Here is a 57,671-nt window from a genome sequence, read left to right as displayed (position 1 = left end):
GGTGGACGTCGAGTCCCACCGGCCACGCAATCCGGCGACGTCCTCGGTCGGGTAGACCCGCCCCGGGTCGAGCAGCAGCAGCGGTGGTGCGTCGCGCAACAGATCGGGCGCGAGCCGCCCCTCGTACGCGTCGACGATGCGCTCGATCACCTCGTCGGCGGATGCCCGGGTGGTGTCACAGATCAGGTCGTAGTTGCGCAACCTGGCCTTGTCCACGCCGTACCGCACCAGGAACCGGCCGCGCTCGCTCTCACTGCGCTCGCGGAGCCTGACTTTCGCCTCGTCCAGAGAGGTGTAGCTCTCCGCCGGCCCCGAGGGACGCAGCAGGACACGGCGGGCGGCCTCACCCGGCTCGGTGATCATGTGCACCTTGAGCGCGTCGGTGAAGAAGTGCCAGGCCAGCCGGGAGTCCATGACCAGACTCTCACCGGAGGCGGCGATGTCGCGCTGGAGCTGGTCGACGTAGCCGTCGACAGCCTGGTCCAACTCGGCGTGCAGATTCAACTGGAGCGCGGTCATCTGCCGGTCCTGGGCCATCTGCCGGTAGAGGTCGCCGACGCTGACCCGGCGCAGGCCGAGCCGCTTGGCGATCTCGACGGAAACGGTGCTCTTGCCGCTGCCCAGGTCACCGTTGAAGACGATCGACTGACGAACGGTCACGACTTGTCCACCCCTGATCACCGGCCGGTTGAGATCATCGTTTTCCGCGCCGGGCCGACGCGCTTCCGCCGTCGTCGCGCTGCCCTAGGACACCCTATAGCTCGACCTGGAGTGGCCGTACGCACCGGCATGACCGGCGATGCTACCACCTGAGGTGGGTCTGGCTCCGGTACACGACTCTCGGCGGACAAAGCGCCACACCGAGTCATGATCGGATGACATTTGGTATCGATCTGGGCGGCGATCGATACCCACCGTCACGATCTCGGTCAGAACAGCGCGAGCGGGTCGACCTGGAGGCGTACCGGCTCAGTCGCCTTGCGGGCGCTGCGCACCCCGGCCGCCGCGTGCAGCGCACCGGCCAAGGCGACGGCCCGGGCCCTCGACACCCGCACCAACATCCGCTCCCGTTCGCCGTCGGCCGGGACCGGACCGAGCAGCTCGGCCCCGTCGGGCAGGCATGCCTGCGCCAACAGGTCGGCGACCGCGGCAGGCAGGCCCGTCACGCTTGCCATCCGCACAGCCGGTGGGAAGCCCAGCTCCCGCCGCTCGGCCAGCTCCCGGGCCGCGAACCAGCCGGCGTCCCACCGCAGCAGCGCCTGCACCGGTGCGAGCGCGCCGTCGGCGACCACCACCACCCGGCCACCGTCGGACGCCCGCCTGGCCAGCGCCGCCGCCGCTGTCCAGCGGCGCAACGCCTCCTCCCCCGCCCGCAGGTCGGCGCGGGTGAGCAGGGCCCAGGTGTCCAACAGCAGCACCGCTCCGTAGCCGCCGTCGGCCACCGGCTCGGCGCCAGGAGTCGCGATCACCAGGCCGGCACCGCCGGGAACGTCGACCAACACCTCCTCCCGGCCGGAGGTGCGAACCGGCACCCCCGGGAAGGCCCGGCCCAGTTCCTCGGCGGTACGCCGGGCACCGGTGACCGAGGCGCGCAGCCGACGCCCACCACAGTGCGGGCAGGCGTAGGCCGCCGCGATCCGAGCGCACCAACGGCAGGCGGGCGAACCGCCGGCCGACGGCAACGCGAGTGGGCCGGCACAGTGCGGACAGCGGGCCGGGGTACGGCATTGGGCACAGGCCACCGACGGGAGATAGCCCCGTCGGGGCACCTGAACCAGGACCGGCGCGTCCGTGCGCAATGCCTCCCGGGCAGCAGTCCAGGCCAGGCTGGGTAGCCGGGCGGTCGCCGCACCGGGATCACGGGCCAGCTGCGGATCGTCGCCGGTCGGCACGATCGCCGGGGTACGCTCCCGCAGCACCGCCCGGTCGGCGATCACCTCGCGGGCCCACCCGGTCTCGACGAGCAACTGCGCCTCGGCGGTACGGGCGTAACCACCGACGAGCGCGCCCACCTCAGCCAGCTGGGCCCGGGTGAGTAGTACCTCGCGGGCATGAGGGTAAGGGGCCCGCGGCTCGGCGTGCAGATCGTCACCGTCGTCCCAGATGGCTACGAGTCCCAGTCGGTCGACCGGCGCGAACATGGCCGCCCGGGTACCGATCACCACGGAGACATCGCCACGGCGGGCAGCCAGGAACGCGCGGTAACGCCGCGCCGGGCCGAGAGCCGCCGACAGGCAGACGTGTCGCCCCGCACCCAGCCGTGCGCTCAGTGCGGCGTCGAGCCGGTCCAGGTCCCGCCCGTCGGCCACCACCACGAGTGCCCCCCGGCCGGCGGTCACCGTGGCGGCCACGGCAGTGGCGTAACGGGCCGCCCAGTCCTCCCCCGGCAGCGCCGACCACACGGCCCGGGGAGCGCGCCCGTCGGCGAGGGCCCGAAGCAGCGCCGGCCCGGCCGGATAGTCGCGCCACCCTTCCGGCTCCGGCATCGGCTGGTCGACCGTCCGGAGCCCAGCGGTGATCTCCTTCTCCACCCGGGCGTGCCGGGGTGGAACCGCCAACCGCAGGACGTCGGCCATACTGCCGGCGTACCGGTCGGCGACGACCCGGGCCAGTTGGGCCACCTCCGGTGCGAGCACCGGCACCGGGGAGACGACCTTGTCCAGGTAGGCGAGCCGGGGGTGGTCGGAACGTCCGGTCCGCTCCAGCAGCCAGCCGTCGACGAGTTGCCCGGCGAAGCGCACCTTCACCCGGACGCCCGGCACGGCGTCGGCGGAGAACGCCTGCGGCACCAGGTAGTCGAAGGGACGATCCAGGTGAGCCAGGGGTACATCCACGCAGACACGGGCGACCGGCGACCCGTCAGCGGGTCGCCGGTCGTCGCGCCTGGTGGTTGTCAGGCTCCCGCGGCCGACTTGAGGTCGGCGGCCCGGTCGGTGGACTCCCAGGTCAGCTCGGGCAGTTCACGGCCGAAGTGGCCGTACGCGGCGGTCTGCGCGTAGATCGGCCGCAGCAGGTGCAGGTCCCGGATGATGGCCGCCGGACGCAGGTCGAAGATCTCCGTGACGGCCTTCTCGATCGAGGCCACCGGCACCGTCTCCGTGCCGAACGTCTCGACGAACAGGCTCACCGGATGGGCCTTGCCGATCGCGTACGCCACCTGCACCTCGCACCGCTCCGCGAGACCAGCGGCCACCACGTTCTTGGCCACCCACCGCATGGCGTACGCCGCCGACCGGTCGACCTTCGACGGGTCCTTGCCGGAGAACGCCCCGCCACCGTGCCGGGCGTAGCCGCCGTAGGTGTCCACGATGATCTTCCGCCCGGTCAGGCCGGCGTCGCCCATCGGACCACCGATCTCGAACCGGCCGGTGGGGTTGACCAGCAGCCGGTAGCCGTCGGTGTCCAGGCCCAGGCTCTCCAGCTCGGGGGCGATGACGTGGTCACGTACGTCCGGGGTGAGCAGCGACTCCAGCGAGATGTCCGCCGCGTGCTGGCTGGACACCACGACCGTGTCCAGCCGCACCGGGCGCAGGCCGTCGTACTCGATGGTGACCTGGGTCTTGCCGTCCGGGCGCAGGTAGGGAACCGTGCCATCCTTGCGTACGGCGGCGAGTCGACGGGCCAACCGGTGTGCGAGCGCGATCGGCAACGGCATCAGCTCGGGCGTTTCCGAACAGGCGAACCCGAACATCATGCCCTGATCGCCGGCGCCCTGCGCGTCCAACGCGCTCTCCGACGTCCCGGTACGCAGCTCGAAGGCGTTGTCGACACCCTGCGCGATGTCCGGCGACTGGGAGCCGATCGAGACACTGACCCCACAGGACGCCCCGTCGAACCCCTTCTTCGACGAGTCGTACCCGATCCCGAGGATCGTCTCGCGCACGATCGTCGGGATGTCGGCGTACGCCTTGGTCGTCACCTCACCGGCGACGTGTACCTGACCCGTGGTGATCAGGGTTTCCACCGCCACACGACTGTGTGGATCCTGCGTCAACAGGGCATCGAGGATGCCGTCACTGATCTGGTCGGCGATCTTGTCCGGGTGGCCTTCCGTGACCGATTCGGACGTGAAGAGGCGGCGTGTCACGGTACTCCTAAGTCTTGGACGTCGTTGCGCGGCAGTGTAGTCACCAACCGTCGACGACGGCGTTCACGGTCGGTGGACCTAGCCGTCAGGAGGAGTCACCGGTCAACCGTGCGACCACCAGGTCCCACACCCCATCGGCGAGATCCTCCTTCGACCGCTCGGGTATCCGGGTGACCGAACCGTCCACGCCGATGACCGTGGCCGCGTTGGTTTCGGCGCCGAAGACCTTGTCCGGACCGACCTCGTTGATGACGATGAGGTCGGCTCGCTTGCGGGCCAGCTTGGCCCGTCCGTTGGCCTCGGCGTCGTCGGTTTCGGCGGCGAACACCACGAGCACCTGCTCCGGCCGGCGACGCTGCCCCAACTCGGCGGCGATGTCCGGGTTGGTGACGAGTTCGATCGTGGGTGCGGTGCCGTCGTCCGACTTCTTGATTTTGCCAGGCGCGTACGTCGTCGGCCGGAAATCGGCCGGAGCCGCCGCCATCACCACCACGTCGGCGTCCACTGCCGCCGTCAACGTGGCCGCCCGCAACTCCTCCGTGGTGCCGACGCGGACCAGATCCGCACCGGCCGGGTCAGGCAGTGCGACGTTGGCCGCGACAAGCGTTACCCGGGCGCCACGGGCGAGGGCGGCCCGGGCGAACGCGTAACCCTGCTTGCCGGAGGACCGGTTACCCAGGAAGCGCACCGGATCGAGTGGTTCCCGGGTGCCACCGGCGGTGACCACCACCCGACGGCCGGTCAGGTCGGCCGACGCCTCGGCGCCGCGGGCCAGGACCCGGCGGGCCACGGCGAAGATCTCGGCTGGCTCCGGCAGCCGCCCCTTGCCGGTGTCGGCGCCGGTGAGTCGCCCCACGGCCGGCTCGACGACCCGGACACCTCGGGCTCGCAGCGTCGCGACGTTGGCGACGGTGGCCGGATGCTCCCACATCTCGGTGTGCATGGCCGGCGCCAGCAGCACCGGACAGCGGGCGGTGAGCAGGGTGTTGCCGAGTAGGTCGTCGGCAAGGCCGTGGGCGGCCCGGGCCAGCAGATCGGCGGTGGCAGGCGCGACCACCACCAGATCGGCCTGCTGGCCGAGGCGCACGTGTGGCACCTCGTGCACATCGGACCAGACATCCTCGGCGACCGGCTGCCCGGACAGCGCCGCCCACGTCGGCGCGCCGACGAAACGTAGCGCGGCAGCGGTCGGCACCACCCGCACCTGATGGCCCGACTCGGTGAACAGGCGCAGCAACTCGCACGCCTTGTAGGCGGCGATGCCACCGCCGACGCCGAGAATGATCCGGGCGCTCATCGACGCGCGGAGAACTACGGCTGGTCGGTCGGCTCAGCGGTGAGCAGGCCCGCGTTGATCTCGCGCATCGCGATGGAGAGCGGCTTCTCCTGGGGCGTGGTCTCGACGAGCGGGCCGACGTACTCCAGCAGGCCCTCACCGAGCTGGCTGTAGTAGGCGTTGACCTGGCGGGCGCGCTTGGCGGCGAAGATGACGAGCGCGTACTTCGACGTCGTCTTCTCCAGGAGCTCGTCGATCGGCGGGTTGGTGATGCCTTCGGGGTTGGCGATGGATCCCACGGATAAACCTCTGCGTCTTTCGCACGGACCGCGCGTACACGCGGGGCCGGCACTCAACCGCGCGGTCGCGGTCGGGCCGGAGCCAGGAAGGAAGAACCGATGAATCCTACCAGTTCATCTACGACCCGCTCGATGCGGTCATGCGAAACGCTGAGGTCGAAGGCCGCCACGACAGGCAGCTCCGGTGGGCGACCGGGCGGATGGAGCAGGACGAGTCGTGCCTTCGGCCATCGGGCCCGGACCTGCAACGCCCCGTCGAGGTCCAGCGCGAGCAACACGGGCTGCCCGGCTGCGAGCCGGCGGCGCAGTGGGGTGATCTCCGTACCCCGTCGGTGGGGACCGAGCCGACTCCACTCCAGCAGTTCACCGGCGGCGAGCCGACCGTCGAACTCCTCCGGCGTGACGAAGTGTCGGTGGACGCCGTCAAGTTCGCTGGCCCGGCGGGGCCGGGTGGTGACCGCGACCGGCGTCCACACTGACGGAGAACGCGCCCGGACCAGCTCGACGACACTCTCCCTGCCGGCGCCGGAAGGGCCGGCCAGGACAGTGAGCCGAGCCGCCGGGCGCGCCTCGTCATCCAAGCTCACTGCTTGTTTCTACCCGCAGTCGTGCTCAGTTGGCGGCGAACTCCCCAAGCAGGGCCTTGCGCTGCTGCTCGCCGAGGCCACGGAGGCGGCGGCTATCGGCGATCTTGAGCTTCTCCATGATCTGAGTAGCCCGGATCTTGCCGATGCCCGGCATAGCCTGCAGCACGGCCGACACCTTGAGCTTGCCGACGACATCGTCGGACTCGGCCCGCTCAAGAACGGCTCCGAGGGTGGTCTTGCCCTGCTTGAGCTGCTCCTTCAGCTCGGCACGGGCTTTGCGGATCTCCGCAGCCTTTTCCAGCGCGGCAGCGCGCTGCTCGGGGGTCAGTGACGGGAGCGGCACCAGTTCTCCTCAGGTCCCTATAGCGACGGGCGGGACGCGCCGCCGCATCTGTGAAACGTGGTGTCGCTGTGAACCAAGGGGTTCCCAGCGCGGGGAAAACTAGCGGCCAAAGGAGCTTTCGGCAACGTGGGCGCGCGATGATCACCGCAAAGTGACCGAGCCATCAGTCAGTCACGACATCGCCAGAACCGCTCGGCACTCGACCACGGCGCGCTCTGCGGCAGCCCGTAACGCCTCCGGATCGGGTCCTGCGCCCAGCACCTCACGGGAGTACGCGGGCAGCACGGCGGGCAACGCGGAACCGAATACGACCCGCAGATCCGCCGCCGTCGCGCCCTGCGCTCCGAGCCCGGGTGCGAGCAGGGGGCCGTTGACCGCCGACAGGTCGCAGCTCGTCTTCCCGACCGTCGCCCCGATCACCGCACCGATACTCCCGATCGGCTCCGCGCCGGCGTTGAGCTGGGAAATCTCGTCGAGGACGGTCTGGGCGACGGTACGACCGTCGGCGTTGCGCGCCCGCTGCACCGAGGCGCCCTCGGGGTTGGAGGTGAGCGCCAGGACGAACACACCACCGCCGTGTTCGGCGGCCAGCTCGAACATCGGAGCGAGCGAGCCGACCCCCAGGAAGGGACTCGCGGTCACCGCGTCGACATGCATGGGACTGGATGGGTCAAGGTAGGCCGACGCGTAGGCGCGGACAGTCGAGCCGATATCGCCGCGCTTGACGTCGAGCAGAACGAGTGAGCCGAGATTTCGTAACTGTCGGATAGTTGACTCAAGTACCGCCAACCCTTGGGACCCGAATCGCTCGAAGAACGCCGACTGGGGCTTGACCACCGCAACCCGGTCACCGAGGGCATCAACGACTACCCGGGCGAACCGATCGAGTCCGGCCACGTCGTCGTCGAGGCCCCACCGGGCCAGCAACGCCGGATGCGGGTCGATCCCCACACAGAGCGGTCCACGCTCGTCGATGGCCCGGTGCAACCGGACGCCGAAACTCTCCACGAACCAGTACCTTCCTCTCGTCCTGCGCGGGTTCTTGCCCTTCCGCGCCTACTCAGCAGGGCCGCCAGAGCACCGCCGCGCTACTCCAATCCGCGACGACGCCCCCGGCCACCTACTCAAATCGATCGGAGCACACCCACACGCCTACTCAGGCCACCGCGATCGCTGCCGCGACACCCGACAGCAGAACCGCCAGATCGGCGTCCGTGGTGACGTACGGCGGCATGGTGTAGACCAGATCCCGGAACGGACGCAGCCACACGCCCCGCGCCACCGCGGCGACCGTGGCCGCGTCGACATCCACCTCGTGATCCAACTGGACCACCCCGATGGCGCCGAGCACCCGCACGTCCGCCACGCCCGGCGCGCTCCGCAGCGGCTCCAACCCGGACCGCAGCACACGCTCGATCCGTGCCACCTCTGCGGCCCAGTCTCCGCCCCGCAGCAGGCCCAAAGACGCGTTGGCTACCGCACAGGCGAGCGGATTGCCCATGAACGTCGGGCCGTGGGCGAGCACACCACCGGCCCGGATGCCCCGCGCAACCTCCGCCGTGCACAGCGCCGCGGCCAGGGTGAGGTAACCACCGGTGAGCGCCTTACCGACACAGAGCACGTCCGGAGTCACCCCGGCGCGCTCGGCGGCGAACAGCGTTCCGGTCCGACCGAAGCCGGTGGCGATCTCGTCGAAGATCAGCAGCACCCCGTGCGCGCGGGTCACCTCGCGCAGCACCCGCAGATAGTGCGGATTGTGGAAACGCATCCCGCCTGCACCCTGCACCACCGGTTCCACGATCACCGCTGCCAGCTCGTCGGCACTCCGCTCGACCGCGTCGACGAGCGCCGCTTCGTACACCGGATCCGGTGGGCTGTCGACGCCCCCGGGCGGCGCCGGGGCGAAAAGCTGTCGTGGCAGCACGTCCCCCCAGAGGTGGTGCATGCCTCCCTCGGGGTCGCAGACGCTCATCGGATGGAACGTGTCGCCGTGGTACCCGCCCCGCCAGGTGGCCAACCGGTGCCGCTGCGGGCGGCCGGTGGCCCGCTGGTACTGCAGGCACATCTTCACCGCGACCTCGACACTCACCGATCCGGAGTCGGCCAGGAACACGTGCTCCAGCCCGTCGGGCGTCACCTCGACCAACGTACGGGCCAGTTCCACGGCCGGGGCATGGGTCAGCCCGCCGAACATGACGTGACTCATCCGGCCGAGCTGGTCGGTCACCGCCGCGTCCAGCACCGGATGCCGGTAACCGTGGATCGCCGCCCACCAGGAAGACATCCCGTCGACCAGCGCACGGCCATCGGCCAGGTGTAGCCGCACCCCGTTGGCGCTCTGCACCAGGTACGGCGGCATCGCCGGGGGCAGCGCCGCGTACGGATGCCACACGTGCGCCGCGTCGGCGGCGAGAATCTCCTCCGGTGTCACCGGCCCTCCCTTGCGCACCTGGTCCTGCTTCACCCGCGACGGTTTCCGCGCCGACCACGGGCAGCCGATCAAGCTGAGCAGAGGCCCGACCCGGGTAGGTGGTCCGTCAGACCTCGGTCGCGTGCGGACGCGCCGTACCCACAGCGGCACGGGCGACAGCGCGGGGCAGTGCCGGGCCACGGTAGATGAACCCGGTGTAGAGCTGCACCAGGCTGGCACCGACGTCGAACATGCGGGCGGCGTCGTCGGGATCGACGATGCCGCCCACCCCGACGACCGGCAGTCGCCCGCCTGTCTCGGCATGCACGAAGGCGACCACCTGCCGCGCACGGTCAGCCAGGGGGCGGCCGGACAGCCCACCGGCCTCGCCGGACCGTCCCCGGTCAGCCGGGGCCAACCCGTCCCGGCCGAGAGTCGTGTTCGTGGCAATCACCCCGGCGGCGCCACGGGCCAGGCACACCTCGAGCAACTCGGCGATGGCCGGCTCGGTGAGGTCGGGCGCGATCTTCACCAGCACCGGTTTCTCCCCCACCAACGCCGCCAGCAGGGCATCCAGGTGCTCACGGTCCTGCAACGCCCGCAACCCGGGGGTGTTCGGTGAGGAGACGTTCACCGCGAAGTAGTCGCCGTGACCCCGCAACAGGCGGTACGACTCGCGGTAATCCGCCACCGCGTCCTCGAGGGCCGCCACCTTCGACTTGCCCAACGAGATTCCCAGCGGTACACCGAGCGGCCGGGGCAGCGCCCTGAGCCGGTCCGCCAGCGCCTGCGCCCCGGCGTTGTTGAAGCCCATCCTGTTGATCACAGCCTCGCTGTCGACCAGCCGGAACAGCCGGGGCCGGGGGTTACCCGGCTGCGGGCGTGCCGTCACCGTACCCACCTCGACGAAGCCGAAGCCCAGCGCCGGCCACGCCGGCAGCGCCACCCCGTCCTTGTCCATGCCGGCAGCCAGGCCGACCGGGTTGGCAAACCGCACCCCGAACACCGTGCGTGGTGCGGCCACCGCGTACCGGGCCCGCACCGCCGCCAACGCCACCGGCATCCGGGACAGCGCCGCCAACCGCCGCAGGGTGAACTCGTGGGCCACCTCCGGGTCCGCACCCCCCACCCGGAACAACCCCCGCCGCACCGTCCGTTCGAAGATCACGCCATGTCTCCTCGCACCCGGCCGCCGAACACGAGATTGCCGCCACGACCCGTCGAGGCCGACGACAACCTCACGATCGGGGAGAGTCGGGGATTCACCGGGCGGGCCGGAGGGCGGCGTGCAGGGCCTGGAGGGGGCGTACCTGCATGTCGCCCTGGATCCGCGCCTCGATGCCCATGACGGCGGCGGCAGCACCGGGGACGGTGGTGATGCAGGGGATGTCAGCGGTGACCGCGGCGCTGCGGATCTCGTAGCCGTCCGAACGGGCGCTGGCACCGGACCCCTGGGGCGTGTTGACGACCAGGGCGACATGACCACCGAGGATCAGTGACACCGCGTTGTCCTCGGTGCCGGCCTCGTAGTGCTTCGGGACCTGTTCACAGGCGATGCCGTACCGCCGCAGCACCTCAGCCGTACCGCTCGTCGCGACGATGTCGAACCCGAGATCCGCCAACCGCTTGATCGGAAAGATCATTCCGCGCTTGTCGCGGTTGGCCACCGAGACGAAGATCCTGCCCTCGATGGGCAGCGACCCGTACGCCGCCGACTGCGACTTGGCGAAGGCGTGCCCGAAGGAGGTGTCGATCCCCATCACCTCACCTGTCGACTTCATCTCCGGGCCGAGCAGCGAATCCACGCCCTTGCCGGCCGGAGTGCGGAACCGCTTGAACGGCAGCACCGCCTCCTTCACCGCGATCGGGGCGTCCGGCGGCAGCGAACCACCGTCCCCGGTCTCCGGCAACATGCCCTCGGCGCGCAGCTGCGCCAGGGTCGCACCGAGCGCGATCCGGGCCGCCGCCTTCGCCAACGGCACCGCCGTGGCCTTCGAGACGAACGGCACGGTACGCGAGGCACGCGGGTTGGCCTCCAGCACGTACAGCGCGTCGTCCTTCAGGGCGTACTGCACGTTGAGCAGTCCACGTACGCCGATGCCCCGCGCGATCACCTCGGTGTACCGGCGCACCTGGGCCAGGTGCGAACTGGCCAGGGTGATCGGCGGCAGGGCGCAGGAGGAGTCACCGGAGTGGATGCCCGCCTCCTCGATGTGCTCCATGACCCCGCCGAGGTAGACCTCGCCGTCGGCGTCGCAGAGCGCGTCCACGTCGATCTCGATGGCGTCGTCGAGGAACCGGTCCACGAGCACCGGATGGTCCGGCGAGATGTCAGTGGCCCGGCCGATGTAGTCGCGCAGCGTGGCATCGTCGTAGACGATCTCCATCCCGCGCCCACCCAGCACGTACGATGGCCGGACCAGCACCGGATAGCCGATCTCGTCGGCGATCTCCTTCGCCTCCTCGTACGAGGTGGCGGTGCCGTGGTCCGGGGCGCGCAGGCCGGCCCGCGCGAGCAGCGACCCGAAGGCGCCCCGCTCCTCGGCCAGGTGAATCGACTCCGGCGAGGTACCCACCACCGGCACGCCTGCGTCCTTGAGCCGTTGCGCCAGCCCGAGCGGGGTCTGCCCACCCAACTGCACGATCACACCGACCACACCCGGTCCGCCGGCCGCCCGGCCGGAGGAGTCCTCCGCGTGCCAGACCTCCAGCACGTCCTCGAAGGTCAGCGGTTCGAAGTAGAGCCGGTCCGCGGTGTCGTAGTCGGTGGAGACCGTCTCCGGATTGCAGTTGACCATCACGGTCTCGTAGCCGGCGCCGCCGGCCGGCATCGGCGCGCCCCGCAGCGCCATGACCGCATGCACGCAGGAGTAGTCGAACTCGATGCCCTGCCCGATCCGGTTCGGCCCGGAACCCAGGATCAGCACCTTCGGCCGCGCCGAGCCGACCACCTCGGTCTCCGCGTCGTAGGAGGAGTAGTGGTACGGCGTGGTGGCCTCGAACTCGGCGGCGCAGGTGTCCACCGTCTTGTAGATCGGCCGGATGTCGAGACGGTGCCGCAGCGTGCGCACGCCGTCCTCGGCGGCCAGCTCGGGGCGCAGCGCGGCCAACTGCCGGTCGGACAACCCGGCCCGCTTAGCCCGACGAAGCAGCTCCGCGTCGAGTACCGGCGCCGCCACGATCTCGGCACGCAACTCGACGAGGACGGCGATCTGATCGAGGAACCACGGATCGATGCCGCCGGAGGCGGCGCTGACCTCAGTGATCGAGGCACCGAGCCGCAACGCCCGCTCCACCGTGTAGAGCCGACCGTCATGCGGTGTGCCCAGGGCGGCGAGGGTGTTCTCCCGCGTCGCCCCCTGCGGATCGGGCACGCTCCAGAAGCCGGCGGCCTTGGTCTCCATCGAGCGCATCGCCTTGTTCAACGCCTCGGTGAAGTTGCGTCCGAGGCTCATCGCCTCGCCGACCGACTTCATCGTGGTGGTCAGCTCCGCGTCCGCGCCGGGGAACTTCTCGAACGCGAAGCGGGGGATCTTCACCACCACGTAGTCGAGCGTCGGCTCGAACGCGGCCGGTGTCTTCAAAGTGATGTCGTTGGGGATCTCGTCGAGGGTGTAGCCGATGGCCAGCTTCGCGGCGATCTTCGCGATCGGGAAGCCGGTCGCCTTCGACGCCAACGCCGAGGAACGGGACACCCGAGGGTTCATCTCGATGACGACGATGCGGCCGTCGGCCGGGTTGACCGCGAACTGGATGTTGCAGCCCCCAGTGTCCACCCCCACCTCGCGCAGCACCGCGATGCCCAGGTCGCGCAGGTGCTGGTACTCCCGGTCGGTGAGCGTCATGGCCGGTGCCACCGTCACACTGTCACCGGTGTGCACACCCATCGGGTCGAGGTTCTCGATCGAACAGACCACCACCACGTTGTCGTGGCGGTCCCGCATGAGTTCGAGTTCGTACTCCTTCCAGCCGAGCACACTCTCCTCGATGAGGACCTCGTGCACCGGGCTGGCGGCCAGCCCGGCACCCGCGATGCGTTCCAGGTCCGCGTCGGTGTGTGCCATGCCGGAGCCGAGGCCCCCCATGGTGAACGACGGCCGGATCACCACCGGCAGGCCCAACTCGGCCACCGTCTGCCGAACCTCGTCCATCGAGTGGCAGACCCTCGACCGTGGTACCAGCGCCGACGGGTCGGCCACCCCGAGGCGTACGCCGGCCTTCGCCACGATTTCCTTGAACAACTGCCGGTCCTCGCCGCGCCGGATCGCCTCGATGTCGGCGCCGATCAGCTCGACGCCGTACTTCTCCAACACACCGGCCTCGTGCAACGCCACCGCGGTGTTCAGGGCGGTCTGTCCGCCCAGGGTGGGCAGCACCGCGTCGGGCCGTTCCTTGGCGATGACCAGCTCGACGAACTCCGGGGTGATCGGCTCGACGTAGGTGGCGTCGGCGAACTCCGGGTCGGTCATGATGGTGGCCGGGTTGGAGTTGACCAGGCTGACCCGGATCCCCTCGGCGCGCAGCACCCGGCACGCCTGGGTGCCGGAGTAGTCGAATTCGCAGGCCTGTCCGATGACGATCGGTCCCGACCCGATCACCAGGATGTGCTGCAGATCGGTCCGCTTAGGCATTGGTACGTCCCCCACTGAGAGCCCGGCCCTCGATCAGCTCGGCGAAGCGGTCGAAGAGGTAGTCCGCGTCGTGCGGACCCGCCGCCGCCTCCGGGTGGTACTGGACGGTGAAGGCGGGTACGTCCCGCGCCCGCAGCCCCTCGACCACGTTGTCGTTGAGGCAGACGTGCGACACCTGGACGCCACCGAAGTCGGTGTCGATCACCTGGTCGGGCACGACCGCCCCGCCCCGGACGCCGGGAACCTCGACGGCGAAGCCGTGGTTGTGGCTGGTCACCTCGACCTTGCCGGTGGCCCGGTCGAGCACCGGCTGGTTGATGCCCCGGTGGCCGTAGCCGAGCTTGTAGGTGCCGAAGCCGAGCGCCCGGCCGAGGATCTGACTGCCGAAACAGATACCGAACAGCGGCACCTCGCGACGCATCACCTCCCGGGCCAGCGCCACCGGAGCGTCAGCGGTCGCCGGGTCACCGGGGCCCGGTGAGAAGAAGACCGCGTCGGCACCGGTGGCCAGCAGATCCTCGATCGTCGAGCCGGCGGGCAGCACGTGGGTGGTCACGCCCCGCGTGGCGAGTCGCCGCGGCACGTTGCGCTTGATGCCCAGATCCAGCGCGGCCACCGTGAACCGGTGCTCACCCTCGGCGTCGACCACGTACGGCGTCGTGGTCGTCACCTCGGCGGAGAGGTCCGCGCCGAGCATCTGCGGGGACCGGCGGACCCGTTCGAGCAGCGCCTGGGGGTCGTCCTCGACGCTCGAGACACCGACCCGCATCGCGCCTCGGTCACGCAGGTGGCGGGTCAGCGCCCGGGTGTCCACGCCACTGATGCCGACGACGCCCTCGGTCGCCAGCCGGTCCTCCAGAGCACCGGTGGCCCGCCAGTTGGAGCTGACCCGGGCCGGATCGCGCACCACGTAACCGGCCACCCAAATCCGGCGTGACTCGTCGTCGTCGACGTTGACGCCGGTGTTACCGATGTGCGGGGCGGTCTGCACCACCACTTGACGGTGGTACGACGGGTCGGTGAGCGTCTCCTGGTAGCCGGTCATCCCGGTGTTGAAGACCGCCTCGCCGAAGGTCTCCCCGACGCTGCCGTACGCCTCGCCGTGGAAGGTGCGCCCGTCCTCCAGGACCAGGATCGCGGGTCGTCTGCGGCTCATGCGGCCCCTCCGATCCGGACCGCGGTGCTCCGCCGTGCTGTGCTGCTCGCTCGGCTCACTTGACTGCCTTTCCGTCCAGGACCGTCGCCTCGCCACGCAGGAAGGTCGCCACGATGCGACCCGGCAGCGTCATCCGGGCGTACGGGGTGTTGCGGCTGCGGCTGGCCAGTTCCGCCGGCTCGATCTCCCGACGGGCCGCCGGGTCGACCAGGGTGAGGCTGGCCGGCGCACCGGGGGCCGGGTCGTGGCCGTGTTCGGTCAGCCCGGCGATCCGGGCCGGGGTACGCGACATCCGCTCGGCGATCAGCTCCCACTGCGGCCCCAGCACGTCGAGGGCGATCGACAGCGCCGTCTCCAGCCCGAGCATCCCGGGCCGGGCGTACGCCCACTCGCACTCCTTGTCCTCCACGGCGTGCGGGGCGTGGTCGGTGGCGATCATGTCGATCACCCCGTCGACGAGCGCGGCCCGGAGCGCGGCGACGTCGGTGGTCGTCCGCAGCGGCGGGTTGACCTTGAAGACCGGGTCGTAGGTTTCGGCGCGGGCATCGGTGAGCAGCAGATGGTGCGGGGTGACCTCGGCGGTCACGCGTACCCCTCGGGCCTTGGCGTGTCGCAGCACCTCGACGCTGCCGGCGGTGGAGACGTGGCAGACGTGCAGTCTGCTGCCGACGTGCTCGGCCAGCAGCACGTCCCGCGCGATGATCGCCTCTTCGGCCACCGCCGGCCAGCCGGTCAGACCCAGTCGGGTGGAGACCTCACCCTCGTGCATCTGCGCGCCCTCGGTGAGCCGGGGCTCCTCCGCGTGTTGGGCGATGATGCCGTCGAACGCCTTCACGTACTCCAGGGCACGGCGCATCAGCCGGGGATCGGCGACGCAGTGCCCGTCGTCGGAGAAGATCCGAACCCGGGCCGCGGAGTCGGCCATGGCGCCGAGTTCGGCCAGCCGTTCACCGGCCAGACCGACGGTGACCGCGCCGATCGGCTGCACGTCGACCAGTCCGGCCTCGCGGCCGAGCCGCCACACCTGCTCCACCACACCGGCGGTGTCGGCCACCGGCGAGGTGTTCGCCATCGCGCAGACCGCGGTGTAGCCGCCGAGCGCCGCCGCCCGGGAACCGGTTTCGACGGTCTCGGCGTCCTCCCGGCCCGGTTCGCGCAGGTGGGTGTGCAGGTCGACCAGGCCGGGCAGGGCGACCAGCCCGTCGGCGTCGACCAGGGTGGCGTCCGGTGCGTTCAGCCGCATGCCGGTCTCGGCGACGACGCCGTCGCGGATCAGCAGGTCGGTCGGCGCGGCGCCGAGGACGCTGACGTTCCTGATCAGGTACGAGTTCACCGGTTGTTCCCCCCGAGCAGCAGGTAGAGGACGGCCATCCGGACGGAGACACCGTTGGCGACCTGTTCGACGATTGTGGAGCGGGGTGAGTCCGCGACCTCCGGCGTGATCTCCATGCCCCGGTTCATCGGGCCGGGATGCATGACGATGGCGTGCTCCGGCAACCGTCCCATCCGCGGACCGTCCAGACCGTAACGGCGGGCGTACTCGCGGGCGGACGGGAAGTAGGAGTCGTTCATCCGTTCCCGCTGCACCCGCAGCATCATCACCACGTCCGACGAGGGCAGCACCGCGTCGAGGTCGTAGCAGACGCCGGTGTCCGGGGCGAGAGCTGCGGCGATGTCGACCGGGATGAGTGTGGGTGGCCCGACCAGGGTCACCTTGGCACCGAGGGTGGACAGCAGCAGCACGTTGGAGCGGGCCACCCGGGAGTGCAGCACGTCACCGACCACCGCCACCGACAGGCCGGCCAGTCGACCCAGCCGGGCCCGCATCGTGTACGCGTCGAGCAGCGCCTGGGTCGGATGTTCGTGGGTGCCGTCGCCGGCGTTGACCACCGAACCGTCGACCCAGGCGGCGAGGCGGTGCGGGGCTCCCGAGGCGGGATGGCGGACGACCACCGCGTCGGCCCCCATCGCCTGCAGGGTCAGCGCGGTGTCCTTCAGGCTCTCGCCCTTGGCGACGCTGGAGCCCTTCGCCGAAAAGTTGATCACATCGGCACTGAGCCGTTTCGCCGCCGCCTCGAACGAGATTCGGGTGCGGGTCGAATCCTCGTAGAAGAGGTTGACGACGGTCCGGCCCCGCAGGGCGGGTAGCTTCTTGACCTCACGCCCGGCGACGGCGGCCATCTCGGCTGCGGTGTCGAGGATCTGGGTGGCGGTGTCCGCGTCGAGGTCAGCACCGGAGAGCAGGTGCCTGATCATGAGCGATGCCCCTCTCCGTCAGTGGCTGTGGTGCTCCGTGCGGCACTGCCGGCGCTCACCGGGCCTCCTCGCCGTAGAGCCGGACCTCGTCCGTGCCGTCGATCTCGGCGAGCGTCACCTTGACGCTCTCGGCCAGGGCGGTCGGAATGTTCTTGCCGACGTAGTCGGCCCGGATCGGCAGCTGCCGGTGCCCCCGGTCGACGAGGACGGCCAGTTGCACGGAGGCGGGCCGCCCCAGGTCACCGAGCGCGTCGAGGGCGGCCCGGACGGTCCGACCGGAGAAGAGGACGTCGTCGACCAGGATCACCCGTCTACCGTCGATGCCCCCGGCCGGTACCTCGGTGGGACCGACTGCCCGGGTGGCGTGTCGGCGTAGGTCGTCGCGGTAGAGAGTGATGTCGAGCACGCCGACCGGCACGGAGATGCCCTCGAAGGCGCTGATCCGGGCGGCGAGGCGGCGCGCCAGGGGGGCACCTCTGGTGGGGATACCGAGCAGCACGGTGTCGGTCGCACCCTGAGTCTTCTCGAGGATCTGGTGCGCGATGCGGTCGACGACACGCGGTAGGTCGACGCTCGCCAGAATCACCTTCACCGAGGGTTGTGGTGGCGGTGACGATCGGGCAGCCGATGGGTAGGCCACGGCGGACCTCCTTCCCCGCCTCACGGGACGGGTCGTTAAAGGACGTCGGGTCCTCCCGGCCGGCCGCGCGCGGCCGGCGGAGGGGCTGCGGCAACGTTACCAGTGGTCGTCGCCGCATCTACAGGCGGGCACCAGGCACGACTCTGTCGCCAATCGACATTCGCTGACTGCCCAATCAGCCAGACGAAACGGGACAACTCACCCGGGGTGCGCAACAGGAAGATCGCGACCACTTGACCACGTGTACGAATCCCCGTACCGTCACGCTCCGTAGCGAATCGCTGGGAGAACCCCGAGCAGCACTGGGAGTGTCCGAATGCCCTCTGAATACGCCAAGTCGCTGGGCGCCCGCCTGCGCTCCATCCGCCAGCAGCAGGGCCTTTCCCTGCAGGGAGTGGAGGAGAAGTCGAACGGGCGCTGGAAGGCGGTGGTGGTCGGCTCGTACGAGCGCGGCGACCGGGCCGTCACGGTGTCCCGTCTGGCCGAGTTGGCCGAGTTCTACCGTGTGCCGGTTTCGGAGCTGCTGCCCGACGGCAGCGGGGTTCGACACGAGCCCACCAGCAAGATCGTCCTGGATCTGGAGCGCCTCTACGACCAGGCCGGTGAGGACCTCGCCTACGTTGCCCGCTACGCGCGTGCCATCCAGCAGCAACGCGGCGACTACAACGGGCGGGTGTTGTCGATCCGCGCCGACGACCTGCGTGCCCTCGCCATCGTCTACGACGCCTCGCCGTCCGGTCTGATCGAGCGGCTGACCGAGCACGGCGTGCTGGTCGCCGACCCGCGGGCATTCTTCGCCTCCTGAGGTTCGACTACCCGAAAAGGGCCCGTGCCGCACGGCACGGGCCCTTCGTCGGTGCGCAAGAGCTTGCGTCAGCGGGTCGCGTACTCAGCGATCCTGCCGAGCAGACCGTTCAGGAAGCGCGGCGAGTCGTCGGTCGACATCTGCCGGGCCAACTCCACCGCCTCACTGATCGCCACCGCGTCGTCGATCTCGTCGAGATACAACAACTCGTAGACGGCGATCCGGGCGAGGTTGCGGTCCACCACCGGCATCCGGTCCAGCGTCCAGCCCTCGGCGTAGCTGGAGATCAGCTCGTCGATCCGGTCGAGGTGCCCGGCCACCCCCTCGACCAGGCCGACGGCGTACCCCAGATGGTCGGGGCGGGGCTTCACGATCCGCTCGACATAACCGGCCAACACCTCGACCGGCGGACGATCCCGCAGATCAGCCTCGAAGAGCACGTCGAGCGCCCGCTTGCGCGCCTTACGGCGCGCCGGCATCTGCTGCTTCGGCCCCTCAGCCATCAGGCGCGGCCGAGGTAACGACCGTCGCGGGTGTCAACCTTGATCTTCTCGCCGGTGGTCACGAAGAGCGGCACCTGGACGGTCGCGCCCGTCTCCACCGTCGCCGGCTTGTTGCCGCCCGTAGAGCGGTCCCCCTGTAGGCCCGGCTCAGTGTACGTGACCTCCAGCACGACAGAGGTCGGCAGCTCGATGTAAAGCGGCACGCCCTCGTGGGTCGCCACGATCGCCTCAGCCTCAGGCAGCAGGTAGTTGGCCGCCTCACCGACCGTCCCACCCAACACCGTGATCTGGTCGAACGTCTCCATGTCCATGAAGACGTAGTCCTCGCCATCGGCGTACAGATACTGCATGGTGCGCTTGTCGACGGTCGCCGTCTCCACCTTGGTGCCCGCATTGAAGGTCTTGTCGACCACCTTGCCGGAGAGCACGTTCTTCAGCGTGGTACGCACGAACGCACCACCCTTACCGGGCTTGACGTGCTGGAACTCGACGACGGCCCAGAGCTCCCCGTCGAGGTTGAGTACCAGGCCGTTCTTCAGGTCGTTGGTGGTGGCCATTTCCTGCCTTGATCATGATTTGGCGGACAGACCTGGCAAGTCTACTAGCAGCTTCCCGGCCCGCCGACCGGCGCCGGTCGGCCCTCGCCCCCCACACGGACGCGACCCGGCCCACCCAGTCGCCCACTGACCGGCCACCACCACCCGACCCCACACAACTGCGGAGGGTCACACCGCACTCAGTCGATCTGCCCGTCAGTCGGCCCGGACATCCGGTTGGCCAGATAGCTCAGCGCGAGACGGTAGCCGTCCACGCCGAACCCGCAGATCACGCCGGTTGCCACCGCCGAGACCACCGAGTGGTGACGGAACTCCTCCCGCGCGTGGATGTTGGAGATGTGCACCTCCACCAGCGGCCCGCGCAGCATCGCGCAGGCGTCCCGCACCGCGATCGAGTAGTGCGACCAGGCCGCCGGGTTGAGCACCACGGCGGCGCCCTCGTCGGCGGCGGTGTGCAGCCAGCCGAGCAACTCGTGCTCGGCGTCGGTCTGCCGCACGACGACGTCCAGGCCCAGGTCCCGCCCGGTCGTCTCGCAGAGTTTCACCAGATCGGCGTAGCTGGTCACCCCGTAGACGTCGACCTGGCGGGTGCCCAGCCGGCCCAGGTTCGGCCCGTTGAACACGTACACCCGCATGGTCATCGGGCCACTGCGGCGTAGGCGGTGTGCAACAGGTCGTCGTCCGGGCCGTCGAGGATCGCCGGGCGGGCCAACCCGTCGAGCACCACGAAACGCAGCCGGCTGCCCCGGGCCTTCTTGTCGACCCGCATGGTGGCCAGCAGGCGAGGCCACGCGTCGGCGTCGTAAACCGTCGGCAGGTCGAGCGCCGTCAACACCGCACGGTGCCGCGCCGCGGTGGCCGCGTCCAACCTGCCGGCGAGGCGGGCCAGCTCGGCGGCGTACACCAGGCCGACCGACACGGCGTGACCGTGCCGCCAGCGGTAACCCTCGACCTTCTCGATCGCGTGGGCCAGCGTGTGCCCGTAGTTGAGCACCTCCCGTACGCCCGACTCACGCAGGTCTCCCGCGACCACGTCGGCCTTGACCCGGATGGCCCGCTCGATCAGCTCCCGGGTGACCTGCCCGGCGGGGTCGGTCGCGGCGGCCGAGTCGGCCTCGACCAGGTCGAGGATGACCGGATCAGCGATGAACCCGCACTTGACCACCTCGGCCAGCCCGGCAGCCAGGTCGGCCGGCGGGAGGCTGTCCAGCGTGGCCAGGTCGGCCAGCACGCCGACCGGCGGGTGGAAGGCACCCACGAGATTCTTACCGGCGGCGGTGTTGATCCCGGTCTTGCCACCCACCGCCGCGTCGACCATGCCGAGCAACGAGGTGGCCACCGGCACCCACCGCACCCCGCGCAGCCAACACGCCGCCACGAACCCGGCCAGGTCGGTGACCGCGCCGCCACCGATGCCGACCACCGCGTCGGTGCGGGTGAAGCCCGCCTCACCGAGCTGGTCCCAGCACTGCGCCGCCACATCGACGTGCTTGCTGGCCTCGGCGTCGGGCACCTCGATCGGCAGAGGCGTCACACCGGCCGCCGCCAAGCCGGCACCGACCGCGTCGGCCAACTCCTTCAGGGGCGGCGCAAACAGCACCGCGGCCCGAGCGGCATCGGGCAGCAGGCCAGGCAGCGCGTCGAGCAGGTCGCGGCCGACCAGCACGTCGTACGGCCGCTCGCCACCGACCGGGATCCGGGTCACCTCGTCCATCGCCGGGAGCCTAGCCCACCCACCGCCGATCCGACCCGCGCAGCCACCGGATGCCCGAGGGTTGGAACGACGTTTAGCGCTGCGCGTACCGGGCACGGGCAGCCGGGGGCCACGGACGGGGGAATCGACCACCGACCCCGGGCCGACAGGGGTGAGTCCCCCGCTGGTGGTCAGTCCGGTCCTGATCTCGACGCACGGGGCCGAGCACGCCGCCACCGTCGGCCCGGCACTGCTCGTACCGTTGCTGGCCGGCTGGCTCTACCTGGCCGCCGCACTGCGGCAACACGCCCCCGACCGGGCCGGCTGGAGCCACTGGCGCACGGCCGCCTTCGCCGCCGGGTGCGCCCTGCTCGCCACCGCACTGCTGGTGCCGACCGACGACCTCGCCGGACACATGTGGCAGCACCTGCTGCTCGGCATGCTGGCGCCGCTGGGGCTGGTGCTCGGCGCACCCGGCATCCTGGCCCTACGCCGCCTCGACCGGTGAACCGGGCGGGCGGCACTGCGGATGGTGGGTTATCCGGCGCTGCGACCGCTGACCCACCCGGTCACCGGGCTGCTGCTCACCGCCGGCGGGCTGTGGCTGCTCTACCTCACCCCGCTGTACCGGGCCACCCTCGACAACGCGGCCCTGCACAACCTGGTCAACCTGCACTTCCTGCTCAGCGGGCTGCTGTTCACCTGGTCGATCGCCGGCCCGGAACCCTACCCGCACCGGGCCCGCGTACCGGTCCGGCTGGTGGTGCTCGGCGCGGCCGTGGTCGCCCACGCCAGCCTCGCCCAACTGATGTACGCGGGCCTGCTTGTCGACGTGCCGGCGACTGCGGAGCGGCTGCGCGCCGGCGCGACGGTGATGTACTACGGCGGCGACCTCGCCGAGATCCTGCTCGCCCTCGCCCTGCTGACCACCTGGCGCCCGACGCCGAGAACACGCCGGCTACCGGCGTTGGCCAGCTCGACATCGATTGCGCCGCCCGGTGGCCAACCACCTGAACCCACACGATGACCCCGAGCCAGCCGCCCTCTCGCCTGGTCCCGCCACCCGGACCACGATCCGTCAGGATCAACCCGCCCGCCATCATTCGGCGGTTGACGGCTCGCACTCGTCGATCAATCGCCAGGCATCGAAGAGCTTCGACTGCGGGGCGAACAGGTCGTTCAGGTAAGTCGTTGGACGCTCGTGGCGATCATCGCTCGGTAGCCAGACCGAGTCGCACTCCGGGCACAGCAGGAACACACGGCCGTCGTCACGTACCCGGTACCAGGTCTGCCAGTCCTGCCCGCATGCCGTGCAGGCAACCCGATCGGAGTCGTTCATGCACACTGCCTCGGGTCCGCGATCGGATACGCAGTGATCACCACGTCGACATTCTCCATCACAAGACAGAGATGACGTTCCCCAGCCGTCCCGATCTGGCTGTTCATGGGAATTCCCCACCACGCCCTGTCGCGGACGACCGCATTCAGCATGGTCCCGTCTCGCGAAAGCCACGCCGCGTCGATCATTGGGAAGACCTCATCTTCGGGACACGGGCGTTTCAAGATCATGATGTGAGTCCGAGGCGTGCGCGAGGCGATCCGGGCTGCGACCGGCTGGGCTCCCGCCGTCGACACCGTCGGTGACCTGCGTGAACATGCCGAGGTCTGCGAGATCACGGGCCTGTTCGACGCCACCTGCTGGCCGGAGGGCACCCGGTTCCTGGTCCGCCGGGAACGCCCGCACCCCGGTGCCCAACTGTCGCTGTTCGACACCATCGAGGGCTGGCGGCATCAGGTCGTCGCCACCGACACCCCACCCGGCGGCGGCAGCGTCCAGTTCCTGGAGGCCCGGCACCGGGCACACGCCCGCGTTGAAGACCGCATCCGCACCGGCAAGAACACCGGTTTCGGCCGGTTCCCGTCCCGACACTTCGCCATCAACCAGGCCTGGCTCCAGTTGGCGCTGACCGGCATCGACCTGCTCGCCTGGACCCAGAACCTGCTCCTGGACGGCGAACTGGCCACCGCCGAGCCCAAGAAGCTGCGTTACCGGCTGCTACACGTCGCCGCCCGGATCACCCGCACCGCCCGCAGGACACGACTCGCCATCGCCGCCAACTGGCCCTGGGCCAACGCCCTGACCAGCGCATTCAACAAGCTCGCCGCACTACCCCGGCCCACCGGCTGACGTCGAGGCTCACGCTCCAACCCGCAACACGGAGGAACCCGGCCCAGCGCCGGGCCCTCAGCATGCCAACAAAGCGGCAAAACCAGCGCGAATCAACTTCATCGATAACAAGCTATGGATCCATGCTCAAGTGAAAGACCGAGGCTAACCGGCACGCACCGTCACCACCGAATGTGAGACAGAGCCGAGTTCGTCGCGGACCCGCATGGCCAGCGTCGGCTTCCGGAACGCCGCCCGGGCCACGGCCACCGTCTGCTCAGGAACCTCCGCAAACACCCCGTCCGCCGTCCGCCGCCACGGCACACCGCCCGCACGGCCTCACCGACGCCATGCGCACCGTCCGTGGCCCGTCCAGGCGTTCCGACACCACCGTCACGCCACCGTGACCAGGCCGGCCTCATAGGCGGCGATGACCAGGTGGACCCGGTCGCGGGTGCCCAGTTTGCTCAGGAGCCGGGTGACGTACGTCTTGACGGTCGTGTGGCTCAGGAGAAGCTCGTCAGCGATCTCCGCGTTGGACAGACCCCGGCCCACCAGCGTGAGCACCTCGCGCTCGCGCTCGGTGATGCCGGTCAACTGCCGGCGCGGGACGGCAGGTGCGGTGCGGGTGCCGACAAAGTGCCTGATCAACCGGCGGGTGACGCTGGGAGCGAGTAGGCCGTTACCGTGCGCGACGGTCCGGACCGCATCGAGGATGTCGTCCAGCGGCATGTCCTTGACCAGGAAACCGGCGGCACCGGCCTGCAACGCCCCGAACACGTGATCGTCCTCGTCGAAGGTGGTCAGGACCAGCACGTGGGTCTCCGGCGACTGCCCAGTGATGCGCCTGGTGGCCTCGACACCGCCCATCCCCGGCATGCGCAGATCCATCAGGACGACGTCCGGTTTCAGCTCGCCGGTCAGCCGGACCGCCTCCTCCCCGGTCTCCGCCTCGCCGACGATCACCAGATCGTCGGTCTCCGCGACGACCATACGCACCGCCGAGCGGACGAGCGGCTGGTCGTCGACGACCAGAATCCCGATGCTCATCGCTCGCCCCCGGGCAGCGGAAGGTAAGCCGACACCCGGAAACCGCCCTCCGGGCGCGGACCCGTAGCCAGCGTGCCGCCCAGCGCCTCGACCCGCTCCCGCATGCCGATCAGGCCGAACCCGGGATCAAACCGTCGCCCGCGACCGGCGCCGTCGTCGACCACCTCGACGGACAAGTCACCCTCACGAAAGTCGATCAGGACGCGGCAGGCGTCGGTGCTGGCATGGCGCATCACGTTGGCGACGGCCTCCTGGACGATACGGTAAGCGGTCGTGTCGATCTCCGGAGGCAGCGCCCGGGGCCTCCCGAGCTGGGTCACCTCGACGTCCATGCCCGCGGCCCGGGTGGTCGTGAGGAGATCGTCGACGTCGGTGGTGAGCAAAGGGCCGGGCTCGACGTCCCGCAGCGCGGAGAGGGCGCGGCGCAGCCCGGCCAGAGTCTCCCGCCCGACCTTCTCGATGGTGCCGACCGCTTCCCGGGCTGCGTCCGGCTGCGTCCGCATGATCCGGCCCGCAGCGCCGGCCTGCAACGTGATGACCCCCAGACTGTGCGCCACCACATCGTGCAGGTCCCGGGCGATACGCAGCCGTTCCGCGCTGATCAGCTCGGCGGCGGCCTGCTCGCGAGCCTCGGCGGCCCGCTCCCGTGCCTGCCGGGCCACGGTGCCGATCAGAACCGCCGTGCACAGGGACAGCGCCATGCCGGGCTCCGAAGGGGTTCCGCCCTCGATGCCCGGTATCGAACGGGCGGCCAGAAAGGCGACGAGCACCGCCAGCGCCAGGCCGGCCCCGGTCAGCGCCACCCGACGGGGATACCAGGCTGCGACGATCGCCAGCGCGATGTCGACCGGGAGGATCTGCGGCGCCCAGATCTCCGGCTGCCGCCAGGCCAGCGTGGGGATCGCGATGCTTCCGAGGAGGAGCGCGATGGCGAGCAGCGGCGATCGCCGCGTCAGCAGGCCGCCGGCCAGCGCCGCGGCGGCGGCGACCGGCAGTGTCACCAGGCCGGTGGCCGAGGAGAGGACACCCGGTGGGAACAGCGACGACCAGCGCTGGTCGGGCGGCTCGGTGATAAACCAGGCCCAGGGGTACACCGTGGCCAGCCAGCCGGTGAAGGTGATGTACGGCGCCACATGCACAGCTCAGAATTTAGTCGCGGGAATTCACCGGTGCATCGGTCCACGGTTGTACAACCGTGGGTGACATCCGGGCCGCCGAAGTGTCAGCCCCGGACGGATGCGCGCGATCGTTCGGACCGTGAGGATGGTTCTCGTGATCGAAGTGGAGCAATTGACAAAGCGTTACGGGGAGACCATGGCCGTCGACGATCTGACCTTCACGGTGCGGCCCGGGCGGGTGACCGGATTCCTCGGTCCCAACGGCGCGGGCAAGACAACCACGCTGAGCATGCTCGTGGGCCTGAGTTCCCCGACCCGCGGGACAGTCGTCATCGACGGTAGTCCCTTCGCCTCCCATCCCCGGGGTCTGCGGTACGTCGGCGCCTTGCTGGACGCTCGTGACGTGCACGGCGGGCGCACGGGGTATGACCATCTGGCCGCGCTGGCCCGGAGCAACCGCATCGGCAGGTCACGGGTGCTCCGCGTCCTGGCGGAGGTGGGGCTCGCGGACGTCGCGAAGCGGCGGGTGCAGAACTACTCGCTGGGCATGAAGCAGCGCCTCGGGATCGCCTCGACCCTGCTCGGCGACCCGCCGGTGCTGCTGTTCGACGAGCCGCTCAACGGCCTCGACCCCGAGGGCGTGAAGTGGGTACGTGGCCTCTTCCATCGCCTGGCCGCGGAAGGCCGCACGGTCTTCGTCTCCAGCCACCTCATGTCGGAGATGGAGCACACCGCAGGCGACCTGATCGTCGTGGGCCGGGGCCGGTTGATCGCCGCCGAGACGCTGGCGGAGTTCGCCACCCGAGGCACCATGCCGTCGGTGTCCGTGCGGACCCCCGACCCCGCGGCGCTGACCGGCGCGCTAGTCGAGGCCGGAGCCGGAGTGACGGCACAGAAGGACGGGGCCCTGTCCGTGACCGGGATGAACGCCGGTGCGATCGGTGAACTCGCCTTCGCGAAATTCATACCGCTGCACGAGCTGACCCCTCGCGTCGCCTCGCTGGAAGAGGCGTTCATGAAAATGACGGGCGACAGCATCGAATATCAGGCCGGGGAGAAGCGATGACGGAGACGAGGACCGAGGTGACGGCCGCGCCCGTACGAAAAGAAATCAAGGCCGATTTCCGTGATCTCGTTGCCTCCGAGTGGCTGAAATTGTGGTCGCTCCGCTCGACCGCCTGGACCCTGCTGTTAAGCGCGTTGGCGATTTTCGTCTTCAACTGCTATTCGGCGTACGGTGACTACGCCAATCTGGAGAAATTCTCGGCCGACGCCCGTGCCGACTTCAGCAAGTACGCGATGTTCGACGCCTTCACTACCGCTTCCTGCGTCGCCCTCATGCTGTCGCTCGGTGCCATCGGCGCGAACATCGTGATCAGCGAGTACAACACCGGTCTGATCCGCTCCACCTTCGTGGCGGTGCCGGCCCGGGGCGCGGTGATGGCGGCGAAGCTCGTGGTGGTCACGGCGGTGTCGTCGGCCTACGCTCTGGTGGTCGTCGGCGGTTCCTTCTTCGTGACCCAGGCGATCCTCGACGGCAAGGACGTGGGGCTGTCGATCACCGATCCAGGGGTGCCGGAGCGGCTGCTCGCCTCGGTACTGATGGCGCCGCTGACCGCGTTGGTCGCCATGGCGATCGGCGTGCTCGTCAAGCACAGCATCGGCACGCTGACGACTTTTGTGCTCAGCTTCATGCTGCTGCCCCTCGCCCTGAGCGAGCGGCTGTACGCGACGGCCGTGCTCGGCCACATGACACCGTACCGAGCCTGGCTGCGTATCGCCGACATCGAGTTCGGCAACCAGCCGTACCCGTGGACGACTTCCGGCGGGTGGACCGTCTACGCCGTCTGGGCGGTCGTGGCGATGATCGTCTCGGTGCTGGTCGTGAAGCGCCGAGACCACTGACGGGGAGGGGTCGTACAACTGAAGAAATCACACACTTGAACGCGCCGGCCCTCGTATCCGCAGGGTCGGCGGTTCTGTTTCTATTGATCGCCGGTTGCTTTCGGGGCATCCTCTGAGTCGGGCGTTGTCGTGGGCGCGACCCTCGTCTCCGATGATCCAGCCGGATACTGTACGGCGTTGTCGCCTGCTTCTCGACAGGAAAAATGCATTCCGAAATCGAATGCACGAGCTTCGCGACAGAAGGGTTGCAGATGACCGACGAGAAGCTGTTTCTCCACTCGAAGGTGATCATTAAGTGCCGCCGACACTCCGCCACGTTGATACTTCTACGTTACGGACTTAACTGCTGGCTTCCACCCAGTATGGGTCGCCACCGAGGACTCGGTTGTCGTAGTAGAAGGCAGCCATGATGCCGCCTTGGGCTAGGCTAGGCCCCCAGTCCCGAGAATCGGGATTGTCAGGTTCCCATCGTAGGTTCCAAGGCGGCCGCCTCGGTCAGAATAGCCTCGAGCACCCCGCCTCCAGCGGATAGCGGAGGGCCTCCCGCACGCTTGAGGAGTGCCAGGGAAATCAACAAGACCCCGTGCAGCAGACGCGATAAAGCGACGTGACGACCCTCAGCGTAGAATCGCCATAGCTGCTTCACAAAGGATGCGAAGACCTCCACATCAAGGTCGCACGTACCATCCTCTCGCGGCGTCAGGCCGGACGAAACCTCGGCAAGGCCCGCGACTAGATCGACCTGACCAAGGTAGAGCATTCCGACACGGAGGGCAGGGCTCCACACCACAATATCGACGGTTTGGAATGTGTAACTCATGTTGCAAACTCAACCTTCCATCGAACTCCGGCATGCTCGGCCAGGTTCTTTAACCGCTCAGTAAGGACGCTACGCCTGCTGGAATCGATCCTCGGGTTGGTGAAGCGAAATCCGATAAGGGCACTACGGTAATCGACCGGTAGAATCTCCCGAGCGCGCAGGTACTTCACAAACTTCCCGTCCAACTCTTTCTGCAACCAATCCTCGTCCGCCCAGTATGGAATCCCACTTTTGAGTTCCCATAGCTCACCATTTTCGATGCTGTCGATGTCCGTAACGAAGTTTCCGGTAGCCGGGTCACGGACTGGGTACTCAACCTCTCAGTCCAGGCACCCGGCCGCATTGTGCACCGGCACCGCAACCGGGCCGGCCATCCCGTAGGTGTAAGATATCGTGATCCGGAGAGTGCGCCTGCCGAGTCTCGGCCGCTTGCGGGGACATCATGAGATAGCTTAGAGCCCGCGCAGAATGGTGAGGCTGGAAGGGCGTGCCTGAACGAGTGCAGGCACAGGATCCGTGATCATGAAGGTGCTTACGCCTCGTGATCACCGGGAGATCCTGTGCCTGCTATCCCAGCATGGCTGATCGAGCCACTAGTGGGTCCAGTTCACCGCGCTGCTGCCTGACCGGCCGACATACGCCCCGACGCATCCGTTGGGCTGCCACCGCAGGCGGGTCGGTGACCGGATCGTGTTCGACAAGCTGATTCAGGTGCTGCGGTTCGGTTGTTCCTACGAGGCGATCGCCGATGCCACCTGCTCGGCCGCCACGATCCACGGCCGTCGTGACGAGTGGATCCGCCTCGGGGTGTTCGCCCAGCTCGAGCAGATCGCGGTGGACGCCTACGACCGGTTCGTCGGCCTGGTCCTGGACGACATCGCCGTAGACGGCTGTATCACCAAAGCGCCCGGCGGAGGCGACTGCGCCGGACGGTCACCGGCCGACCGGGGCAAGCAGGGAATGAAATGTTCATCGAGCATGGACCACCTACCGGTGGGACACTCGCCCCACCCGCCGCCGATGATCACCACCAATCTGCGCGACCCCTTAGTACAATCCCCACCGGACGTGCCGGATCTGGGAGCACCACGACGATCATCGGCCGCTCGACCGCGCCGACGCCACCACTCTCTCACCCGTGAGGACGGCAAACGCGTGCGGAGGGTCGTCGTCACGGGCACGACCGGCTGCGGCGGCGCTGTCGAAAATCGTCCTCGACGTGGTCGGCCAGTTCCCGCAGGCGGCGGCTGTTCGTCTGCCGAGCTGGCGTCAGCTGAGAGGTTCGACCTTGCGGTTGCCCAGGGCGGAGGTGAGTCGCACCGGGACCACCGATTTCTTGGCGATTGCTGGGCACTCCCTACCGGCTGCCTCGGGTAGCAGTCCGACGCGGATCCGGAGACGCACCGCCGTTTCGCTTTCTGTCACTTCCGGCTCGGCGCCGTAACAGTCGGCGGGTCCGGCCGTCACGGTGACCTCGAGGGTTCGATCGTCAACACTGCGCCAATGGCGCCACTGAACAACCTGCGCGTCGATTAGGTCGCTCCGGGTCGGTAACGCTTCCGGCCGTGTTGGTCCGGTCGGTGCTCGGACGCCTGACGTGTCGCTGCCGGGCTCGGCTGTGGAGCCGCAGGCGCTCAGTGCGGCCACCACAGCCAGCAGCCAGGCAGCCAGTGGAAGTGGTGGCCGCATTCTCATGAGTTCAACCTACCAATCAGCGTTGGCGGCGTTCATCGCGTCGACGACAGCCTGGTCGAAGTACGGCCCCTTGTTGACGCCTTCGCTGTTCACCGTGGACATGACCGAGCGGACCGAGCCGAGTCCGCTGGCGTTGTCGTAGTTCCAGGTCCACGGTCCGCCCGAGGAGCCCCCGCCGAAGTTGCAGGTGATTTTGGATTTGTTGTCCCAGATGCTGTTGTCGGTGGCAGTGCCCCAGCAAGCCCACATGACGTTGCCGCCGTCACGGTTGCCCGGATATCCGAAGATTGACGTGTCAAACTCGGTGCCGCCGTTGTAGACCAGGCCGTGCCCGCCGATGGTGTTGACGACTGTCGTGTTCCAGTCGCCGCCGGAGTAGGTGGTCACGAAGCCGACGTCCCGGTTGAGGTTGCTGTTGTTGATCCATTCGTTGAAGGTCCGCAGCCAGTACGCCTGGAAGCGGCCGACCGGGTCGTGGTCGGTGTTGAAGGCGTTGTATCCCGGCACGAAGACGAGGTTCTGCAGCCAGCTGCCGCCCTGTCCGTCATGGACACAGTGACCAGCGGTGATCAGCACTCGCTTGGACGAGGTGTTGATGGCTGACGCCGAGCACCACGAGCCACTTTCATAGCCACCGATGAACAACTTGCCGTTGGTGATCGAGAAGTTCGTCACCGGTGGCGGAGCATTGGTCACGATCTGCGGGATCTGGGCGGCCACCGGCTTCGCCGCGACGGCAGCCATCTTACTGGCCACGGCGCGGGCCTTGTTCTCGACCCATTCCGCATCTCCGGGGGCATCCAGCGGTTTGGCTGCCTTCATCCGTTCCGGCGTCCAGTACGCCAGTACCTCGGGGTCCCCGCCGGTGCGCTCGAACGACTTCAATTGTGTGGGCGTGTAGTTGCGCACCGCTTTGTCACCCGGCAGCCGCACCGGGGCAGGCGCGCCGCTGGTGCTCAGATCGGAGCCGCTGATCCGAGCCGGCGAGGAGTTTGCCCCGGCGGTAGCGCCTGCGGATGCGGTAAGTACGGTGATTGCGACGACCGCAGCCAGTACGGCGGCCCCCAGGCGTCTCAGGCTTCTCGGGCAACGGATTTTGCTTGACGAATCCATCCGGCCGACTCCCCCTGTTCAGCAACCGTTTCCGGTGCTCTCGAAGCCGTCTTAATGCCGCTCGGCGACGGCAGCCATCGAGAGGTGAAGCTACCGAAGTAATAGCTCTATGTCTATGTACGCCCACGGACCGCGAGTGCGCGAGAAGCCACCGGGAGAGGAATCTTCAGAAATCGCCGACCGCGACTGGAGGCTCCGGACGTACCTGATCGGGTGTGCCTGGCCGCAGAGGTCTCGGGACTACCCGCTCCGCCGAGCCGACGCGGTTTCCTCCTCGAGTGGTTCGCCTCGGGTGGTAGCCGGCTCGGCGTGCCTGCCAGACGGAGCTGCGTGGCATGGTAGGGACATGTGCAGAAACATCCGCGTGCTTCACAACTTCGAACCGACGGTGACCGACGATGAGATCGAAGCCGCCGCCCTCCAGTACGTGCGCAAGGTCAGCGGCGCGACGCGGCCCTCGGCGGCCAACGAGGAGGCGTTCGGTGAGGCGGTCCGCGCCGTCACGGCGGCCACCCGGACACTACTGGACAGCCTCGTCACGAAGGCGCCTCCCCGTGACCGCGACGTGGAGGCGGCCAAGGCGAAGGCGCGCGCGGCCGAACGGTACGGGTCTCCATCGATCGCCCCGCGCTGACCGGCACCGCAGGTAGCTGCCGGTCAGTTAGGGGTCGCGCAGATTGGTGGTGATCATCGGCGGCGGGTGGGGCGAGTGTCCCACCGGTAGGTGGTCCATGCTCGCCTGATCAGGCTACGGACGGCGATGGCAGCATCCGCTGCTCGGCATCACGCTGATGACCAGGAAGGAGAGCTGACTCTGGCGGGGGGAATGTCAGCGCCCGGGAGTCGTGTGCCGCGGCCTAGCCAGGCTTGTTCAGCAGGGCGACGATCTCGGCGGCGATCTCCTCGGGGGTGCGGCCGTCGGTGACGACGGTGGCGGTGGCGACCTCGGCGTACAGCGGTCGGCGCTGGTCCATCAGATGCTTGAGAGTGGCCCGGGGGTTGATCGTCAGCAGCGGTCGCCCAGCGCCGAGGCCGACCCGTTTGACCGCGTCCGGCAGCTCGACGGAGAGGTGCACCACCCGGTGACCGACGAGCGCGGCGCGGTTCTCCTCGGCCAGGATCGCGCCGCCGCCGAGGGCGAGCACGCCGGAGCAGGAAGCCAGCGCCGCGGCCAGGGCCGCCCGTTCGAGGGTACGGAAGTGCGCCTCCCCCTCGTCGACGAAGATCTCCGGGATCGGCTTGCCCGCCAGGCGCTCGATGTCGGCGTCGGTGTCGCGGAACTCGACGCCGAGCGCGTCCGCCAGGCCCTGCCCGACGGTGGTCTTGCCCGAGCCGGGCGCGCCGACAAGCACGCAGACCGGCCGGGTCGGACCGGTCACCGGATCACCAGCGCGTCGAGGTAAGCGGCCAGGTTGCGGCGCATCTCGGCGACCGAGTCACCGCCGAACTTTTCCACTGCCGCCTCCGCCAGCACCAGCGCCACCATCGCCTCGGCGACCACGGCGGCGGCCGGCACCGCGCAGACGTCGGAACGCTGGTTGATGGCGGTGGCCGGCTCCCCGGTGGTCACGTCCACCGTGGCCAGGGCCCGGTTCAGCGAGGAGATCGGCTTCATCGCCGCCTTCACCCGCAGCGGCTCACCTGTGGTGATGCCGCCCTCCAGGCCGCCGGCCCGGTCGGTGACCCGGCGTACGCCGGTGGCGGTGGGCATGATTTCGTCGTGCGCCTCGGAGCCCCGGGACCGGGCCTGCTGCCAGCCGTCGCCGATCTCCACACCCTTGATCGCCTGGATCGACATCAACGCGGTGGCCAGCCGGGCGTCGAGCTTGCGGTCCCACTGCACGTGGCTGCCCAGACCGGGCGGTACGCCGTACGCCAGCACCTCGACCACACCGCCGAGGGTGTCGGCGGCCTTCTTCGCAGCGTCGACCTCGGCGACCATCCGGGCGCTGGCCTCCGGGTCGAGGCAGCGCAACGGGTCGGCGTCGATGCGCTCGGCGTCCTCCGGGCGGGGTCGCAGCCCCGGTTTCACAGCCACCGGCCCCAACTCGACCACGTGCGAGACGATCTCCATGTCGAGGGCCTGCCGCAGTAGTGCCTTCGCCACCGTGCCGACGGCGACCCGGGCGGCGGTCTCCCGCGCGCTGGCCCGCTCCAGGATCGGCCGGGCGTCGGTGTGGCCGTACTTCTGCATGCCGGCCAGGTCGGCGTGGCCCGGCCGGGGACGGGTCAGCGGCGCGTTGCGGGCCTGCCGGGCCAACTCGTCGGGGTCGACCGGGTCGGCGGCCATCACGGTGCGCCACTTGGGCCACTCGGAGTTGCCGACCCGGACGGCGACCGGGCTGCCCAGGGTCACGCCGTGCCGCAGGCCACCGATGATCTCGATCTCGTCCTGCTCGAAGGCCATTCGGGCACCACGACCGTAACCGAGCCGGCGGCGGGCCAACTCCCCGGTGATCTCCGTGGAGGTCACCTCGATCCCGGCCGGTACCCCCTCCAACAACGCGACGAGGGCGGGCCCGTGCGATTCCCCTGCGGTCAGCCAGCGCAACACAGCCATGAGTCTGTCACGTCCGGTGCCCGCCGCCCCGCGCCGCCCGCCACGTCCCGCCCTGCGGACGCGTCACGGACGGACGGGACGGACGATCAGATGCCTCGGCCGCGTCGGTGCAGGGTACGCAGCACCGTGTCGGCGCGGACCACCCGACCGGCGACCGCGAGCGCGAGGTACGCCCGTGCCTCACGCGGGTTCCGCCGGATGGTCCGCCGGGCCCACCGGACCGCGCCCCGGGAGTCGCCCGACGCGGCGCGGGCGAAGGCGATCTGACCGGTGACCCGGGCCTGCCCGGCCGGTTGGCCGGCGAACTCGGGGTAGCGGTCCAGCAGCCACTGCAACGCCTCGGAGATGGTGTCCCACCGCTGGGCGAAGTACGACCGTTTGTGCCAGCGCACCACCACGAACGGGGTGGGCAGGTTGACCAGGGGTGCACTGCGGGCGGCCCGGAGCAGGAACTCGTAGTCCTCGGCGTAGCTGCCCGGGATCTCCTCGTCGACGAGCCCGAACCCGTCCCGCAATGCCGCCGCCTGGATGACGAAGGTCGACGGGTGCAGCTCGGTCATCCGGTCGCGTAGCAGCTCGGCCAGGCTGATCGAGTCGCGGTTCAGCACCCGCTCGACGGTGTGCCCGTCGTAGCTGACCCGGATACCGCAGCTGACGAACTCGGCACCCGGCACCGAAGCCAACGCCTCGACCTGGGCGCGCAACTTGCCGGGCAGCCACTCGTCGTCGTCGTCGCAGAACGCGACAAGTTCACCGGTGGCGGCCAGGATGCCTGTGTTCCGGGCACCGGCCAGCCCCGCCGTCCGCCCGTTGGTGATCACCCGCACCGTTCGGTCCGGAGTCGACAAGTCGGCCAGTGCGGTGTCCGGTTCCGACTGGTCGTACACCACGACGACTTCGATCGGCCCTGGGTAGTCCTGCGCGAGGATCGCTGTCACCGCGGCCCGCAGCAGCTCCGGCCGATTGCGGGTGGGCACGACAGTGCTGACGCTTGGGTACGGGGTCACCGGTTCCGCCTTCCGTTCGGGCCGGCTTCGTGCCACGGCCGCCACCAGGGTCGGTGGTGCCGCTGCGCGGCGGCGGCCACCAGGTCTTCGACGATTTCGCCCACCCGCTGCACGGCGGCACGCTGACCGCTCGCCGAGTCGGCGTCCACCACGACGGTGAAGCGGGCCCGGTCGACGAGTCCGCTGGTGAGCGCGTCAAGCAGCTCCTGCCGGGACTCGCAGAGCGCCACCAGGCCGGCCGCGCCGAGCCGGCGGGCGAACAGCAGCTGATGGTCGTCGACGTGCTCGCCTCGGGTCGGGTCGCGCGGCACCACGATCGGTAGGTGCCCGTGCCGGCGGGCCTCCAGGATGGTGGCCGGTCCGCCGTGGCAGACCACCAGGTCGGCACCGGCCATGGCCGCCTGCAACTCGGCGTGGCCGAGGAACGGCACCGCGCCGGGCAGGTCAGCGGCGCCGGTGTGGCCGTGCTGCACGGTCAACCGGACCTTGCCGTCCGTTTCCTCGTGCCACCGGGCCAGCCAGTCGACCAACCTGTCGAACGGATGTTTGTCGGTGCCGACGGCCACCAGCACCTGTGGTCGGCCGTCGGGGCCCGGCTCACGCTGCTCCGGCACGCGTACCGTCGGCTCGTCGTCAGGTGCTCGGGGCGGCGCCGGCACGGTCCGGTGTCCGTTGCCCGCGTCGCCGCTCACAGCAGCGTCCCCACTACGGTGGCCTCCGGGTACTGGCGGCGCTGCTCCTCCCACTGCACGAGCATCGCCGACAGGAACGGGCGACACAGCCGGGCGGTGAGCGTCGGAGTGTCGATCCGGTCGTAGACCTCGATGTAGACGGTCGGGATGCGCCGCAGCCGGGCGAACACGACGAACGGTACCGCCACGCCCGCGCCGGTGGTTACCACGGCGGCGACCCGGCGCCGCCGCAGCAACCGGGCGGCCAGCCACGCGTTGCGGAGCAGGTTGCCCAGGTGGCGGGTGGTGGGGTGGTACGCCGCAACGACATCCTCCCCGACCAGCAGCGACAACGCCTCCGGTGTGTCGAAGGTGACCCAGCACCGTCGCCAGGTCTCGTACCAGGGCCGCAGGGCCAGCAACTGCGCCAGGTGCCCGCCGCTCGATCCGACCAGCAGCAGCACTGGCTGCTGGTCGGCTTCCTCGTTGATGTTGTCCACGCGACTCCCCACAAGTCCGCTTGGTGTGTCGTCAGGTGTGTCGGTTCTCGATGGTGTCCAGCAGCGCCGGATGCAGCGCCGGGTTCCAGCCCGCGCCGGCGTCCGCCAGCCGCCAGGTGCGCAGCCACATCTCCACCAGGTAGGCGTCGGCGACCAGGCGCTGTCGGGGCCGGTCCAGTCCCAGCGCGTCGCCGTGCCGGGACAACCAGGTGTCGACCTGCCGGGCCGCCTCGGGGGCCGGCGCACCGCCTGCCACGAGCGCACGCTGGAACGCGTCGTGGGCCAGGTCGAACCCGACCGGTACGTCCGGTCCACTGTGCTCCCAGTCCCAGGCGATGAGTTTCCCTTCGTGCCGGCCGAGGTTCCACGGCACCCAGTCGCCGTGCCAGTGGCCGAACTCGACGGCGACGTCGCCGTGCCGGCGGGCCAGCTCGTCGACGGCTGTCGATGCACGCTCACCGACGGTGTCGGCGGCGCGGCGTGCCTGCTCGGTCAGCCGGGCCAGGAACGGTGAACCGACGAGTGGCTGGACCGGTGCCGCCGGGCCACCGCGCCGGGCCACCGCGAGCAGCGCCGCGATGTCGGGTTGCGTGTCGTCGGCCACGCCCCGGATGTCCGCCGGTAGCGGGTCGACGACCGCCACCGCCTGCCCGGCCCAGGTGAACTCGGTGAGCAGGCGGGGGACGCCGGGGTGGCCGGCCGTCCCGGCCAGCCCGGCCGCATCCCGCAGTGCCGCTGCTTCGGCGGTGACGAGCGCCCGCGTCGCGTCGTTCCAGCCGATCTTCGCGTACCCCCGGGGTGTGCCCCGGTCATCGAACAGTTGCAGCGTGGGTTTGTGGTTCGGGTCCGGCGGACGCACCCCGCAGGCCGTGTGCACCGGCGTGCCGAGTGCGGCACCGAGCCGGGCGGCGAGCAGCACCTCCGTCGGGTCGAGCCGCGCGGGCAGCGCCACGGTCAGTACCGGGAACGGCGCGCGGTCGACCGCGCCCGCCCGAGCCGCCACGCCGAGCACCGCCCGCGCCGCCCGCACCTTCGCCGGACGTAGGGCGTTGTACGACAGCAACGCCGCCGCGGCGACCCGGGGACAGCCCAACGGCAGCAGGAAACGGGCGCGGGCCACCGACGGCACCACCGCGTACCGGGCCACGACCGTGTGTCCGGCCGGCGGACCCGCGTCCACGGTCACCGACACCCGGTCGTCGGAGAAGACCGCCCGGGTGACCCAGCCCAGCCCGTCGTCCCGGCTCCGGGGGTCGCCCGTGGTCGTCGCCGAGGCGGTCACGCGACCCGGTCCGGCCAGTCGAGCCGCAGTCCCAGCCGCTGCCGCAACGCCTCGTTGTGCGGGCGGTAGTACGCGGTCAACTCGGCACGCAGTGCCGGCTCCAGTGGCGCCGACCGTCTGTCGTTGTAGACCTTGAAACTGGGCAGGTCGTACGGGGGGAGGCCGAGAAAGTCGAGGGTACGCCGGTAGGTCGTCCGCGCGTCGCGGTACAGCTCCTCGCTGGGCAGGAAGAGGATCTGGCTACGGTCGAAACGTTCCAGCCACGGCCCCAGGTGCTCCAGGTAGCGGCCACGGGCCCGGTAGGTGTACCAGTCGTAGGGCTCGCTGAAGTGGTTCGGTTCGGCGATGAGCCGCTCCCGTTCCCCCGCCGTACGCTCTTCTTCGGCGTCCAGCGCGGCGGCGAAGTCGAGCGGCTCCACGCCGTTGGTGCGCCGCTCCTTCCAGTGTGAGTAGGCCCGCTCCACCGGGTCACGCAGCAGCACGATCAGCCGCACCGAGGGAATCAACGCGGACACCCGTTCGGCGGCGAGCGGGTGGAACATGTAGAGCGGGGCCGCCTCACCGACACGGACCGGGCCGCCGTGACGGTTCTCCAGCGTCTCCCGCTGCCGCACGGTCGGAAAGTGCGACCGGTACCACGCCTCGCCGCGACCCCAGTGCTCCTCGATATAGTGCGAGGACTTCGTGTTCCAGGCGGGGAAGAGCCGGGGCACCAGCGGATGCTGGATCAGGTAGTTCCACAGTGAGGTCGTGCCGCCGCGCTTGGTGCCGATGATCAGGAAGTCTGGCAACGGTCGGCGGTCGCTGGTGCGTACCCCGTAGTCGACGAGGCTTTCCCGTACCCGGTCCGTCACCTGGGTCGGCACCAATTGTTTCACCCGGTCCCGAATGGACGACACGACTGAACTCACCTGCCCTTCGACATCCCCGGCGAGTCGCCGACCGGCGCCCCGCCACGAATCTGCACAATGGTCACCCGGATGCCACGCCGCACCCGGGGCAACGTCGACAAGCCGACGCAGACGGTGGCGAGTGTGGCCACCGCGAGCGCCAGTCCGGTGATGCCCCGGCCGGCCACCGCCAGGCCAGCCACCGCCGCCAGACCGACCCCCGCCGCAGTGACCGCCGCCGCACCCGCCAGCCGGGCGTCCACCAGGGGTTGGCGCACCACCAGTCGGGCCAGGGTGGCCGCGAGGAGGTTCTCGGTCACGATGCCGGCGGCCCACGCCACCGCCGCCCCGGTCGCCCCGTGCCCGGGGATCAGCACGAAGCCGCCGCCGACGGTGACCAGCAGCCCGGCCAGTGCCGCAGCCAGGTGCAGGCCGCTGCGACCGCCCATCAGCAGTAGGCTCTGCACGTTGCCGACCCCGGTGTTGACGAGCATCGCCAGTGCCAGCACCGTCATCGCGGCGGCGCCGGAGGTGAACTCCGGGCCGAACAGCGCCAGGAACGCCGGGGCGAAAATGGCGAGCAACAGGTACACCGGCCAGGAGAGCACCAGCCCCCAGCTGGTCAACTGGCGGTGCACCGCGGCGGCGGCAGACCGCTCACCCCGACCGAGCAGCCGCGACAGTTGCGGGGCGGTGGCCACCCGCAGCCCCTGCATGGCGAGTTGGCCGGCGAGGACGTAACGACCCACGGCACCGAAGACACCGGCGTCGGCGGGACCGGCCAGGGCCGAGGTGAGCAGCACTCCGATCCACATGCTGCCGGCGTCGATCGCCGCCGAGGCGGCGCGCGGCAACGCGAACCGCCAGAACGTGGACCAGTCGTCGCGTCGCGGGCGTAGCTGGGCGCCGGCGCCGACGCCCAACGGCCCGGCGACCAGGATGAGGCACACCAGCAGGGCCACGGCGGCGGGCACCAGCCAGCCGGTCGTTCCGGCCAGCAGCCCGGCACCGGCCAGCACCGCCGCACCGACGAGCAGCGGACGGGCGACCGGCAGCAGCAGGAACTGGACCGCGACGTAGGACCGCATCGGGCGTACGCAGCGCACGACGGCCAGTAGCAGGTTCATCGCGACCACCACGGGTACCGCCGCGAAGGTCACCACCAGCAGCGGACCGCCCGCCGGCCCCAGCAGCCGGCCGGCGAGTGGTCCGGCGACGACGGCGCCGCCCACCGCGACCAGGACGGCCACCAGCAGCGGTGGCGCGAGGGCGACGGGCAGTACCCGGGCGGCGTCGCCGGTGACGCCGGTCCGGCGCCGGGGCAGCGCCCAGATCAGACCGGTCTCCGCGCCGAGGGTGCAGATCGCGGCGGCGACGGTCACCACACCGATCGCGGCGAAGAAGGCACCCGCACCGGTGGTGCCGTAGCCACGGGTGATGACCACCGCGAGCACGAAGCCGAACAGGCCGCTGGTGGCCGCACCGAGCAACCCCGCCATTCCGCTGCGGGTGCTGCGCCGGGTCTCGGCCGCCCCGTCGACAGTTGCCGAGAGATCACGGGTGCCCGGCGTGGGGCCGGGGTCCTCCCCCGCCGGTGGGCTGGTGGTCGCCGTCATGCCGGCACCGCCGCGGCCCGCTGCGGCAGCCCGTCCGTCGGGCTGCGACGTTCCCGCTCGGTGAGCGCGAGCGCGAAGGCCACCGCGAAGAAGGCCACCGCGAGGTTCTGGTTGGCCATCCCGTAGAAGGGCACCTGCACCAGGCAGACCACCGGGACGACGGAGAGCCACTGCCCGGCCGCCGAGATGCTCCGGGCGCAGCTGAGCGCGACGGCGACGAACCAGGCCAGGAAGCACACCAGAGCCGGTACGCCGTGGCTGAACAGCACCATCCACAGCTGCCCCTGGGTGCCGATCGGTGCCTCGGCGGTGACGGTGTCCACGTCCATCGGTGCGCCGTAGCCCAGCCAGGGCGAGTCACCGACGCGCCGCAGTACCTCCGAGTAGAGCGAGAGCCGGTCGGTGTTGGTGTCGCTGGCGTCGACCCGGTTACCGATCATCTCGGCGACCGGGATGAACAGGCTGGCGAGACCGCCGAGCACGACCATCCCCCCGATGGAGGCGGCCACCCGGGTGTTGCCGCGCAGCGCCGCCCGTGCCCCGAGCACGGCGAGGCCGACGCCGAGGCTGAGGAACATCGCCCGGTTGAGGGTGAGGAACGCCGGGACCAGCGAGACCGGCACCGACGCGAGCAACGCCCAGCGCAGCGGGCCGCGCCGACGCAGCATGGTGTACGCGACCACACACGGCAACGTCATCGCGTACGCGCTGCCGTAGTTGTTCGTGTACGCGTACGGTGCCGCCGGGCGGTAGATCGGGTTGAGCGACTTCGCGCTGTACTCCGCGGTGCTCAGGTGCACCATGTCGTTGATGAACGGCACCCCGGACACGCCCGACGGCAACAGCATCTCGACCGGGGTGGTCAGTTCCATGCGCGGCACCAGCACGCCCAGCCAGCCCAGGGCGACCAGCCCGAACCAGAACGCACAGAGCGGCACCAGCGCAGCGGCCTGGTCGGGGTGTTCCCGGGCGACGGTGTACACGTAGACCGCGACGATGAGCGCGGTGAGGTAGAACGCCAGCCGCAGCACGAAAGTCGGCAGGGAGGTCGGTAACGTCAGCCGGGTCGCGCTGGCCACCACGAGGGCCAGGAACAGCAGCCAGATCCCCGTGGCGGGCGGCAACGGCACCCGACCCCGGGTGACGAGCAACGTGAACAACAGCGCACCCAGCAGCGGCCAACCGAGATAGAAGCCGCCGGTCACCCACCAGAGCGGTACCAGCCCGAACATCGCCGCCAATGGCCACAGTGGCAGTCGGGGCGGCACCGCGGGCGTGGGCTCGGCGTCGGGGGTGGCCGGCAGCGGTGGCTCGGTGGTCGCCGGGGCTCGGGTGACCGGCACGCCTCAACTCCGCCCGCTGCGGCACAGTACGAAACCGAGCGGTTTGACCCCGGCCGCCCGCAGCCGCTCGGCGAGCCGGCGCAGGTCGGCCTGACGGGTGCGGTCACGTTCCACCACGACCACGGCGGTGCCCTGCCGGGCCACCGCGACGCCCCGCTCGTCGGCCTCGGCCGGCGGGGCGTTGTACAGCACGAGACGCTGGTCGGCGCCCTGCTGCCAGGTGCCGAATCGTACCGAGCCGGCACCCACCGCCACCTGATCGTCGCCACCGGCCCGCCCGTTGTCGGTACGGCTGACGGACTTGGCGACGCGGGGCAGGGTGAGCGTGGCGTCCGGGTCGGTCGTGGGCCGGGCGCCGGCCGGGTGCGGGGAGGGACGTCGGGAGATGACCTCGGTCGGGCCGTCGTCGACGTCGGTGGGGGCGGTGCGGGGCTTGGGCACCACGGGTCGGCTCGGGTCGAGGGCTACCGGCAGCCGGCCCCGGTCGGTGAGCACCGTGGTCCGCAGGCGGTCGGTCCGGCCACTGTCGTCGGCGACGAACACCTCCCGCCCGGCCACCGCGAGGGCCACCGCGAGCCCGGCGGTGATCGCCGAGGCGTCCTCCCGGGCGGTCAGCACCGCGACACGGGCGGGCTGGCGGACCCGCTCGGCCACGGCCATCGCGACGTAACGCACGTCGGCGTCGAACGCCCGGCCGCGCAGCCCGGCACGGCGGACGGTACCCAGCAGCGGCAGCCCGCTGCTGTCCCGCGCGTCGGCGACGCTGCGCACCCGCCGGTCCATCGATTCCCATAGGAAGGCGAGCACCAGCCCGATCACGGCCCCACCGAGCAGGCCACCGGCGAGCAGCATCAACGAGCTGCCGGCGGTGGTGGCCAGGGCCGGCTCGGCGCTGCGGGTGACCCAGCCCGGATTGACGTCGACCGCGGCGATCTCCGTACGGGCGGACCCGAGCTGGGTGAGTTGGTTGTTGATGCCGGCGAGTTCGGCGACCGCCGCGTCGCTGCTGGCGGAGTCCTGGGCGTCGTCGATCCGCCGCTGCACGGCGGTGCGTTGGCCGACGACTTTCTCGATGCTCTCGTCGTACGAGTTGAGCATCTCTTCGCGCTGCTTCTCGTACATTGCGCGCCGGACGTCCAGGTAGCTCTGCGCGGCCAGGTTGGCGCCGGCCACGGCCTGTTCGGCGTCGGCGGACCGGTAGACGAAACGCAGGATCTGGCCGCCGGCGGGCACCTCGACCTCAAGGGCGTCGCGTACCGTGCGCTGGTCCGAGCCGAACGTCTCGGCCAGCTTCGCGACGACCTCGGTGCCGGTGGCGATCCCGCTTTCGACGTTCATGTTCACCGCCCGGTCGGCGGCGGCACCGCTTGGGGTGAAGGCGTCGGTGACCACCGGTCGGACCGCCACCACGGCGTTCGCCGTCACCGCGGCCGGTGCCACCAGCAGGTAGCCGAGTGCGGCGAGCAGTCCGCCGAGGGCGACCGCGGCGACCAACTTGATCCGGTGCAGCGGCACCCGCAGCATGTCGGTGAGGGTGACACTGCGGGAGGTGGAAGCGGCTGCCGGGCCGTCACCGGTCCAGGCGCCGGACGAGGCATCAGTCATGGAACTTCTTCGCTATCTGTTGTGGATTGCCGATCACCACGACCCCGGGTGGCACATCCGCACGGACCACGGTCGCGGCACCCACGACGCTGTCCCGGCCGATCCGTACGCCCTTCATGACCAGTGCGTGCGCACCGATCCAGACGTTTTCCTCTACGGTGATCGGCGCTCGGGTGGCGGCGGTGGGCGGGTCGTGACGCCGCTCCGGGGGCAGGTTGTGGAAGTCGTTGTCGAGCAGTTCGCAGTCCGACAGCAGGCAGCGGTCGCCGATCGTCACCGACGTCCAGGTGCCGATCCAGGTGGCGTTGAGCAGGCAGTGCGCACCGACACGCACCTCACCCGGACCGGCGAAGCGGACCAGCTTGTTCACCCGGGTGTGTGCGCCGATGCTGACCCGTACGCCACGGCGTAACCGGATCCTGCCACGGATCTCCACCCCCGGTCCCAGTTGTAGGCGCGGGTAGCGCAGCCGGTACCAGCCGCGTTTGACCGCGAACACGACACGCACGACGGGTCCACGTCGGATGCCAGACAACGAGCCTCCCCACCTTCCTCGGGCCGGCGGCGGGAGACCCGCCGCCGGCCCGAGGTGAACAACCTACCGAGCTTTCGTTACGAACGGTGAACGCTACGGCACCGCGAAGAACATCGAAGCGGTCGACCAGGTCAGCTCCGGCGTCGCCGCCGCGACAAGTGTCGACTCGGCACCGTCGACCGCGGTGGTGAGGGCCAGGGTCGGGTCGAACGGCACACTGCTCAGTGACCCGTTCGTCGCCCCGTAGACGATCCGCCCGTCCACCCAGGCCATTCCGCGGACCGCGGACCAGGTTACGCCCGTGGTGGGTAGGACGAACTCGGTGGCACCCAGGTAGTTGCCGTCGATCTCGAAGTACCGGTAGTAGAGGTTGTTGGCGCCGCTACGGGTGTAGTAGAGCCGACCGTCGAGGAAGAACGCGCCGGTCAGCAGCGCCGGGTTGAACCAGTCGTTGTAGCCGGATGCCTCCCACGAGCCACCGATCGTGGTGCCGTTGAACAGGGAGACGTCGATCCGGCTGCCGGTCGGCGTCCCGGCCACCGTGCGCGACCAGTAGATCCGGTCGTCGACCAGCCAGGTCGCCCCGGCGCCCGTGTAGTTCGGCTGGCTGACCACCGTGGCGCTGGCAGCGTCCAGGGCGGTGCCGTCGAACGGCACCCTCGCCACATCGCCGGGGCCGACGTTCAGGTGCAACTGGCCGCTGCCGGCCGTCGGCGGGTTCTTCGGGGTGATCGTGCGCCCACCGCTGGTCGGGAACACACCGAGCCGGCCGCGGTACTCGTTGCCCATGCCGTCCGAGTTGTGGCCGAAGTAGAGCCCGGCGTTGCCGCGCCACAGCACGGGCACCGACGATCCCCAGGAACTGGTGCCGGCGGGAAGATTCGAGCCGCCGCTGCGGCGGGGGTTCCAGTTCACCGGCATACCGGTGGCCGGAGTCACCGCGGCGACACCCAGCCGGTCGACCGCGCCGTTGCCGGCCTGGTCGCTGGCGTTCGGGTTGTTCAGCCAACGGAAGTGTCCACCGAGGTAGATGATGTTGTCAGCCACCTCGACCGAGGTGATGGTGTCGTTTCCGGTGTAGTTCACCCAGGTGGCGACCTGGTTGGCTCCCCGGTGGGCGGTCTCGAAGCGAACCAGGGCGTCGCAGTAGGCGGCCGGCCAGCCCGATCCGCCGTTGGTGCCCACGACGAACCAGCTGCCGTCAGCCCCGAAGCGAACATCCTGCACGTAGTGCACGAAGGAGGCCGGGCTGGCGCACGGCGCCACGAACTTCTCCGAACTCCAGTCGATGACGCTCGGGGTGCCGGTCAGGTCGACGAGCGCGATCTGGTTGCGCGGCAGGTCGTTGACGTAGAGGAAGTTGCCGCCGACGACGAGGGTGGCACCGTCCGGCGTGACGTCGATGGTCCAGGCGTACATGCTGGTGCCGTGCCGACCGACGCTCGTGTTGATGTTGAAGGTCGGATCGATCTCGCCGGTGGTCGCGTCGAACCGGCCGAGCCCTGAGTGCGCCGTGCCGTTGAGCCAGTTGAAGGCTCCGGCCGCGTAGAGCCAGTTGCCGTGCAGCACCAGGTCACGGACGGTGCCGCCGTCGGAACGACCGGCCCAGCTGTCGACGATCATTCCAGTGGAGGGGTCGAGTGCCACCAGGTTCCGGCGGGACACGGTGTTGACGTTCTTGAAGGCCCCGCCGACGATCAGGGTCCCGCCCGGACCGGCGATGAGGGAGTTGACCGCGCCGTCGAGCACCGGCAGGAAGGTCGTCGAGATCGTGCCGGTCATCCGGTCGTACGCGAACAGGTAGCTGCGGGAGATCCAGGCCGAGGTGGCGGTCTGGCGGATCTTGGTGAAGCTGCCACCGACGTAGACCGTGTCGCCGATCTCGGCGAAGGCACGCGCCTCGCCGTTACCGGCGTGCGGAGTCTGGTCGGCTGGGTCGGTCGACACGAGGGTGGCAGGTTCGGGCGCCGGCACCACGACTGCGGACGCCGTGGTGGGTACGGCCAGCACGGCCGCGACAGTCACCAACGCGATGGCTGCGGCCCGCCATCGATGCGGACGAGCAAATCGCCACGACAGGGTGTATCTGGGCACGCTACGCCTCCAGAGTGGACGAGATTGCACGTAGCGTGCCGGTCCAGCCTGGAGGGCGGCATCCGCCGATTGGACGGAGGGTGGATCAGGAAACGGACAACCTTGCCCCGAGTCGTATATCCGACAGTCGGTGTGGCCTGTCCGCTCTGTGTGGCCCGCTCCGGATCAGCGGCCCCCTCCCGTCGGCTGCCGCAGGTAGCTGTCCCGCCCCGCAGCAGCGAAGCCGGCCACCGACGCCGCATCCTGGTTCATCATCATGTTGCAGGTCTTCGTCGTCTTCGTCATGCCAGCCGAATTGAAGTAGATCGCTGCCTTGATTTTCGGGTGAGCTTTCAGCGCCGCCGGGAACTCCTCGAACCAGCGTCGCTTCGCGTTCGGATCGGCGGCGTCCATGTTCGTACCGAACTCGGCGAGCATCCGGGGCTTGCCCGCACCGATACCGTGCTCGTCGAGCCACCGGTAGAAGGACCCGACAGTGGTGCTGGGGCTCTTCCAGACCGTGCTGCCATTACAGACGTGGAAGTTGTAGGGATCCCAGGCCACCCAGTCGACGTAACGGTCACCGGGGTAGAGCCCGGCGTACCGGTCGTAGTGGCCGGACCAGCCCATCATCGTCCACACCCAGACAGCGTTGTCGGCCTTGGCGTCGGCGAACCGGTCGTGCACGTAGCGCCACGCCCGGACGAACTCGGCGTCGCTGCCCTTGGCCGGCTCGTCCTCCGGCTCGTGATCGAACCCGATGAAGACCGGCTGACCGACCGCCCGGATCCGACCGGCTACCGCGTCGATCGTCGCGTCGTACCGGCCGCTGTAGACGTCCTTCCAGGTCAGCACGGCACCTGAGGAGAAGACCCGGCTCTCCCACGCGAAGAACATCAGCCGCCCGTCGCGCATCTGCTGCTGCTGGAACTCGTCGGGGAAGGCACCGTTGCTGCCGGCGTTCGAAAAGTCGTGGTAGCGGTGGACGATGTCGAACTTGCGCCCCACCTGCTTCTCCACGTCAGCGACCGCCTTGCCATGGTCCCAGCCGGCGGCGGCGTTCGTCGGCGAGTACATCCCCCACCACGCGCCGCAGCCGGGTACCAGCTTCGTCGACACCGTGCCACATTCACCTGGCTCTGGTTCTGGCTCCGGCTCCGGCGATGGACTGGGGCTGGGCCGGGCCGGCGACGGCCGCGCACTCGACGACACGGTCGGTGAGGGCGACGGGCTGCTGCTGGTGGCCGTCGGCTCCGGCGCGACACTCGGCGAGGCTGACGGTGGCCGGGCACCCACCCCGTCGTAGCTGATCGACAGGCGGGGACGCAGACTGGCGTTGCGGTTCTCGCCCGAGGCCCAGTAGATGCGGGTGTCCAGCCCCGCCTGGGAGAGCGACAGGGTCCAGATGCCGTTGCCGGTGACCAGACCCGAGACGTCCCACTCGTTGAAGCCCTTGCCGACACTGTTGACAGTGTCCAACGCCGCGCCCGCAGGGGTGGGCATCGGGCGGTCCGCGTGGGCGTCGAGCCGGGAATCGTGCGCGGCGACCGACGCCTCGAACGACTGCCAGGCATGCACCCGCAACGTGGCCCGTACATTCGCAGCGTTCGCCGGCAGCGTGGTGACCAGGAAGGTCAGCACCGCCTCGCGTGCACCGCGGGGGTTGCCGTCGCAGGGCGCGGGGCAGGTCGCCAACGTCGTCTTGACGCTGTTGTCCCCATCCTGCGGCACCGCCGTGGCGGTGGTGTCCGCCACCACCGCGATCGACAGGTCGTCATCGGCGAGCAGCGGCACCATCGTCGCGCCGAGCCCCAGCACCACCGTGGTGCCGACGGCACCGAGCGCCAGGGCCTTCCGCCGGGGGCCGCGCTGCGGGATCAGGCGGTGCAGTCCGCGAGTGGCCACGGATACTCCTCGTGTCTACGACACCAACGCTGAGCAGCGTAGCGGTGTACACAACAGAGCGTGTGCCTGAAGGCCGGACCTAAGCGCATCTTAAAACTCCCCTAAACCCCCCACCTGGCACCTCCACTCCCACCCACACCCCAGCCCACCCGTCCCGCCCCACGCCGTTGATCATGAGGTTGGCGGCGATCCTGAACGCTACGAGTGCCGCCAACCTCATGATCAACAGGGGTTCGCCGGATGTGGATTCGGGTGGGGGTTGCGGGGTGGTCAGCGGGTGGGGGCTTGTTGCTTCACCAGGGTGACGAAGGACCGCCACGAACGCTGGCCGAAGAGGAGGGTGCCACCGTCACGGTCCTTGGTGTCCCGCACCAGCACCACACCACGAAGATTGTCGGCGACCTCCACACAGGAGCCACCATTCGTACCCGAGTAGGTCGACGTGCGCCAGTTGGCGCCGGTCACGTCCATGAATGCGCCACTTCCTTGATCAGTTCGAGGGACTGCCTGCGCGGGAGCGCCTCACCCCGGACCGCCTCCCAGGTCCGCTGGAGGGTAGCAAGATCGTCGGTCTGGTTGACCACCTGCGCACGCACCTGGTGGTCGAGGTGCGCCACCACCGAACCGTCGCCGAGGGTCGCCAGGATGAAACCGCCCTGCAAGCCAGGGTAGATTCCCGCCTCCTCGGGCACCACGAGTATCTGGACGTGCGGCAGCTCGGACATCGTGACCAGGTGTTCGAGCTGCTCCCGCATGATGTCGGGGCGCCTGTCGACCGGCCGGCGGAGCACCATCACGTCGATCACCGCCACCAGCGGCACCGGGACGTCGCGGTGCAGGATCGCCTGCCGGTCCAGCCGGGAGCCTACCCGCTGGTCGACTTCTCCCGGCTGCAACAGGCCGTTGTTCATCATGCCGCGCGCATACGCATCGGTCTGCAGCAAGCCGGGCACGAACGCGGGTTCGTACCAGCGCAGCAATGCGGCATCCCGCTCCAGCTCGATCCACTCACGTAGCCAGGACGGGGTCTGCTCCAACTTGGACAGCTCACGCAGCATCCGGGTGAACCTGCCCTCCGCCACCGCCGGATCGAAGGCAGGATCGTGAGCACGGTCGACGGCGAACATGTACTCCTTCGTAGGTGGTCGCCCGCCGGTCTCGACCGAACTGACGTGCGAGCCGGAGTATCCGATACCCCGACCGAAATCGTCCTGACTCAACTTCACCTGAACCCGCAGCAGCCGCAGTTCCTCGCGTACGTAGTCGATGGCGGTGCTCATCAATTCCCCAATCCTGCCCGATCCTGCCCGCTTGTTCGCCATGCCCGCCCAGATACCGCCCTGACATGCGCGAACACGCCGCGCACATATCGACGGAGGGGCTGTCCTCACCAGACTGTCACACAGCGAAGCCGCTCCTATCCAGACAGGGACGGGGCAGTTTCCGCGCCGGGGCCGCCCGGGGACTTCCCCCGTTTCCGGGCGGCCCCTTCCCACGTTGATCGGAGGCCGATGTGCGTACCCGTAATCTCTGGCATTCGTGCCCTACGACGGTCCTACCGGTGCACCCCGCTCCGGCTCCGCCACCGCCGTCCCAACCGCCACTGGCGCCCTACTCACCATTCACGCCCCATCCATCACAAGCGCAACCCCCATCCCGAGCGCTGCCGCCGGCCGATCTCACGATGCCGGAGGGCCAACGCGACCAGAGGCTGCGGCACCAGCGGTCGACAAGTCACACCTGCCCAGAGCTGCCGACCGGCCACCGTGGGCCAGGATTGCCGCAGCGTCGGCGCGGTACGCACCTGCCCGAGTGGATGCGGGAACCCACCAGGCCGTTGCCGATGCCGCGCCCGGGACGTCCCGGCTGGTTGACTCCGGGGCAGCAATGGCGGGCCAACGGAGGCCGGTGGTGACCTCAGACGGCTCGGACGCGATCACCACCCGGCTGTTCGCACCCGCACACGGTCCACTTCCGCAGCGCCCCACCGCCCGCGACACCGAAGTACCACACACCCCGTTGCGGCCGATGTGGTGCTGCCGTGCCGACGGGCAGCCCTGGCCGTGCGGGCAAGCCCGACTGCTACTCCATGTCGAGTACGACGGCAACCTGCCCGGCCTGTCCATCTACCTCGCCGGCCTCATGTACGAAGCTATGCGCGACCTTTACCGCCTCAACCCCCACGATGGCCCGACACCCGCAACACTGTTCACCCGCTTCATGGCGTGGACCCACCACGCCGCCTGGCAACACCGACGCAGAAACCCCTGACGCCCGCAGCGGCAGCACGGTAGGACGAAGCGGCGGCTTGGCAGCCCAGAAGGATCAGGGGAAGCTGCGGGCGGCGCTGAGAGCGGCGGCCATCGCCGGGCGGGGGGCGGGCACTCCGGTGAACTGCTCGAACTGGCCGATCGCCTGAGCAAGCAACAGGTCGAGACCGGAGACGATCCGGCAGCCGGCGGCTCCGGCGGCTGCTGCCAGCGGGGTCGGCCACGGGTCGTAGAGCGCGTCGAAGACCACCGTGGCGGCTTGCCAGGGCAGAAGGCCGACGAACTCGTCGGCGGCCCCCTTCGGCACGGTGGAGATCAGCACATCGACGCCGGTCAGCGCGGACACCTGTGCGTGTGGCGTCCCGGGCCACGCTGCGCTGCTCATCGCGACCCCGAGTACGGCCGCCACCGGCTCCAGGTCGGCGACCGCTGCCGGGCGGCGCGCGATCACTGTGACTGTGCCGGCACCCAGCTGGGCCGCCGCCGCCAACGCTGCCCTCGCGGTGCCGCCTGCACCGAGCAGGGCGACGTTGGCACCGGGGCGTACGCCCGCCTCCGTCAGCACCTCGACTATGCCGGTGACGTCGGTGTTGTCGGCGTACCAGGAGCCGTCGGGGCGGCGTACCAACGTGTTGGCCGCACCCACGGCGACAGCGACCGGGGAAACCTCCGCGGCCACCGTGAGCGCCGCCTCCTTGCCCGGCATGGTCACCGACAGCCCGGCCCACTCCGGGCCCAGGCCGGCGACCAGGGCCGGCAGCTCCGCCGCCGCGCACTCGATCCGGGTGTACGACCATCCGGTGAGCCCGGCGGCGACGTAGCCGGCGTTGTGGATCACCGGGGAGAGCGAGTGGGCGATCGGCTTACCCAACACCGCCGCCCTGCGCTCCGACACGACCACTGGCGTTTCCTTCACCCCACGCAGACGAACGGCAGGTCAGATGATGCCGGCCTCGCGGGCTTTGGCCTCGTTCTTCAGGTGGTCCTCGTACGTCTCCGCGAAGGCGGAATTGCCCTCCTTGTCGACGGCCACGAAGAAGAGCCAGTCGCCGACCGGCGGATCCATCGCCCCCTCAAGGGCTTCCTTGCCAGGGTTGTTGATCGGGGTGGGGATCATGCCCCGCAGCTTGCGGTTGTACGGATTGTCCGGGTTGTCGAGGTCGCTCTGGGTCATCTGGCCGGACGTCTTCGTCTTCTGCCCGGTCAACTCCAGGTAGTAGTTGACGGTGACGTCCATCTCCAGGCAGCCGCAGTCGAAATTGCCCCGGTACACCCGGTTGTAGGCGACCCGGGCGACCTTGCCGAGATCCGTCTTGGTGCCGGCCTCAGCCTGGGCCAGCGACGCCACGATCAGCGCCTCGTACGGGCTGATGCCGCCGCGTTCCTCCTGCACCCGGTCGGCGAACTCCATCTCACCGGTGACGGTCAAGAAGTGATCGACCATCTGCCCCAGGATGACCTCGGCGGTAGCGTCCGGCGGGATCTCGTACGTGTCCGGGAAGAGGAAACCCTCGATCGACTTCTTCGGCTTCACGCCGTCCGTACGCTCGAACCACCAGTCTGGGACGCCCAGCTTCTCCGGGTCCTTCGCGGCGGCTTCGAACTCCTCCACCGGGATCTCGGTGTGCTCGCTGAGCAGCTTGAAGATCCCCTTCGCTGTGCGCCCCTCAGGAATGGTGAGCCCGTTGACCACCCGGTTCTGCGGATCGAGCATCGCGGCGAGGGCCAGCTCACCGCTCATCTGCTTACGCAGCTGGTACGTGCCGGGCTGGATGTTGCGGCTGCGGGAGTTCTCGTCGGCCGCCTCGATGAACGCCTTGGTGCTCTTGACCACACCGGCGTCGTAGAGGGCCACAGCCATGTCGGCGAGGAACGCGCCCTGCGGGATCTGGACAGTCACCTCCTCGGTGCCGCCGCCCTCATAGTCCGGGGTGACCAGGTAGTTCTGGATCCGGTCGAAGCCGTAGAAGGCGGCCCCGCCGATGCCGCCGAGCAGCACCACAGCCAGCAGGAGAGCCAGGACGGTCTTGCCCCGCCCGCCACCGGACCCGCTGCCCTTGCGGCGGCCCCGGCGGTGCTTGCCCTTGTCCCCCCGCTCCTGCTCGTCGAACCCGAGGTCCAGATCGTCCATCATTGCGTCCGCCTCCGCTGCGCATCCAGCCAGCTCTGCAGAATCTCCACCGCGGCGGCCTGATCGACCACCGCCCTTTGCTTTTTCCCCCGGACACCGCGCTCGGCAAGCCTACGACTCGCCACGACCGTGGACATCCTCTCGTCGGTGAGCGTCACCGGGACAGGTGTAATCACATCGGCCAGTTGTCGAGCGTACGCCTTGACGTGCTCCGCCGCCGGGCCATGTCGACCGGCAAGATTCACCGGAAGGCCGACCACCACCTCGACGGCCTCATGTTCGGCGATCAGCGCGACGAGCTCGGAAATGTCCGTCGGGATTGCCTCTGAGCTGGGAATCTGCTGCCGCGCGATGGTCACCAACGGGGTGGCGAGGACACCGTGGAAGTCTGACCGGGCAACCCCGATCCGCACCTGGCCCACGTCCACCCCCAGCCGCACGCCTCGAGATGCCTCACTCACCGTAGGTGACCTTTCCGCAAGATTGGTCAGGGCGGACCGGCTCGGCCCGCCCTGACCCACCATGTCGCTGGTTCACGCGTCGCTGATCGACTGCTCGACCGTCAGCAACAGTCGAGGCACCTCCGACTCGGGCAGCCCGCCACCCTGCGCCAGCTCGGGGCTTCCACCGCCACGGCCGGAGAACGCCGCCTTCACCAGATCGTTCGCGGCGATCCCCCGACTACGCGCGGCCGGGTTGACCGCCACCACGAGCGACGCCTTGCCGTTGGCCCGGGCGGCCACCGCGACCACACCCGGCCGGGAGGCGTCGATGCGGCCCCGGATCTCCAGCGCGAGGGTACGCACGTCGTTGCCGGCCGCCCCGTCGGGCGCCTCGGTGCCCACATAGGCGACCCCGCGTACGTCTCTGGCCTGGGCGGCGAGCGCCGCCGCACCACCGAGCACCAGCTGTGCCCGCAGCTTCTCCAGCTCCTTCTCCGCGTCGCGCAACTGGGTGACCGTCTGCTCGACCCGGTCGGCGACCTGATCGGCGGGGACGCGGTACAGCTCGGCGAGGCGGGACACCAGCAGATGCTCACGGGCCAGGAAGTTGAACGCGTCGATCCCGACGAGCGCCTCGACCCGGCGGACACCCGACCCGATCGACGACTCAGAGAGGATCTTCACAAGCCCGAGCTGACCGGAGCGGGCCACGTGGGTGCCACCGCACAGCTCGCGGGCGTAGTCGCCGACCTCGACCACCCGGACCTGGTCGCCGTACTTCTCGCCGAACAGCGCCATCGCGCCGATCCGCCGGGCCTCCTCCTGGGAAGTGATGAAGGCGTGCACCTCCAGGTCGGCCAGCAACACCTCGTTGATCTGCTGCTCGACGTCGTGCAGCACACTCGGGGCGACCCCGGTGGCGGTGTTGAAGTCGAAACGCAGTCGACCGGGGGCGTTCAGCGAACCGGCCTGGGTGGCGGATTCGCCGAGAAAGTTACGCATCGTCTGGTGCACCAGGTGCGTGGCGGTGTGCGAGCGGGAGATCGCCCGCCGCCGGCTGGTGTCGATTTCGGCGTACCCGGCCTCCCCGGCGCGTACCTCACCCCGCAGCACCCGGGCCCGGTGCACGATCAGCCCCGGCACCGGCTGCTGCACGTCGAGGACCTCGACCTGACCGCCACCCACGGTGATCATGCCCAGGTCGGGCTGCTGACCGCCGCCCTCGGCGTAGAACGGGGTGGTGTCGAGAACCAGCTCGATCGTGTCGCCCTCGACCGCCGCCGCGCGGGGGCCGTCGGTGCCGAGCACCGCGCGGACCGTCGACTCACGGGACACCTCCGTGTAGCCGGTGAAGGTCACCGGACCACCCGAGTCGAGCACCGACCGGTACGCCGACAGGTCGGTGTGGCCGGTCTTGCGGGCCTGCGCGTCGGCCTTGGCGCGGGCCCGCTGGTCGGCCATCAGCCGACGGAAGCCATCCTGGTCGACGGTGAGCCCCTGCTCGGCGGCGATCTCCAGGGTCAGGTCGATCGGGAAGCCGTACGTGTCGTGCAGCTGGAACGCCTGCTCCCCCGACAGCGCGCCACCCCCGGCGCCGCGGGTCTGCGTGATCGCGGTGTCCAGGATCGTCGTGCCGGCCCGCAACGTGGCCAGGAACGCATCCTCCTCGGCGTACGCGTACGCCGAGATCCGGTCGAAGTCCGCCGCCAGTTCCGGGTACGACGGCGCCATGCAGTCCCGGGCCACCGGCAGCAGCTCCGGCAGCGCCCGCTCCTGCCAGCCGAGCAGCCGCACCGACCGGATCGCCCGCCGCATGATCCGCCGCAGCACGTACCCGCGACCCTCGTTGGACGGGGTCACCCCGTCACCGATGAGCATCAGCGCGGTCCGCACGTGGTCGGCGATCACCCGCAGCCGTACGTCGTCCGGGTGGGACTGGTTCGCGGCCTGCCCCGAGTGTGCGCCGTACCGCTTACCGGTCAGCTCCGCCGCCCGGTCCAGGATCGGGCGAACCTCGTCGATCTCGTACAGGTTGTCGACGCCCTGCAGGATGGAGGCCATCCGTTCCAGGCCCATGCCGGTGTCGATGTTCTTCTTCGGCAGCTCACCGACGATCCGGAACTGCTCCTTGCTCGTCACGTCCGCGATCTCGTACTGCATGAAGACGAGGTTCCAGAACTCCAGGTACCGGTCCTCGTCGACCTCCGGGCCGCCCTCGGTGCCGTAGGCCGGACCCCGGTCGTAGTACAGCTCCGAACACGGCCCCGCCGGGCCCGGGATGCCCATGGACCAGAAGTTGTCCTTCTTGCCCCGCCGGACGATGCGCTCGTCGGGCACCCCGGTGCGACGCCAGATCTCGTACGCCTCGTCGTCGTCCAGGTAGACCGTCGCCCAGATCCGCTCCGGGTCCAACCCGAACCCACCGGCCTCGACCGACTTGGTGGCCAACTCCCAGGCGAGCGGGATCGCGCCGGCCTTGAAGTAGTCGCCGAACGAGAAGTTCCCGTTCATCTGGAAGAAGGTGCCGTGCCGGCTGGTCTTGCCGACCTCGTCGATGTCCGGCGTACGGATGCACTTCTGCACACTGACCGCACGCTGGTACGGCGGTGTCTGCTGGCCGAGGAAGTAGGGAACGAACTGCACCATGCCGGCGTTGACGAACAGCAGGTTCGGATCGCTGATGGCGGGCAGCGGAGCGGACGGCACCACGGTGTGACCGTTCGCCGCGAAATGGGCGAGATAACGCCGCTTGATCTCCGCCGTCTTCATCGCTGGTGTTCCTCCGGAAAGATCTTTCGGTCACCGATCCGCGGGTCGTCCCGCAGCTCGGCGAACTGGTCGTCGAACGCCTCACCCTGGGCGAACGCCGCGTGAATCTCGTGCTCCCGCTCGGCCATCCCGGCGCGTACGTCCGCCACGAAGCTACGCAGTTCCTCGACGAGCCCGCCAGCGGATTGCGACAGGTTGTCGGCGATACCGGCAGGGGTGTACGCGTGGGCGGCGCGGGTCGCCTTGCGCACCACCACCACACCGACGGCCACACCGATACCCAGCCAGAAAAGGCGCCTCATGCCCGTACCTCCCGAAGCCCGCCGGTCAGCGGTTCCCGCGCCGGGCGGCGCGCCGCTGAGCCTTGATGGTGTCCCGTACCTCGCGCTCGGTCTCGGCGTTACGGCGGGTCGCGGCGGCCTTGCGTACGCCGTAGCCGAAGGCGGCCACCTTGACCAACGGGTTGGCCGCGGCAGCGGAGACCACGGTGACAAGGTTGGCGACGTTGGCGCTGATGTTCTGCGCGTGCCCGGTCATGGTGTCGACCTTGGCCAGCTGAAGATTCACCCCGTCGATCGAGGTCTGCACCTGCTCCAACGTCACGTTGACGTTGCGGACCGTCGTGTTGACATCGCCGAGCAGGGGACCGGTCCGGTCGTTCAAGTCGTTGATCATGCGGGTCGTGGCGTCCACGGTGTGCCGCAACCGCAGGATGGGCAGCGTCAGGATCAGCACCAGCATCGCAAACGCAATCGCCGCGATCAGTGCCGCGACCTCCAAAAAGCCCACGCCAGTCCTCCTCAAACAGGGTCTCGGGCCGATGATCCCCGAGCCGCGACCGTCTCGCCCACGTCAACGTCGAGTGACCGGTCGAGACCGGTCACCACCAGCACCTGACCCTACCGTCCGTGATGACGATCGGCTCAGGACGGTGGGGAGGGAGTCAGCTCACCCAACGGGTCCTCGGAGAGCGTCGGGAAAGGATCCTCACCGGTCAGGGACGGATCGGTGCTCGGCTGCGGCCGGGTCCGCTCGTCGTCGATCGCGTTACGAACCTTCACCGACACCAACGACCCGGGGCACTCCTGCGCCGCTGTGGACGGGTCGGGAATCGGCACCACCGCCGGTTCCCCGTCGACTGGTGGCGGCACGCAGGTCCGTTCCCGTACCCAGAGGTCGAGGGTGAGCTCGTCTCGCCGCCAGCAGGTGTAGCTGCCCTTCTCCTCCTGCTCCGGGCAGTAGTTGGGCGTCCACCGTTGCCAACCGTCGCCGATCAGCGCGGCCTCGTACGCCTGCGTTGTCTCCTCGGGTGGCCGCTCGGAGGTCGTGGTGCGTTCCCGCAACCGGCAGTCCAGCAGGCACCAGGGGCTACCGCTGACGTCGTCGACCGGTTCGGTGACCGCCCAGGACGGCACGTCCAGCTCGTCGAGCGAGGCGAAGACCGGGTCCTGGTCCATGGTCCGGAGACCGAAGAACGCTGGCAGGACACCGAGCAGCAGAACACTGGCGAGCACCAGGACGGCAGCGCGTAGCCGTGGCGAACCCTGTCGACGCGGTTCACCACCGTCACCCGCCGGCTCGTCCTCTGGCCGATCGACACCTGCGGGACCCGGCGCGTCGGCCCGCCGGACCACCGGCGCCACGCCGGGGCGGGCCGCCGGGTCCGCCGGTGTCACGACAGCCGCAGCACGGGCCACTGCCGGAACCTCACCGCCCCGTGTCGGGGGCACCGGCGGTGTCCCTGGGTCAGGACGCACCGGGTTCCGGTGCGGCGGCGTGGCCCGGCCAGCGGGCCGGTCCTCAGGATGCACCGGAGCACCGGCCCGAGCCGTCACCGGCGAACCGGTAGGTCCGGCGGCGATGCCCCGGCCGGGGTCAGCGGGTCCTACGCCAGGAGGAACAGCCTCGGGCCGCGCCGCGCCCCGGGCGGGGCCGGGCGGCGGCCCACTCGGGCGCCCGGCAGTCGCCTCCGGCCGGGCCATCCCCCGGGTCGGGCCCATGGGCGGACCGTCCGGACGCGCCGCATCCCGCGGCGGCCCACCAGCTGGGCCGTCCGGACGCGCCGCACCACGCGGTGAGCCGGCCGGCCGGGGGGGCGGGGGGGCGGGGGCGCCGCTCCGGGGCGGGAGGCCGGCCCGCGCGATCGACTCGGGTCCCTCCGGACCCGGGGCAGCACCGGCCGGCGGCGTGGAGCGGCCCCGTCCGGCCGGTGGCCCGTCGGCACGGCGGGCAGGCCCAGCTACCGGACGGGCCTGCCCCGGCTCGACACGGCGCCCATCGGGCGGTACGGCACCCGCGTTCGGCCGACCTGGCTGGCCGTCGGCCGCCACGCCATGGCGGTCACCGACCGTCGGCGTACCACCGGAAGGGGTGCCGATCACGCGATCGGACGGGGGCCGCTTGTTGATCGTCGGCAGTGCCGGGTCGGTGTGGTGCGGTCGCCCCGCCTGCCGGAGCCAGTCCGACGGTCGCTCCGGTCGACCGGCTCGACCCTCGCCGGGCCGACCCCCACCAGCTGGCATCTCCATCCCGGGACCCGCCACCGAATGCCTACCGGAAGGCTCCTCGTCGGCTACGCGCCGCGCCCGGACCGGTGCGTCGTCGGCGTCGTCCGCGCGGCGTCCCCGGAACGGCTCGGCCGGCCCGTCCGCAGGCCGACGACCGAACGGCGGCTGCTCGGGGGCCGGTCGGCGAGCCGACGCCGCGGCGGTGGCAGCATCCGGCCCGGCCTGGCCGGATGCGATCCGGCGGTCCTGCCCGGCGGGTGCGATCCGGCGATCCTGCCCGGTGGTCGGCGCGCCTGACTCGCCACGCCCGACAGCTGGTGCGCGTGCAGGGCCGGCGGCCGGAGGGCCAGACGTCACGCCCGGGACCGGCGGCGCGCCACCGGCCAGCGGCGCCGCAGGTCGTTGCTCCTCCGGCTCGGCCGCGCGCCGCCGGCCCGCCCGCCTGCCGTCGGC

General features: G+C 69.9%; 51 protein-coding genes and 3 pseudogenes (1 of these 54 running past the window's edge). 9 read left to right on the top strand and 45 right to left on the bottom strand.

The annotated features are described in order from the left end of the window. The 15 genes from HCA58_RS19430 to pyrR all read right to left on the bottom strand — a co-directional run. Window positions 1-660, bottom strand: partial view of an AAA family ATPase gene (locus tag HCA58_RS19430; RefSeq protein WP_169599256.1) — the 5' portion only. The gene continues 321 nt to the left of window position 1, outside the view; 660 of the gene's 981 nt are visible here — the first part of the coding sequence; the start codon lies at window positions 658-660; its stop codon lies beyond the left edge, outside the window. A gap of 269 nt (window positions 661-929) precedes the next feature. Then, window positions 930-2,834, bottom strand: a complete 1,905-nt coding sequence (locus HCA58_RS19425) for a primosomal protein N' (RefSeq protein WP_169599255.1) — start codon at window positions 2,832-2,834, stop codon at window positions 930-932. A 59-nt stretch (window positions 2,835-2,893) separates the two neighbouring features. Next, window positions 2,894-4,087 (bottom strand): methionine adenosyltransferase, encoded by a 1,194-nt coding sequence (gene metK / locus HCA58_RS19420; RefSeq protein WP_169599254.1) that lies wholly within the window; start codon window positions 4,085-4,087, stop codon window positions 2,894-2,896. Between the two features lie 85 nt (window positions 4,088-4,172). Then, the gene (gene coaBC, locus HCA58_RS19415; protein WP_169599253.1) at window positions 4,173-5,384 is read right to left on the bottom strand and encodes a bifunctional phosphopantothenoylcysteine decarboxylase/phosphopantothenate--cysteine ligase CoaBC; all 1,212 of its coding nucleotides are present in this window, start codon (window positions 5,382-5,384) and stop codon (window positions 4,173-4,175) included. A gap of 14 nt (window positions 5,385-5,398) precedes the next feature. Then, window positions 5,399-5,662 carry a DNA-directed RNA polymerase subunit omega gene (rpoZ, locus tag HCA58_RS19410; protein ID WP_007075826.1) on the bottom strand — a complete coding sequence of 88 codons (264 nt, stop codon included), beginning with the start codon at window positions 5,660-5,662 and terminating at the stop codon, window positions 5,399-5,401. Window positions 5,663-5,715: 53 nt separating this feature from the next. Next, window positions 5,716-6,249, bottom strand: coding sequence for a guanylate kinase (locus HCA58_RS19405; RefSeq protein ID WP_169599252.1), 534 nt, complete (start codon window positions 6,247-6,249; stop codon window positions 5,716-5,718). 25 nt (window positions 6,250-6,274) lie between these two features. Further along, entirely contained in the window at window positions 6,275-6,592 is a 318-nt protein-coding gene (gene mihF / locus HCA58_RS19400) for an integration host factor, actinobacterial type (RefSeq protein WP_007458370.1), read from the bottom strand. A 171-nt stretch (window positions 6,593-6,763) separates the two neighbouring features. Further along, window positions 6,764-7,600: an orotidine-5'-phosphate decarboxylase gene (gene pyrF, locus HCA58_RS19395; RefSeq protein WP_169599251.1), complete on the bottom strand. Its 837-nt coding sequence runs from the start codon at window positions 7,598-7,600 to the stop codon at window positions 6,764-6,766. 148 nt (window positions 7,601-7,748) lie between these two features. Beyond that, window positions 7,749-9,023 carry an adenosylmethionine--8-amino-7-oxononanoate transaminase gene (locus tag HCA58_RS19390; RefSeq protein WP_169599250.1) on the bottom strand — a complete coding sequence of 425 codons (1,275 nt, stop codon included), beginning with the start codon at window positions 9,021-9,023 and terminating at the stop codon, window positions 7,749-7,751. Between the two features lie 106 nt (window positions 9,024-9,129). Beyond that, window positions 9,130-10,170: a quinone-dependent dihydroorotate dehydrogenase gene (locus HCA58_RS19385; protein ID WP_169599249.1), complete on the bottom strand. Its 1,041-nt coding sequence runs from the start codon at window positions 10,168-10,170 to the stop codon at window positions 9,130-9,132. 94 nt (window positions 10,171-10,264) lie between these two features. Next, window positions 10,265-13,633, bottom strand: a complete 3,369-nt coding sequence (gene carB, locus HCA58_RS19380) for a carbamoyl-phosphate synthase large subunit (protein ID WP_169599248.1) — start codon at window positions 13,631-13,633, stop codon at window positions 10,265-10,267. Beyond that, on the bottom strand, window positions 13,626-14,789 hold the full coding sequence (carA, locus tag HCA58_RS19375; protein WP_169599247.1) for a glutamine-hydrolyzing carbamoyl-phosphate synthase small subunit: 1,164 nt from the start codon (window positions 14,787-14,789) through the stop codon (window positions 13,626-13,628). The genes carB and carA overlap by 8 nt, the downstream gene beginning before the upstream one ends. 55 nt (window positions 14,790-14,844) lie before the next feature. Continuing rightward, window positions 14,845-16,122, bottom strand: a complete 1,278-nt coding sequence (locus HCA58_RS19370) for a dihydroorotase (RefSeq protein ID WP_169599246.1) — start codon at window positions 16,120-16,122, stop codon at window positions 14,845-14,847. Further along, on the bottom strand, window positions 16,119-17,045 hold the full coding sequence (locus HCA58_RS19365) for an aspartate carbamoyltransferase catalytic subunit (protein WP_169599245.1): 927 nt from the start codon (window positions 17,043-17,045) through the stop codon (window positions 16,119-16,121). The genes HCA58_RS19370 and HCA58_RS19365 overlap by 4 nt, the downstream gene beginning before the upstream one ends. A gap of 55 nt (window positions 17,046-17,100) precedes the next feature. Continuing rightward, window positions 17,101-17,685: a bifunctional pyr operon transcriptional regulator/uracil phosphoribosyltransferase PyrR gene (pyrR, locus tag HCA58_RS19360; RefSeq protein WP_169599244.1), complete on the bottom strand. Its 585-nt coding sequence runs from the start codon at window positions 17,683-17,685 to the stop codon at window positions 17,101-17,103. 316 nt (window positions 17,686-18,001) lie between these two features. On the opposite strand from pyrR, the gene HCA58_RS19355 reads away from it, so the two are divergent. Continuing rightward, window positions 18,002-18,490: a transcriptional regulator gene (locus HCA58_RS19355; RefSeq protein WP_169599243.1), complete on the top strand. Its 489-nt coding sequence runs from the start codon at window positions 18,002-18,004 to the stop codon at window positions 18,488-18,490. Window positions 18,491-18,558: 68 nt separating this feature from the next. Here the strand turns inward: HCA58_RS19355 and nusB are convergent, their stop codons facing one another. The 4 genes from nusB to aroB all read right to left on the bottom strand — a co-directional run bounded on the left by nusB (window position 18,559) and on the right by aroB (window position 21,264). Next, window positions 18,559-18,969: a transcription antitermination factor NusB gene (gene nusB / locus HCA58_RS19350; RefSeq protein ID WP_205809128.1), complete on the bottom strand. Its 411-nt coding sequence runs from the start codon at window positions 18,967-18,969 to the stop codon at window positions 18,559-18,561. Between the two features lie 23 nt (window positions 18,970-18,992). Next, complete coding sequence (gene efp, locus HCA58_RS19345) at window positions 18,993-19,550, bottom strand: elongation factor P (RefSeq protein ID WP_169599241.1); 558 nt, start codon at window positions 19,548-19,550, stop codon at window positions 18,993-18,995. A 179-nt stretch (window positions 19,551-19,729) separates the two neighbouring features. Then, complete coding sequence (gene aroQ / locus HCA58_RS19340; protein ID WP_169599293.1) at window positions 19,730-20,185, bottom strand: type II 3-dehydroquinate dehydratase; 456 nt, start codon at window positions 20,183-20,185, stop codon at window positions 19,730-19,732. 2 nt (window positions 20,186-20,187) lie between these two features. Next, window positions 20,188-21,264 (bottom strand): 3-dehydroquinate synthase, encoded by a 1,077-nt coding sequence (gene aroB, locus HCA58_RS19335; RefSeq protein ID WP_169599240.1) that lies wholly within the window; start codon window positions 21,262-21,264, stop codon window positions 20,188-20,190. A gap of 151 nt (window positions 21,265-21,415) precedes the next feature. On the opposite strand from aroB, the pseudogene HCA58_RS19330 reads away from it, so the two are divergent. Continuing rightward, a pseudogene (locus HCA58_RS19330) lies at window positions 21,416-22,270 on the top strand (cytochrome c oxidase assembly protein). 72 nt (window positions 22,271-22,342) lie between these two features. Here the strand turns inward: HCA58_RS19330 and HCA58_RS19325 are convergent. After that, complete coding sequence (locus HCA58_RS19325; protein ID WP_169599239.1) at window positions 22,343-22,582, bottom strand: hypothetical protein; 240 nt, start codon at window positions 22,580-22,582, stop codon at window positions 22,343-22,345. A 246-nt stretch (window positions 22,583-22,828) separates the two neighbouring features. Here HCA58_RS19325 and HCA58_RS19320 point away from each other — a divergent pair. Beyond that, a pseudogene (locus HCA58_RS19320) lies at window positions 22,829-23,431 on the top strand (transposase); the annotation flags it as partial. 372 nt (window positions 23,432-23,803) lie between these two features. On the opposite strand, the gene HCA58_RS19315 reads toward HCA58_RS19320, so the two are convergent. Both HCA58_RS19315 and HCA58_RS19310 read right to left on the bottom strand, forming a co-directional pair. After that, on the bottom strand, window positions 23,804-24,460 hold the full coding sequence (locus HCA58_RS19315) for a response regulator transcription factor (RefSeq protein ID WP_169599238.1): 657 nt from the start codon (window positions 24,458-24,460) through the stop codon (window positions 23,804-23,806). Next, window positions 24,457-25,599 carry a sensor histidine kinase gene (locus tag HCA58_RS19310; RefSeq protein ID WP_169599237.1) on the bottom strand — a complete coding sequence of 381 codons (1,143 nt, stop codon included), beginning with the start codon at window positions 25,597-25,599 and terminating at the stop codon, window positions 24,457-24,459. The genes HCA58_RS19315 and HCA58_RS19310 overlap by 4 nt, the downstream gene beginning before the upstream one ends. Before the next feature lie 124 nt (window positions 25,600-25,723). Between HCA58_RS19310 and HCA58_RS19305 the strand changes: the two genes are divergently transcribed. The 3 genes and pseudogenes from HCA58_RS19305 to HCA58_RS19295 form a co-directional block, all read left to right on the top strand. Further along, window positions 25,724-26,644: an ATP-binding cassette domain-containing protein gene (locus HCA58_RS19305; RefSeq protein WP_169599292.1), complete on the top strand. Its 921-nt coding sequence runs from the start codon at window positions 25,724-25,726 to the stop codon at window positions 26,642-26,644. After that, window positions 26,641-27,483, top strand: a complete 843-nt coding sequence (locus HCA58_RS19300) for an ABC transporter permease (protein ID WP_240956493.1) — start codon at window positions 26,641-26,643, stop codon at window positions 27,481-27,483. The genes HCA58_RS19305 and HCA58_RS19300 overlap by 4 nt, the downstream gene beginning before the upstream one ends. Before the next feature lie 1,380 nt (window positions 27,484-28,863). After that, window positions 28,864-29,275, top strand: a pseudogene (locus HCA58_RS19295) (transposase); the annotation flags it as partial. A 732-nt stretch (window positions 29,276-30,007) separates the two neighbouring features. On the opposite strand, the gene HCA58_RS19285 reads toward HCA58_RS19295, so the two are convergent. Continuing rightward, on the bottom strand, window positions 30,008-30,907 hold the full coding sequence (locus tag HCA58_RS19285; protein WP_346776046.1) for a hypothetical protein: 900 nt from the start codon (window positions 30,905-30,907) through the stop codon (window positions 30,008-30,010). A 550-nt stretch (window positions 30,908-31,457) separates the two neighbouring features. Between HCA58_RS19285 and HCA58_RS19280 the strand changes: the two genes are divergently transcribed. Beyond that, window positions 31,458-31,745: a DUF2277 domain-containing protein gene (locus HCA58_RS19280; RefSeq protein ID WP_169599235.1), complete on the top strand. Its 288-nt coding sequence runs from the start codon at window positions 31,458-31,460 to the stop codon at window positions 31,743-31,745. A 223-nt stretch (window positions 31,746-31,968) separates the two neighbouring features. On the opposite strand, the gene HCA58_RS19275 is transcribed toward HCA58_RS19280, so the two are convergent. The 15 genes from HCA58_RS19275 to HCA58_RS19205 all read right to left on the bottom strand — a co-directional run bounded on the left by HCA58_RS19275 (window position 31,969) and on the right by HCA58_RS19205 (window position 48,378). Then, complete coding sequence (locus tag HCA58_RS19275; protein WP_169599234.1) at window positions 31,969-32,490, bottom strand: shikimate kinase; 522 nt, start codon at window positions 32,488-32,490, stop codon at window positions 31,969-31,971. Then, a complete protein-coding gene (gene aroC / locus HCA58_RS19270; RefSeq protein ID WP_169599289.1) occupies window positions 32,487-33,665 on the bottom strand; it encodes a chorismate synthase in 1,179 nt (392 codons plus the stop codon). Before aroC ends, HCA58_RS19275 begins: the two co-directional genes overlap by 4 nt. A 92-nt stretch (window positions 33,666-33,757) precedes the next feature. Continuing rightward, window positions 33,758-34,678 (bottom strand): glycosyltransferase family 2 protein, encoded by a 921-nt coding sequence (locus HCA58_RS19265; protein ID WP_169599233.1) that lies wholly within the window; start codon window positions 34,676-34,678, stop codon window positions 33,758-33,760. Next, window positions 34,675-35,292 carry a glycosyltransferase gene (locus HCA58_RS19260; RefSeq protein WP_346776051.1) on the bottom strand — a complete coding sequence of 206 codons (618 nt, stop codon included), beginning with the start codon at window positions 35,290-35,292 and terminating at the stop codon, window positions 34,675-34,677. Before HCA58_RS19260 ends, HCA58_RS19265 begins: the two co-directional genes overlap by 4 nt. A gap of 74 nt (window positions 35,293-35,366) precedes the next feature. Then, window positions 35,367-35,849 (bottom strand): UDP-N-acetylglucosamine--LPS N-acetylglucosamine transferase, encoded by a 483-nt coding sequence (locus HCA58_RS19255; protein WP_169599232.1) that lies wholly within the window; start codon window positions 35,847-35,849, stop codon window positions 35,367-35,369. Between the two features lie 31 nt (window positions 35,850-35,880). Then, on the bottom strand, window positions 35,881-37,131 hold the full coding sequence (locus HCA58_RS19250; protein WP_169599231.1) for a hypothetical protein: 1,251 nt from the start codon (window positions 37,129-37,131) through the stop codon (window positions 35,881-35,883). Next, window positions 37,128-38,030: a sulfotransferase domain-containing protein gene (locus HCA58_RS19245; RefSeq protein ID WP_169599230.1), complete on the bottom strand. Its 903-nt coding sequence runs from the start codon at window positions 38,028-38,030 to the stop codon at window positions 37,128-37,130. Before HCA58_RS19245 ends, HCA58_RS19250 begins: the two co-directional genes overlap by 4 nt. Before the next feature lie 8 nt (window positions 38,031-38,038). Then, window positions 38,039-39,637, bottom strand: coding sequence for a lipopolysaccharide biosynthesis protein (locus HCA58_RS19240; protein ID WP_169599229.1), 1,599 nt, complete (start codon window positions 39,635-39,637; stop codon window positions 38,039-38,041). Continuing rightward, a complete protein-coding gene (locus HCA58_RS19235; RefSeq protein WP_240956500.1) occupies window positions 39,634-40,869 on the bottom strand; it encodes an O-antigen ligase family protein in 1,236 nt (411 codons plus the stop codon). The genes HCA58_RS19240 and HCA58_RS19235 overlap by 4 nt, the downstream gene beginning before the upstream one ends. 114 nt (window positions 40,870-40,983) lie before the next feature. After that, on the bottom strand, window positions 40,984-42,585 hold the full coding sequence (locus HCA58_RS19230) for a lipopolysaccharide biosynthesis protein (RefSeq protein WP_169599228.1): 1,602 nt from the start codon (window positions 42,583-42,585) through the stop codon (window positions 40,984-40,986). After that, a complete protein-coding gene (locus HCA58_RS19225; RefSeq protein ID WP_169599227.1) occupies window positions 42,578-43,120 on the bottom strand; it encodes an acyltransferase in 543 nt (180 codons plus the stop codon). The genes HCA58_RS19230 and HCA58_RS19225 overlap by 8 nt, the downstream gene beginning before the upstream one ends. 93 nt (window positions 43,121-43,213) lie before the next feature. Next, entirely contained in the window at window positions 43,214-45,154 is a 1,941-nt protein-coding gene (locus tag HCA58_RS19220; protein ID WP_169599286.1) for a hypothetical protein, read from the bottom strand. Window positions 45,155-45,379: 225 nt separating this feature from the next. Continuing rightward, a complete protein-coding gene (locus HCA58_RS19215; RefSeq protein WP_169599226.1) occupies window positions 45,380-47,098 on the bottom strand; it encodes a glycosyl hydrolase in 1,719 nt (572 codons plus the stop codon). A gap of 270 nt (window positions 47,099-47,368) precedes the next feature. Beyond that, window positions 47,369-47,569, bottom strand: coding sequence for a DUF397 domain-containing protein (locus HCA58_RS19210; RefSeq protein ID WP_169599225.1), 201 nt, complete (start codon window positions 47,567-47,569; stop codon window positions 47,369-47,371). Continuing rightward, entirely contained in the window at window positions 47,560-48,378 is an 819-nt protein-coding gene (locus tag HCA58_RS19205) for a helix-turn-helix transcriptional regulator (protein WP_169599224.1), read from the bottom strand. The genes HCA58_RS19210 and HCA58_RS19205 overlap by 10 nt, the downstream gene beginning before the upstream one ends. Before the next feature lie 631 nt (window positions 48,379-49,009). On the opposite strand from HCA58_RS19205, the gene HCA58_RS19200 reads away from it, so the two are divergent. Then, entirely contained in the window at window positions 49,010-49,369 is a 360-nt protein-coding gene (locus HCA58_RS19200; RefSeq protein WP_346776045.1) for a hypothetical protein, read from the top strand. Window positions 49,370-49,423: 54 nt separating this feature from the next. On the opposite strand, the gene HCA58_RS19195 is transcribed toward HCA58_RS19200, so the two are convergent. The 7 genes from HCA58_RS19195 to HCA58_RS19165 all read right to left on the bottom strand — a co-directional run bounded on the left by HCA58_RS19195 (window position 49,424) and on the right by HCA58_RS19165 (window position 56,408). Then, entirely contained in the window at window positions 49,424-50,284 is an 861-nt protein-coding gene (locus HCA58_RS19195) for a shikimate dehydrogenase (protein ID WP_346776044.1), read from the bottom strand. Between the two features lie 21 nt (window positions 50,285-50,305). Continuing rightward, on the bottom strand, window positions 50,306-51,502 hold the full coding sequence (gene mltG, locus HCA58_RS19190; protein ID WP_169599222.1) for an endolytic transglycosylase MltG: 1,197 nt from the start codon (window positions 51,500-51,502) through the stop codon (window positions 50,306-50,308). Continuing rightward, window positions 51,499-51,960 carry a Holliday junction resolvase RuvX gene (gene ruvX, locus HCA58_RS19185; RefSeq protein WP_169599221.1) on the bottom strand — a complete coding sequence of 154 codons (462 nt, stop codon included), beginning with the start codon at window positions 51,958-51,960 and terminating at the stop codon, window positions 51,499-51,501. The genes mltG and ruvX overlap by 4 nt, the downstream gene beginning before the upstream one ends. A gap of 72 nt (window positions 51,961-52,032) precedes the next feature. After that, entirely contained in the window at window positions 52,033-54,711 is a 2,679-nt protein-coding gene (gene alaS / locus HCA58_RS19180) for an alanine--tRNA ligase (RefSeq protein WP_169599220.1), read from the bottom strand. Continuing rightward, window positions 54,708-55,013: a hypothetical protein gene (locus tag HCA58_RS19175; protein ID WP_169599219.1), complete on the bottom strand. Its 306-nt coding sequence runs from the start codon at window positions 55,011-55,013 to the stop codon at window positions 54,708-54,710. Before HCA58_RS19175 ends, alaS begins: the two co-directional genes overlap by 4 nt. Window positions 55,014-55,038: 25 nt before the next feature. After that, window positions 55,039-55,500, bottom strand: a complete 462-nt coding sequence (locus HCA58_RS19170) for a DUF948 domain-containing protein (protein WP_169599218.1) — start codon at window positions 55,498-55,500, stop codon at window positions 55,039-55,041. Between the two features lie 134 nt (window positions 55,501-55,634). Beyond that, window positions 55,635-56,408, bottom strand: coding sequence for a hypothetical protein (locus HCA58_RS19165; protein WP_346776043.1), 774 nt, complete (start codon window positions 56,406-56,408; stop codon window positions 55,635-55,637). 849 nt (window positions 56,409-57,257) lie between these two features. On the opposite strand from HCA58_RS19165, the gene HCA58_RS19160 reads away from it, so the two are divergent. Further along, window positions 57,258-57,515: a hypothetical protein gene (locus tag HCA58_RS19160; protein ID WP_169599216.1), complete on the top strand. Its 258-nt coding sequence runs from the start codon at window positions 57,258-57,260 to the stop codon at window positions 57,513-57,515. Window positions 57,516-57,671 lie beyond the last annotated feature (156 nt).

The organism is Micromonospora sp. HNM0581 (genome assembly GCF_012726175.1).
In the GTDB taxonomy this organism is placed as follows: Bacteria; Actinomycetota; Actinomycetes; order Mycobacteriales; family Micromonosporaceae; genus Micromonospora.
This window is presented reverse-complemented; position numbering and strand designations above follow the sequence as displayed.

What these genes read in the sequence shown, in the direction of transcription:
- aroQ (WP_169599293.1), bottom strand. Translation starts at nt 20,185, where the DNA reads ATGCGGGTGTACGTGTTCAACGGGCCGAACCTGGGCCGGCTGGGCACC.
- HCA58_RS19365 (WP_169599245.1), bottom strand. Translation starts at nt 17,045, where the DNA reads ATGATCAGGCACCTGCTCTCCGGTGCTGACCTCGACGCGGACACCGCC.
- carA (WP_169599247.1), bottom strand. Translation starts at nt 14,789, where the DNA reads ATGAGCCGCAGACGACCCGCGATCCTGGTCCTGGAGGACGGGCGCACC.
- HCA58_RS19210 (WP_169599225.1), bottom strand. Translation starts at nt 47,569, where the DNA reads ATGGACGTGACCGGCGCCAACTGGCGCACGTCGACCTACTCGGGTACG.
- HCA58_RS19280 (WP_169599235.1), top strand. Translation starts at nt 31,458, where the DNA reads ATGTGCAGAAACATCCGCGTGCTTCACAACTTCGAACCGACGGTGACC.
- HCA58_RS19205 (WP_169599224.1), bottom strand. Translation starts at nt 48,378, where the DNA reads ATGAGCACCGCCATCGACTACGTACGCGAGGAACTGCGGCTGCTGCGG.
- HCA58_RS19160 (WP_169599216.1), top strand. Translation starts at nt 57,258, where the DNA reads ATGCCTACCGGAAGGCTCCTCGTCGGCTACGCGCCGCGCCCGGACCGG.
- HCA58_RS19300 (WP_240956493.1), top strand. Translation starts at nt 26,641, where the DNA reads ATGACGGAGACGAGGACCGAGGTGACGGCCGCGCCCGTACGAAAAGAA.
- HCA58_RS19325 (WP_169599239.1), bottom strand. Translation starts at nt 22,582, where the DNA reads ATGAACGACTCCGATCGGGTTGCCTGCACGGCATGCGGGCAGGACTGG.
- HCA58_RS19305 (WP_169599292.1), top strand. Translation starts at nt 25,724, where the DNA reads ATGGTTCTCGTGATCGAAGTGGAGCAATTGACAAAGCGTTACGGGGAG.
- efp (WP_169599241.1), bottom strand. Translation starts at nt 19,550, where the DNA reads ATGGCCACCACCAACGACCTGAAGAACGGCCTGGTACTCAACCTCGAC.
- carB (WP_169599248.1), bottom strand. Translation starts at nt 13,633, where the DNA reads ATGCCTAAGCGGACCGATCTGCAGCACATCCTGGTGATCGGGTCGGGA.
- HCA58_RS19175 (WP_169599219.1), bottom strand. Translation starts at nt 55,013, where the DNA reads ATGAGGCGCCTTTTCTGGCTGGGTATCGGTGTGGCCGTCGGTGTGGTG.
- HCA58_RS19230 (WP_169599228.1), bottom strand. Translation starts at nt 42,585, where the DNA reads ATGACTGATGCCTCGTCCGGCGCCTGGACCGGTGACGGCCCGGCAGCC.
- aroB (WP_169599240.1), bottom strand. Translation starts at nt 21,264, where the DNA reads ATGGACGAGGTGACCCGGATCCCGGTCGGTGGCGAGCGGCCGTACGAC.
- HCA58_RS19315 (WP_169599238.1), bottom strand. Translation starts at nt 24,460, where the DNA reads ATGAGCATCGGGATTCTGGTCGTCGACGACCAGCCGCTCGTCCGCTCG.
- alaS (WP_169599220.1), bottom strand. Translation starts at nt 54,711, where the DNA reads ATGAAGACGGCGGAGATCAAGCGGCGTTATCTCGCCCATTTCGCGGCG.
- mltG (WP_169599222.1), bottom strand. Translation starts at nt 51,502, where the DNA reads ATGATGGACGATCTGGACCTCGGGTTCGACGAGCAGGAGCGGGGGGAC.
- HCA58_RS19235 (WP_240956500.1), bottom strand. Translation starts at nt 40,869, where the DNA reads ATGTTCGGGCTGGTACCGCTCTGGTGGGTGACCGGCGGCTTCTATCTC.
- coaBC (WP_169599253.1), bottom strand. Translation starts at nt 5,384, where the DNA reads ATGAGCGCCCGGATCATTCTCGGCGTCGGCGGTGGCATCGCCGCCTAC.
- nusB (WP_205809128.1), bottom strand. Translation starts at nt 18,969, where the DNA reads ATGCCGGCGCGCCGTAAGGCGCGCAAGCGGGCGCTCGACGTGCTCTTC.
- HCA58_RS19240 (WP_169599229.1), bottom strand. Translation starts at nt 39,637, where the DNA reads ATGACGGCGACCACCAGCCCACCGGCGGGGGAGGACCCCGGCCCCACG.
- HCA58_RS19355 (WP_169599243.1), top strand. Translation starts at nt 18,002, where the DNA reads ATGCCCTCTGAATACGCCAAGTCGCTGGGCGCCCGCCTGCGCTCCATC.